At 69.0% G+C, this 55970-nt stretch carries 52 protein-coding genes and 1 pseudogene (1 of these 53 running past the window's edge); 41 read left to right on the top strand and 12 right to left on the bottom strand.

What is annotated here, in order from left to right; translation table 11 throughout:
- The 4 genes from scpA to B5Y19_RS14000 all read right to left on the bottom strand — a co-directional run.
- Positions 1-1839 carry the 5' portion of a methylmalonyl-CoA mutase gene (gene scpA / locus B5Y19_RS14015; protein WP_079591628.1) on the bottom strand. Its footprint begins 330 nt before the window's first position, so only the first 1839 of its 2169 coding nucleotides appear in the window; it begins with the start codon at positions 1837-1839; its stop codon lies beyond the left edge, outside the window.
- Between the two features lie 16 nt (positions 1840-1855).
- Complete coding sequence (thiD, locus tag B5Y19_RS14010; RefSeq protein ID WP_055730615.1) at positions 1856-2674, bottom strand: bifunctional hydroxymethylpyrimidine kinase/phosphomethylpyrimidine kinase; 819 nt, start codon at positions 2672-2674, stop codon at positions 1856-1858.
- 12 nt (positions 2675-2686) lie between these two features.
- Positions 2687-4660 carry a methylmalonyl-CoA mutase subunit beta gene (locus tag B5Y19_RS14005; RefSeq protein WP_055730614.1) on the bottom strand — a complete coding sequence of 658 codons (1974 nt, stop codon included), beginning with the start codon at positions 4658-4660 and terminating at the stop codon, positions 2687-2689.
- A 165-nt stretch (positions 4661-4825) separates the two neighbouring features.
- A complete protein-coding gene (locus B5Y19_RS14000) occupies positions 4826-5212 on the bottom strand; it encodes a DUF2267 domain-containing protein (RefSeq protein WP_055730613.1) in 387 nt (128 codons plus the stop codon).
- Positions 5213-5365: 153 nt separating this feature from the next.
- On the opposite strand from B5Y19_RS14000, the gene B5Y19_RS13995 reads away from it, so the two are divergent.
- Positions 5366-6904 carry a helicase HerA-like domain-containing protein gene (locus B5Y19_RS13995; RefSeq protein ID WP_055730612.1) on the top strand — a complete coding sequence of 513 codons (1539 nt, stop codon included), beginning with the start codon at positions 5366-5368 and terminating at the stop codon, positions 6902-6904.
- Between the two features lie 177 nt (positions 6905-7081).
- Here the strand turns inward: B5Y19_RS13995 and B5Y19_RS13990 are convergent, their stop codons facing one another.
- Entirely contained in the window at positions 7082-8425 is a 1344-nt protein-coding gene (locus tag B5Y19_RS13990; protein WP_055730611.1) for an Nramp family divalent metal transporter, read from the bottom strand.
- Positions 8426-8605: 180 nt separating this feature from the next.
- On the opposite strand from B5Y19_RS13990, the gene B5Y19_RS13985 reads away from it, so the two are divergent.
- From B5Y19_RS13985 to B5Y19_RS13950, 8 genes are all read left to right on the top strand, one after another.
- Positions 8606-9988, top strand: coding sequence for a M20/M25/M40 family metallo-hydrolase (locus tag B5Y19_RS13985; RefSeq protein WP_055730652.1), 1383 nt, complete (start codon positions 8606-8608; stop codon positions 9986-9988).
- On the top strand, positions 9985-10566 hold the full coding sequence (locus B5Y19_RS13980; RefSeq protein WP_055730610.1) for an LOG family protein: 582 nt from the start codon (positions 9985-9987) through the stop codon (positions 10564-10566). Before B5Y19_RS13985 ends, B5Y19_RS13980 begins: the two co-directional genes overlap by 4 nt.
- Positions 10567-10726: 160 nt before the next feature.
- Positions 10727-11113 (top strand): hypothetical protein, encoded by a 387-nt coding sequence (locus tag B5Y19_RS13975; RefSeq protein WP_079591627.1) that lies wholly within the window; start codon positions 10727-10729, stop codon positions 11111-11113.
- The gene (locus B5Y19_RS13970; RefSeq protein WP_055730651.1) at positions 11103-12368 is read left to right on the top strand and encodes a DNA-packaging protein; all 1266 of its coding nucleotides are present in this window, start codon (positions 11103-11105) and stop codon (positions 12366-12368) included. Before B5Y19_RS13975 ends, B5Y19_RS13970 begins: the two co-directional genes overlap by 11 nt.
- Before the next feature lie 146 nt (positions 12369-12514).
- Positions 12515-13696 (top strand): phage portal protein, encoded by a 1182-nt coding sequence (locus B5Y19_RS13965; protein WP_079591626.1) that lies wholly within the window; start codon positions 12515-12517, stop codon positions 13694-13696.
- Positions 13693-13893, top strand: coding sequence for a hypothetical protein (locus tag B5Y19_RS13960; protein ID WP_055730596.1), 201 nt, complete (start codon positions 13693-13695; stop codon positions 13891-13893). The genes B5Y19_RS13965 and B5Y19_RS13960 overlap by 4 nt, the downstream gene beginning before the upstream one ends.
- 172 nt (positions 13894-14065) lie before the next feature.
- Positions 14066-14569, top strand: coding sequence for an HK97 family phage prohead protease (locus B5Y19_RS13955; protein ID WP_055730595.1), 504 nt, complete (start codon positions 14066-14068; stop codon positions 14567-14569).
- Between the two features lie 23 nt (positions 14570-14592).
- On the top strand, positions 14593-15840 hold the full coding sequence (locus tag B5Y19_RS13950; protein WP_055730594.1) for a phage major capsid protein: 1248 nt from the start codon (positions 14593-14595) through the stop codon (positions 15838-15840).
- Positions 15841-15844: 4 nt separating this feature from the next.
- Here B5Y19_RS13950 and B5Y19_RS13945 read toward each other — a convergent pair whose 3' ends face one another.
- Together B5Y19_RS13945 and B5Y19_RS13940 are read right to left on the bottom strand one after the other, a co-directional pair.
- Positions 15845-16690, bottom strand: a complete 846-nt coding sequence (locus B5Y19_RS13945; protein ID WP_079591625.1) for a S1 family peptidase — start codon at positions 16688-16690, stop codon at positions 15845-15847.
- A gap of 60 nt (positions 16691-16750) precedes the next feature.
- Entirely contained in the window at positions 16751-17524 is a 774-nt protein-coding gene (locus tag B5Y19_RS13940; protein ID WP_055730650.1) for a S1 family peptidase, read from the bottom strand.
- 85 nt (positions 17525-17609) lie between these two features.
- Between B5Y19_RS13940 and B5Y19_RS13935 the strand changes: the two genes are divergently transcribed.
- The 22 genes and pseudogenes from B5Y19_RS13935 to B5Y19_RS13830 all read left to right on the top strand — a co-directional run bounded on the left by B5Y19_RS13935 (position 17610) and on the right by B5Y19_RS13830 (position 39650).
- The gene (locus tag B5Y19_RS13935; protein WP_055730593.1) at positions 17610-18179 is read left to right on the top strand and encodes a head-tail connector protein; all 570 of its coding nucleotides are present in this window, start codon (positions 17610-17612) and stop codon (positions 18177-18179) included.
- A gap of 3 nt (positions 18180-18182) precedes the next feature.
- Positions 18183-18521, top strand: a complete 339-nt coding sequence (locus B5Y19_RS13930; protein WP_055730592.1) for a phage head closure protein — start codon at positions 18183-18185, stop codon at positions 18519-18521.
- A complete protein-coding gene (locus B5Y19_RS13925; protein ID WP_055730591.1) occupies positions 18518-18928 on the top strand; it encodes a DUF3168 domain-containing protein in 411 nt (136 codons plus the stop codon). Before B5Y19_RS13930 ends, B5Y19_RS13925 begins: the two co-directional genes overlap by 4 nt.
- Before the next feature lie 18 nt (positions 18929-18946).
- A complete protein-coding gene (locus B5Y19_RS13920; RefSeq protein ID WP_055730590.1) occupies positions 18947-19357 on the top strand; it encodes a phage major tail protein, TP901-1 family in 411 nt (136 codons plus the stop codon).
- A 10-nt stretch (positions 19358-19367) separates the two neighbouring features.
- Positions 19368-19712 carry a gene transfer agent family protein gene (locus B5Y19_RS13915; RefSeq protein WP_055730589.1) on the top strand — a complete coding sequence of 115 codons (345 nt, stop codon included), beginning with the start codon at positions 19368-19370 and terminating at the stop codon, positions 19710-19712.
- A complete protein-coding gene (locus B5Y19_RS13910; RefSeq protein WP_280174383.1) occupies positions 19709-19906 on the top strand; it encodes a rcc01693 family protein in 198 nt (65 codons plus the stop codon). Before B5Y19_RS13915 ends, B5Y19_RS13910 begins: the two co-directional genes overlap by 4 nt.
- A 37-nt stretch (positions 19907-19943) precedes the next feature.
- Positions 19944-20537 (top strand): phage tail tape measure protein, encoded by a 594-nt coding sequence (locus B5Y19_RS13905; RefSeq protein WP_055730588.1) that lies wholly within the window; start codon positions 19944-19946, stop codon positions 20535-20537.
- A gap of 12 nt (positions 20538-20549) precedes the next feature.
- Complete coding sequence (locus B5Y19_RS13900) at positions 20550-21206, top strand: DUF2460 domain-containing protein (protein ID WP_079591623.1); 657 nt, start codon at positions 20550-20552, stop codon at positions 21204-21206.
- Positions 21199-22080 (top strand): phage/gene transfer agent baseplate hub protein, encoded by an 882-nt coding sequence (locus tag B5Y19_RS13895; protein ID WP_079591622.1) that lies wholly within the window; start codon positions 21199-21201, stop codon positions 22078-22080. The genes B5Y19_RS13900 and B5Y19_RS13895 overlap by 8 nt, the downstream gene beginning before the upstream one ends.
- The gene (locus tag B5Y19_RS13890; RefSeq protein WP_055730586.1) at positions 22077-22508 is read left to right on the top strand and encodes a C40 family peptidase; all 432 of its coding nucleotides are present in this window, start codon (positions 22077-22079) and stop codon (positions 22506-22508) included. Before B5Y19_RS13895 ends, B5Y19_RS13890 begins: the two co-directional genes overlap by 4 nt.
- A complete protein-coding gene (locus tag B5Y19_RS13885; protein ID WP_055730585.1) occupies positions 22508-26425 on the top strand; it encodes a baseplate multidomain protein megatron in 3918 nt (1305 codons plus the stop codon). The genes B5Y19_RS13890 and B5Y19_RS13885 overlap by 1 nt, the downstream gene beginning before the upstream one ends.
- Before the next feature lie 62 nt (positions 26426-26487).
- The gene (locus tag B5Y19_RS13880; protein ID WP_055730584.1) at positions 26488-26811 is read left to right on the top strand and encodes a PepSY domain-containing protein; all 324 of its coding nucleotides are present in this window, start codon (positions 26488-26490) and stop codon (positions 26809-26811) included.
- 40 nt (positions 26812-26851) lie between these two features.
- On the top strand, positions 26852-27520 hold the full coding sequence (locus tag B5Y19_RS13875) for a response regulator transcription factor (protein WP_055730583.1): 669 nt from the start codon (positions 26852-26854) through the stop codon (positions 27518-27520).
- Between the two features lie 9 nt (positions 27521-27529).
- Positions 27530-28903, top strand: coding sequence for a sensor histidine kinase (locus tag B5Y19_RS13870; protein WP_055730582.1), 1374 nt, complete (start codon positions 27530-27532; stop codon positions 28901-28903).
- 68 nt (positions 28904-28971) lie between these two features.
- The gene (ccmI, locus tag B5Y19_RS13865) at positions 28972-30075 is read left to right on the top strand and encodes a c-type cytochrome biogenesis protein CcmI (protein ID WP_055730581.1); all 1104 of its coding nucleotides are present in this window, start codon (positions 28972-28974) and stop codon (positions 30073-30075) included.
- 41 nt (positions 30076-30116) lie between these two features.
- Positions 30117-30587: a cytochrome c maturation protein CcmE gene (gene ccmE / locus B5Y19_RS13860; RefSeq protein ID WP_055730649.1), complete on the top strand. Its 471-nt coding sequence runs from the start codon at positions 30117-30119 to the stop codon at positions 30585-30587.
- Between the two features lie 7 nt (positions 30588-30594).
- Complete coding sequence (locus B5Y19_RS13855) at positions 30595-32574, top strand: heme lyase CcmF/NrfE family subunit (protein ID WP_055730580.1); 1980 nt, start codon at positions 30595-30597, stop codon at positions 32572-32574.
- 4 nt (positions 32575-32578) lie between these two features.
- Complete coding sequence (locus B5Y19_RS13850; protein ID WP_055730579.1) at positions 32579-33049, top strand: cytochrome c-type biogenesis protein; 471 nt, start codon at positions 32579-32581, stop codon at positions 33047-33049.
- Between the two features lie 121 nt (positions 33050-33170).
- Positions 33171-34334 (top strand): annotated as a pseudogene (locus B5Y19_RS13845) (trypsin-like peptidase domain-containing protein); the annotation flags it as partial.
- A gap of 180 nt (positions 34335-34514) precedes the next feature.
- Positions 34515-35198, top strand: a complete 684-nt coding sequence (locus B5Y19_RS13840; RefSeq protein WP_055730578.1) for a response regulator transcription factor — start codon at positions 34515-34517, stop codon at positions 35196-35198.
- A 13-nt stretch (positions 35199-35211) separates the two neighbouring features.
- Entirely contained in the window at positions 35212-36684 is a 1473-nt protein-coding gene (locus tag B5Y19_RS13835; RefSeq protein WP_055730577.1) for a HAMP domain-containing sensor histidine kinase, read from the top strand.
- Between the two features lie 11 nt (positions 36685-36695).
- Positions 36696-39650, top strand: a complete 2955-nt coding sequence (locus tag B5Y19_RS13830) for a bifunctional [glutamine synthetase] adenylyltransferase/[glutamine synthetase]-adenylyl-L-tyrosine phosphorylase (RefSeq protein WP_079591620.1) — start codon at positions 36696-36698, stop codon at positions 39648-39650.
- A 186-nt stretch (positions 39651-39836) separates the two neighbouring features.
- Here the strand turns inward: B5Y19_RS13830 and B5Y19_RS13825 are convergent, their stop codons facing one another.
- From B5Y19_RS13825 to B5Y19_RS13815, 3 genes are all read right to left on the bottom strand, one after another.
- Positions 39837-42134 carry a PAS domain-containing sensor histidine kinase gene (locus B5Y19_RS13825; protein WP_055730575.1) on the bottom strand — a complete coding sequence of 766 codons (2298 nt, stop codon included), beginning with the start codon at positions 42132-42134 and terminating at the stop codon, positions 39837-39839.
- A 225-nt stretch (positions 42135-42359) separates the two neighbouring features.
- A complete protein-coding gene (pepN, locus tag B5Y19_RS13820) occupies positions 42360-45005 on the bottom strand; it encodes an aminopeptidase N (RefSeq protein ID WP_055730574.1) in 2646 nt (881 codons plus the stop codon).
- Between the two features lie 135 nt (positions 45006-45140).
- Positions 45141-46580 (bottom strand): cation diffusion facilitator family transporter, encoded by a 1440-nt coding sequence (locus B5Y19_RS13815; RefSeq protein WP_079591619.1) that lies wholly within the window; start codon positions 46578-46580, stop codon positions 45141-45143.
- Positions 46581-46694: 114 nt separating this feature from the next.
- Between B5Y19_RS13815 and B5Y19_RS13810 the strand changes: the two genes are divergently transcribed.
- The 8 genes from B5Y19_RS13810 (at position 46695) to B5Y19_RS13775 (ending at position 52151) form a co-directional block, all read left to right on the top strand.
- Entirely contained in the window at positions 46695-47144 is a 450-nt protein-coding gene (locus tag B5Y19_RS13810; RefSeq protein WP_055730572.1) for a VOC family protein, read from the top strand.
- A gap of 64 nt (positions 47145-47208) precedes the next feature.
- Positions 47209-47454 carry a type II toxin-antitoxin system VapB family antitoxin gene (locus B5Y19_RS13805; RefSeq protein ID WP_176168625.1) on the top strand — a complete coding sequence of 82 codons (246 nt, stop codon included), beginning with the start codon at positions 47209-47211 and terminating at the stop codon, positions 47452-47454.
- Entirely contained in the window at positions 47454-47864 is a 411-nt protein-coding gene (locus B5Y19_RS13800) for a type II toxin-antitoxin system VapC family toxin (protein ID WP_055730570.1), read from the top strand. The genes B5Y19_RS13805 and B5Y19_RS13800 overlap by 1 nt, the downstream gene beginning before the upstream one ends.
- Positions 47854-48768, top strand: a complete 915-nt coding sequence (locus B5Y19_RS13795; RefSeq protein WP_055730569.1) for a PfkB family carbohydrate kinase — start codon at positions 47854-47856, stop codon at positions 48766-48768. Before B5Y19_RS13800 ends, B5Y19_RS13795 begins: the two co-directional genes overlap by 11 nt.
- A gap of 135 nt (positions 48769-48903) precedes the next feature.
- Positions 48904-49212: a hypothetical protein gene (locus B5Y19_RS13790; RefSeq protein ID WP_079591616.1), complete on the top strand. Its 309-nt coding sequence runs from the start codon at positions 48904-48906 to the stop codon at positions 49210-49212.
- 120 nt (positions 49213-49332) lie between these two features.
- A complete protein-coding gene (locus tag B5Y19_RS13785) occupies positions 49333-50193 on the top strand; it encodes a DUF1003 domain-containing protein (protein ID WP_079591615.1) in 861 nt (286 codons plus the stop codon).
- Between the two features lie 114 nt (positions 50194-50307).
- Positions 50308-51345, top strand: coding sequence for an ABC transporter substrate-binding protein (locus B5Y19_RS13780; RefSeq protein ID WP_197282503.1), 1038 nt, complete (start codon positions 50308-50310; stop codon positions 51343-51345).
- Between the two features lie 110 nt (positions 51346-51455).
- On the top strand, positions 51456-52151 hold the full coding sequence (locus tag B5Y19_RS13775) for an urease accessory protein UreE (protein WP_055730567.1): 696 nt from the start codon (positions 51456-51458) through the stop codon (positions 52149-52151).
- Between the two features lie 157 nt (positions 52152-52308).
- Here the strand turns inward: B5Y19_RS13775 and uxuA are convergent, their stop codons facing one another.
- Entirely contained in the window at positions 52309-53505 is a 1197-nt protein-coding gene (gene uxuA / locus B5Y19_RS13770; protein ID WP_055730566.1) for a mannonate dehydratase, read from the bottom strand.
- Positions 53506-53552: 47 nt separating this feature from the next.
- Positions 53553-54248: a GntR family transcriptional regulator gene (locus B5Y19_RS13765; RefSeq protein WP_055730565.1), complete on the bottom strand. Its 696-nt coding sequence runs from the start codon at positions 54246-54248 to the stop codon at positions 53553-53555.
- A 150-nt stretch (positions 54249-54398) separates the two neighbouring features.
- On the opposite strand from B5Y19_RS13765, the gene B5Y19_RS13760 reads away from it, so the two are divergent.
- Complete coding sequence (locus B5Y19_RS13760) at positions 54399-55589, top strand: extracellular solute-binding protein (protein ID WP_079591614.1); 1191 nt, start codon at positions 54399-54401, stop codon at positions 55587-55589.
- A gap of 95 nt (positions 55590-55684) precedes the next feature.
- Positions 55685-55970 (top strand): ATP-binding cassette domain-containing protein (locus tag B5Y19_RS13755; RefSeq protein ID WP_176168631.1); only part of this gene is annotated, 286 nt, incomplete at its 3' end.

Here is a 55970-nt window from a genome sequence, read left to right as displayed (position 1 = left end):
GTCGAAGCCGAGATCGGCGAAGGCGGAAGCGATGACCTTCTGGCCGCGGTCGTGCCCGTCCTGCCCCATCTTGGCAACCAGGATGCGCGGGCGGCGTCCATCCGCTTCCTCGAAGGCCTCGCACATCAGTTGCACCCGCGTGACGGCTGGGTTCATCTCGCCGACCTCCCGCTTGTAGACGCCCGAGATCGCCTTGATCTCCGCACGGTGGCGTCCGAAGACCTTTTCCATCGCCAGCGAGATCTCGCCGACCGTCGCCTTGGCGCGCGCCGCCTTGACCGCGAGGTCGAGCAGGTTGCCGTTGCCGGCCGCGCCATTGGTCAGCGCCGTCAGCGCGGCCTCGACCTCGGCCTCGCTGCGCTCGGCCTTGAGGCGCTTCAGCTTGTCGAGCTGCTGGGCGCGGACCGCGGCGTTGTCGACCTTGAGCACCTCGATCGAAGCCTCGTTCTCCGGCTTGAAGCAGTTGACGCCGATGATCGCCTGCTGGCCGGCGTCGATGCGCGCCTGCGTCTTGGCGGCGGCCTCCTCGATCCGAAGCTTCGGGATGCCGGCCTCGATCGCCTTGGCCATGCCGCCGAGCGCCTCGACTTCCCTGATATGGCCCCAGGCTTTCTCGGCGAGTTCCGCGGTCAGCCGCTCGACATAGTAGGAGCCGCCCCAGGGATCGATGATCCGGGTCGTGCCGCTCTCCTGCTGCAGCAGGATCTGGGTGTTGCGGGCGATGCGGGCCGAGAAATCGGTCGGCAGCGCCAGCGCCTCGTCGAGCGCGTTGGTGTGCAGCGACTGGGTGTGCCCCTGCGTCGCCGCCATCGCCTCGATCATCGTGCGCGGCACGTTGGTGAACACGTCCTGCGCCGTCAGCGACCAGCCGGAGGTCTGGCAATGGGTGCGCAAGGGCAGGGACTTCTCGTTGGTCGCGCCGAAATCCTTGACCAGCTTCGCCCAGATCAGCCGGGCGGCGCGCATCTTGGCGACTTCCATGAAGAAGTTCATGCCGATGGCCCAGAAGAAGGACAGGCGCGGCGCGAAGACGTCGACCGAGAGCCCCGCCCGCTGGCCGGCGCGGATGTACTCGACGCCGTCGGCCAGCGTGTAGCCGAGCTCGAGGTCCTGCGTCGCCCCGGCCTCCTGCATGTGGTAGCCGGAGATCGAGATCGAGTTGAACTTCGGCATGTTGGCCGAGGTGAAGGCGAAGATGTCGCCGATGATCCGCATCGAGGGTGAGGGCGGGTAGATATAGGTGTTGCGGACCATGAACTCCTTGAGGATGTCGTTCTGGATGGTCCCGGAGAGCTTGGCCTGCGGCACGCCCTGTTCTTCCGCCGCGACGATGTAGAGCGCTAGGATCGGGAGCACGGCGCCGTTCATCGTCATCGACACGCTCATCTGATCGAGCGGGATGCCGGAGAACAGCGTGCGCATGTCGTAGATCGAGTCGATCGCGACGCCCGCCATGCCGACATCGCCGGCCACGCGCGGATGGTCGCTGTCATAGCCGCGATGGGTGGCGAGATCGAAGGCGACCGAGAGGCCCTTCTGGCCGGCTGCGAGGTTGCGCCGATAGAAGGCGTTCGAATCCTCGGCCGTGGAGAAGCCGGCATATTGCCGGATCGTCCAGGGCTGGTTGACGTACATGGTGGGATAGGGGCCGCGCAGATAAGGCGCGATGCCCGGCAGCGTCTCGACGAAGGGCAGGCCGTCACGGTCGGCCGCCGTGTAGAGCGGCTTGACCGGGATGTCCTCCGGCGTCTGCCAGGGCTCGGCCGCCGACAGCTCTGCCGGCGCAGCCGTTCGGGTGCCGGAGAAGGCGAGCTTCGTGAAATCCGGGATCGCGGTCATGGCTGTCTCCCGTCGGTCATGGGTACAAACCCTTGCCCCACCAATGGTGGAAATGATGCACCGGTCCGTGGCCGTGGCCAACAGCGACCTCGTCGGCGGCTGCGATCGCCGCCGAGATATAGGTCTTGGCGTGGCCGATGGCCTCCGGCAGCGGCAGCCCCTTGGCGAGGTTCGCGGCAATGGCCGAGGATAACGTGCAGCCGGTGCCGTGGGTGTTGCGGGTTTCCAGCCGCGGCGCGTTGAAGCGCTGGCGCGCGCCTCCGGCGAGCAGCAGGAGGTCGCTGCTGATGTCGCCGCTGCCATGGCCGCCCTTGATCAGGACATTGGCAGCGCCCAGCGCAGCGAGCTTCTCGGCCTGCTCGTCCACCGCCTGCTCTGTCTCGGCGATGCTCGAGCCCAGCAGCGCTGCCGCCTCGGGCAGGTTCGGGGTGATCAGCGTGGCGAGCGGGAAGAGATGCTTGCGGATCGCTTCGACTGCCGAGGCCTCCAGTAGCCGCGCGCCGGAGGCTGCGATCATCACCGGGTCGAGCACGACATTCTTCGCGCCGTGCCGTTTCAGCCCGTTCGCGACCGTCTCGATCAGCTCCGCCGTCGCCAGCATGCCGATCTTGACCGCGCCGACGTCGAGGTCCTCGAACACGGCATCCATCTGCTTCGCCACGAAGTCGCGCGGCACGGCGTGGATCGCGCTGACGCCCTGGGTGTTCTGCGCCGTCAGCGCCACGATGACGCTGGCGCCGTAGACCTGATGCGCCGCGAAGGTCTTGAGATCGGCCTGGATCCCGGCGCCTCCGCTCGAATCCGAGCCGGCGATGGTGAGGGCGATGGCGGTCAATTCGTTCTCCGGTCAGGCGGTCGCGGCGGCCTGCGCGCGCTCGAGCGTCTCGACGACGTCGCAGCCCATATAAATGAACGACGACACGCCGGCCTTGTTCAGTGCCGCCTCGCTTTCCGTCGGGCGGCCGGCGAGCCAGACCGTGGCGCCAGCCTTGGCGAGCGCTTCGGCCGCGGCGCTGCCCTCGCTGCCATAGGCGGCATCGGTCCCGCAAAGGCAGGCGAGTTTCGCGCCGGAGGCGCGGAAGGCGCCGACCAGCGCGTCGAGATCGGTGGCGCCTTCCCGAGCGAAGCCGTCGCCGCTCGGCGCGGCGAGGCCGCCGGCCTCGAACAGGTTGCGGGCGAAGCCGGCGCGCGCCGTGAAGTCGGCGATCGGGCCGAGCGTGGCGAGGAAGACGACGGGCCGCTGCGGCAGCGCATCGGCCTTGTCGCGCAGCGCCTCGAACGGCTCCGCCTGCCGGGCGGATGGCAGGGGCTCGCTCCGCAAGGTTTCGCCGGCGGGAACCAGCGCCTCTGCGCGGTCGGCGCCTTCCACGAGCGAGCGGATCAGCTCGCCCTGGTTGCGTTCGGCCGTGCCGAGCGAGCGCAGGCGCGCTTGCGCGACCGGCGCCACATCAAGCACGGCGACCGCATCCTCGCGCAGGTTGGGGAACTCGCTCGTCCCGGTGATCGGCTCGCGGCGGGTCGCGATCGCTTTCGCGCGGCGCGCGCGCTGGTCGGCGAGCGCCTTCCGGACATGACCGTTGGTGAGTGCGGCCACGATGCCGCGCAGGCCGTCCTCGCTCTGCCGTTCGATCGCCTGGAAGGTCGACCAGGCCTCGTCGCACAGCGCCTGCGTCAGGGCCTCGAAACCGCCCGAGCCGGCGGCGGGGTCGGCGACGCGCCAGAGATTGGCTTCCTCCAGCAGGATGAGCTGGGTGTTGCGGGCGATCCGGCGCGCAAACGCATCGGGCAGTCCAAGCGCCGCGGTGAAAGGCTGGACCGCAAGCGAGTCGGCGCCGCCGACACCGGCCGAAAAGGCGGCGACGGTTCCGCGCAGCAGATTGACCCAGGGGTCGCGCCGCGTCAGCGAACGCCAGGCGGTTTCGGCATGGATCTGTGCCGGCCTGGGCGTCAGCCCGCAGGCCTGCTGCACGCGGTTCCAGAGCAGGCGCGCCGCGCGAAGCTTGGCAACGGTGACGAATTCGTCGGTATCCGCGACCAGCGTGAAGGCGAGGGCGTCGCGCGCCTCGGACAGCGCCATCCCCTGCGCCTCGAGCGCGCGCAGATAGGCGACGGCGGTGGCGAGAGCCGCGCCGAGCTCCTGGGCCTCGCTGGCGCCGGCCTCGTGATAGGGGCGACTGTCGATCGCGATGAACGGGCCGGTGAAGCCACGATCCTTGAGGGCCCGGATGGTGTCCGCGAGCCGGCGCCCGATCTCGGGCCAGGGCGCGGCGAGCGAGCCGTGGCTGGAGAGGACGCCGATGGGGTCGAGCCCGAACTCCACCGCGATTTCGGCGGGGGCATGGCCGCGCTTCTCGATCAGCGCGGCGAGCAGCAGGGCGTTGATCCGTCCCTGGGGCGCGGGATCGAGCCGCAGCCGGACGAGATCGAGCATCACGCCGTCGAGGGCGGCGTCGAGCGCAGCGACATCGTCGGCGACGAGGCCGTAGCCGCGTGCCGCCCGCGCTCCGGCGAAGCTGATGGTCAGCGCGTCCGCACCGCCCTCGAGGTCGGCGAGGGCAAGCTCGCGCGCCTGCTGCGGCAGCGGATGGTCGAGGCGGGCCGCGACGTGCCAGCGGCCGGGCTCGGCGCGCAAGGCGCGCCCGGCGGGAACGGCGGCGGGATAGAGCGGCTCGATACGGATGCCGTCGGCGCTGCGCGCGACCAGCCGTTTCTCGAAATCGGCCCCCTTCAGGACCTTGTCGACCGCCATGCGCCACGCGTCGTGCGACGGCGCCGGGAAGGCGTCGAGATAGGGAAGGTCGGATGGGGCAGCCGAGTTCATGCGCGCCGATGCTCCTCTCCGCACAATGTGCAGCCGTGGAGCGCTGATTGCCATGGGCGGGCGCGCACCGCCATCCCTACTTCGTCGCAGGGAAGGTGCAGAAATGCATGGGCGGCATCGCGGCGGGCCTGTCCGGCCACGCCGCGATGCCGCCGATGGACCGGGTCAGACGAACTGGCCGAGGCCCGGAATCGCGCCGACGATGGCGCCCATCGCGTCCTCGCCCGCCTTTTCGCGGCCGACGGCGAACATTTCCTTGGATACGCTCTGGATCTGGCCCATCGACAGGCCGGCGCCCATGAGCTGGCCGCCGAGCGCCATCACGCCGCCGCCTCCGCCCATCAGTCCGCCGATGGCGCCGAGCATGCCGCCCTTGGCGCCGCCTTCGGAATCGGCGAGTTCCTGCGCGCCCGGCAGCGCGCCCAACAACTGGCCGATCTCGGCCGGCGGGCCTTCCTTCTGCAGAAACGCGAGGATGATGCCGACCGCCTTGCGGGCGAGTTCCTCGTTGATTCCGGCCGCCGCAGCGACACGCGTGAGCAATTCTTCCATGGAGCCAAGCCCTCCCAAACGGCTTCGCCGCGAAGCCTCCAAAAAATAGTTTACATATTTACGATCTGATTCCAACGGCCGCGGGCTTCCGCCTTCTGCGACGTTTGGTTACATCCTAACGGCGACACGATGAAAACCGGATGGACGGATACGATGGCGAATGACGGCGCGATTCTGATCGGCAAGAGCGGCAAGCCCGAGAACCTGCTGCTCAAGCTCGCCAACCGCCACGGCCTCGTGACGGGCGCGACCGGCACCGGCAAGACGGTGACCCTGCAGGTGATGGCCGAAGGCTTCGCCCGCAACGGCGTCCCGGTCTTCGCCGCCGATATCAAGGGGGATCTCTCCGGCATCGTCGCGCCGGGCGATTCCAAGCCGGCCTTCGTCAACCGCGCCAAGGAGCTCGGGCTGACATACGAGCCGGATCAGTTCACCACCGTGTTCTGGGACGTGTTCGGCGAGCAGGGGCACCCGGTCCGCGCCACGATATCCGAGATGGGGCCGCTGCTGCTGGCCCGTCTGCTCGATCTCAACGATACGCAGGAGGGCGTGCTCAACATCGCCTTCCGCATCGCCGACGAGCAGAAGCTGCTGCTGCTCGACCTGAAGGATCTGCGCGCGATCCTGACCTTCATCGCCGAGAACGCGCAGGAGCTGACCACCAAATACGGCAATGTCACTTCGGCGACGGTCGGCACGATCCAGCGCGCGCTGCTCGTGCTGGAGAACCAGAAGGGCGATCTCTTCTTTGGCGAACCGGCGCTCGACATCAACGACCTGATGAAGACGGATCGCGACGGCCGCGGCATCGTCAACATCCTCGCTGCCGACAAGCTGATGAACAATCCGCGGCTCTACGCGACCTTCCTGCTCTGGCTGCTCTCCGAGCTGTTCGAGCAGCTGCCGGAGGTTGGCGACCTCGACAAGCCCAAGCTGGTCTTCTTCTTCGACGAGGCGCATTTGCTCTTCAACGGCGCGCCCAAGGCGCTGCTGACCGCGGTCGAGCAGGTGGTCCGGTTGATCCGCTCGAAGGGTGTCGGCGTCTATTTCGTCACGCAGAACCCGCTCGACATCCCCGATACGGTGCTGGCCCAGCTCGGCAACCGCGTCCAGCACGCGCTGCGCGCCTTCACACCGCGCGACCAGAAGGCCGTGCGTGCCGCCGCCGAGACCTTCCGCCAGAACCCGAAGATCAAGACCGAGGAGGCGATCAGCCAGCTCGCCGTCGGCGAGGCGCTGGTCTCAATGCTGGAGGGCAAGGGCTCGCCGGAAATGGTCGAGCGCGCGCTGATCGCTCCGCCGATGGCGCAGGTCGGCCCCTGCACGCCGCAGCAGCGCCTGCAGGCGATCAACGCCTCGCCCGAGAAGGGCAAGTACGACACCATGATCGACCGCGAGTCGGCCTATGAAGAGCTGATGAAGCGCAAGAACCTCAATCCGGACGGTTCACCGGTCGAGGCGTCGACGCAGGGGGGAGGCGGCATCCTCGACACGATCGGCGGCTGGCTCGGCGGCGGCGCTCCCCAGCAGCGCCCGAAGACCGGGCCTGGTTCGCGTGGCGGGCCGTTGCCGCAGAGCATGGCCGAGAAGGTCATCACCTCGGCGGCGCGCTCGGCCGCGACGTCGATCGGCCGCCAGGTCGGCAACGCGATCCTGCGCGGCATTCTGGGCTCGATGTCGGGCAAGCGCTGAGGCGCCGGCCACGTCTCCACCGTCATTGCGAGGAGCGAAGCGACAAAGCAATCCAGGGGGACTGGGTTGAAGGGGTGCGCCCGGTCTCCCTGGATTGCTTCGCTTCGCTCGCAATGACGAGAGGAGGGGGGCTGGTCCTGAGATGCTCGGGTCAAGCCCGGGCATGACGGTGCCGGGTCACGCCCCCGTCGCGAGGTCGAAGAGCAGCTTGAGGTTCAGCACGATGATGATCGCGGCGATGGTGCCGGCGATCAGGCTGAGCCAGCGCGGCGCGACGAGCGCGCCCATCTTCTCCTTCGAAGCCGTGAACATCACCAGCGGCACGACCGCGAAGGGCAATTGCAGGCTGAGCACGACCTGGCTCAGGATCAGCAGCTTCGCCGTCTGTCCCTCGCCATAGATCAGGGTGACCGCGATCGCCGGCACGATGGCGACGAGACGCGTCACCAGCCGCCGCATCCAGGCGGGCAGGCGGATGCGCAGGAAGCCTTCCATCACGATCTGCCCCGCCATGGTCGCGGTGACCGTCGAATTCAGGCCGCAGCAGAGCAGGGCTATGGCGAAGAGCGAGGGCGCGATCGAGGCGCCGAGCAGCGGCGTCAGCAGTTCCTGCGCTCGGCCGAGCTCGGCGACATCGGCGTGCCCGGCCTTGTGGAAGGTCGCGGCGGCGAGGATCAGGATCGAGGCGTTGATCAGCAGCGCGAAGCAGAGAGCGACGGTGGAGTCGATGGTCGCGAATTTCAGCGCCTCGCGCTTCTCCGGCAGGGTGTGGCCATAGGCGCGGGTCTGCACGATGCCCGAGTGCAGATAGAGGTTATGCGGCATCACCGTCGCGCCGATGATGCCGAGCGCGATGTAGAGCATGTTCGGGTTGGTCACGATCTCGGTCGTCGGCGCGAAACCGCGGATCACCTCGCCCCAGTTCGGATCGGCGAGCGCGATCTGGATGCCGAAGCACAGCGCGATGACGCCGAGCAGCGTGATGATGAAGGCCTCGATCCAGCGGAAGCCGCGTGTCTGCAGCCACAGGATGATGAAGACGTCGAAGGCGGTGATCAGCACGCCGATCTCGAGCGGGATGCCGAAGAGCAGATTGAGGCCGATCGCCGTGCCGATGACCTCGGCGAGGTCGGTCGCGCAGATCGCGAGCTCGGCCAAGAGCCAGAGCGGCCAGGCCATATAGGGCGGGTAGGCGTCGCGGCATGCCTGGGCGAGGTCGCGGCCGGTGGCGACGGCGAGCCGCGCGCAGAGCGACTGCAGGATGATCGCCATGATGTTCGAGACGAGCGCGACCACGAGCAACGCGTAGCCGTACTGGGCGCCGCCGGCGAGCGAGGTCGCCCAATTGCCGGGGTCCATATAGCCGACCGCGACGAGGTAGCCCGGGCCGAAGAAGGCGAGGAACTTGCGCCAGGACGAGGATGTCGGCGTGATCGCGATGGTGCGGAAGACGTCCGTCAGAGACGGTTCGCCCCGCGATCGAAGCCAGATCGTGGAGGATTCCGGTGCGCCCTGCGACATGATTCTGCCTTGCTGCGACTGGTTCGCAGTTGAGCACTACCTGCCGCTCCTCCGGTTGTCAATGCAGTTGCGAAGCGTTATCAATTATGCGCGGGCTGGACGGCAATGCGCGATTATGGGCTGACGCCCGCCGTTGCCCTTGCCATGATGGCGTCATCTGACTCGCATCCGATGGCCGCCATGACCAAGCTTCCCGCCATTCTCTCCCGCCTCGACACCGATCTCGACGCTTCGCTCTCGCGGCTGTCGTCCTGGCTGGAGATTCCCTCGATCGGGACCGACCCGGCGTTCAATGCCCAGACGCGCGCCGCTGCCGAATGGCTGCGGGCCGATCTGGAGTCGCTCGGCTTCAAGGCCGAACTGCGCGAGACCGGCGGACATCCCGTCGTCCTGGCGCATCGGCCCAAGCCCGGCGCGCCGCATGCGCTGTTCTATGGGCATTACGACGTCCAGCCGGTCGACCCGCTGAACCTTTGGGATACCGACCCGTTCAAGCCGGTCGTCCGTGAGCTGGCGCCCGGCCGCAAGGTCATCTCGGCCCGCGGCGCCTGCGACGACAAGGGCCAGGTCATGACCTTCATCGAGGCCGTGCGCGCCACGCTGGCCGAGACCGGCGACCTGCCGATCGGCCTCACGATCCTCGTCGAGGGCGAGGAGGAGTCGGGCTCGGTCAATCTGCCTGGCTACATCAAGGCCAATGCGGCGGAGCTGAAGGCCGACTACGCGCTGGTCTGCGACACCGGCATGTGGGATCGCGAGACGCCGCTCATCACCTCGACGCTGCGCGGCATGGTCTATCAGGAGGTGACGCTGACGGCGGCCGACCGCGACCTGCATTCGGGCCTGTTCGGCGGCGCTGCGGCGAACCCGATCCATATCCTCGCGAAGATCCTCGCCGAGATCCATGACGAGACCGGCCGCATCACCATCCCCGGCTTCTATGAGGGGGTGCATGAGCCCACCAACGCCCAGAAGGCGGAATGGGCCGATCTCAACCTCACCGAAGCGGAATTCCTCGGCCAGATCGGCCTCAAGCACTCCATCGGCGAGAAGGGGCGCATGCTGATCGAGCAGATCCAGTCGCGACCGACCTGCGACGTCAACGGCATCTGGGGCGGCTATACGGGGGAGGGCAGCAAGACCGTCATTCCCGGCCAGACCTCGGCCAAGGTCTCGTTCAGGCTTGTCGGCGACCAGGATCCGGCGAAGATCGCGGCCGCCTTCCAGCAGTTCATCCGCGACCGCCTGCCGGAGGACGTGACGGCCGAGTTCATCAGCCATTCCGGCTCTCCCGCGCTGGCGGTGCCCGTGGATTCGCCGGTGCTCCAGAAGGCGCGCAAGGCGCTCGCGGACGAGTGGGGCGGGCGCGTGGTCTCGATCGGCAGCGGCGGCTCGATCCCGGTCGGCGGCGACTTCAAGCGCACCTTGGGCATCGACACGCTCTTCGTCGGCTTCGGCCTCGACGATGACCGCGTCCACTCGCCCAACGAGAAATACGACCTGTCCTCCTTCCACAAGGGCCAGCGCTCCTGGGCCCGTATCCTGCAGGCTCTCGGTTCATGAGATCGGTTTGCGTCTTCTGCGGCTCCAATCCCGGCAATGATCCCGTCTACGCCGCCGGCGCCCGCGCCATGGGCGCGGAGATCGCCCGGCGCGGCCTGACGCTGGTCTATGGCGGTGGCGCGGTCGGCCTGATGGGCATCGTCGCCAATGCCGCGATGGAGGCTGGTGGCGAGGTCCATGGCGTCATTCCCCAGGCGCTCAAGGACAAGGAGGTCGGCCATGTCGGTCTGACCCGGCTCGAGGTCGTCGACACCATGCACACGCGCAAGGCGCGCATGGCGGCGCTCTCGGAGGGCTTCATCGCCATGCCCGGCGGCATCGGCACCTTCGAGGAGCTGTTCGAGATCTGGACCTGGGGCCAGCTCGGCATCCATGCCAAGCCGCTCGGCCTGCTCAACGTCGCCGGTTTCTACGATCCGCTCGCGACCTTCCTCGACCAGACCGTCGAGGCCGGCTTCCTGAAGCAGGGCCACCGCGCCATGGCGATGACCGATACCGAGCCGGCGACGCTGCTCGACCGGATGGAAGCCTATGTTCCGGCCGCGACCTACAAATGGATCGAGAAGGACCAGACCTGAGCCGTCCTGCGAGATGCATCTACAGGTTGTAGGAATATTATCTTGACATCGTGACGCTGATCGTGTAGAGATCGGGAACGCTCACGAAATGTGCCCGAACGAAGCCGCCGCGCTCTCCAGCCGGCGGCTTTTTCGTGCCTGCGATCCGGGGAGACAAGGCATGGCCGAGGAGGATGGCACGGCGGCGCCACTGCCGCCGGTGGAGAAGCGAAAGCGCGCTCCGGTCTCCCGGCGGGCCGTGGTGGGCCAGCTCTGGCGCGCCGCCAAACGCCAGCTCGACGCTCATGAGGAGCATCTCGCCGATCTGCCGCAAGGCGCGGCCGCGAGCGAGACCGATGCCAAGGCGCTGGCGACGCTCGCCCGCACGGTGCGCGAGCTCGCCGCGATCGAGGAGCCGCAGGCCGCGAAGAAGGACAAGCCGACGGATGAGTTCTCTGCCGCTGACGGTCTGCGACATGTCGCACAGCTCCGTCAGGAGCTTGCTCGACGTCTTGAGGCGCTTGCCGATCGCGAGCTGGGCCAGGCTGATCCCGGAGATGCTGCCTGAGCTCGGAGCCGAAGATGGGGAGGTCCTGCAGGAATTCTGGCGGCTCTGGTCGCGCGGGGATCAGCAGCCGCTCGAACCGCCGAAGCCGATCTGGCTCGTCCTCGGCGGGCGCGGCGCGGGCAAGACACGCACCGGCGCCGAATGGGTCAAGGGCATGGCGCTTGGCCATCCGCCCTTCGCCGACAGGCCGACGGGACGGATCGCCTTGGTCGGCGAGACGCAAGGCCAGGTCCGCGACGTGATGATCGAGGGCATCTCCGGGCTGCTCGCGATCCATACCCGCTGGGAGCGCCCGTCCTGGATGCCGTCGCTGCGTCGCCTGGAATGGCCGACCGGCGCGATCGCTCAGGTCTTCTCAGCCGAGGATCCGGAGGCGCTACGCGGCCCGCAATTCGGCGCGGCCTGGTCGGATGAACTGGCGAAATGGCCGAACCTTCAGGAGTGCTGGGACATGCTGCAATTCGGCCTGCGCCTCGGCGATCATCCGCGGCAGGTCGTCACCACGACGCCGCGGCCGGTGCCGCTGGTGAAACGCCTTCTCGTCGAGCCGCATGTCGCGGTGAGCCGGGCGAGGACGCGCGACAACTGTTACAATCTGGCGGCGGAATTCGTCCGCACCGTCACGGAAACCTATGGCGGGACGCGCCTCGGGCGGCAGGAGCTCGACGGCGAGATCGTCGAGGAAAGCCCCGACGCGCTCTGGACGCGCACGCAGATCGAGGACGCGCGGGAAGGCGCGCCGCCGGCGTTGGCGCGTATCGCCGTCGCGGTCGATCCGCCGGCTTCCTCGTCCCGGCGGGCCGATCGCTGCGGACTGGTGGTCGCGGGCATCGATGCCGGGGGCATCGGCCATGTCCTCGAGGATGCGACGCTTGCCGGCGCCAGGCCGCATGAATGGGCGGAACGGGCAGTGGCGCTCTATCGGCGCCACGAGGCGGATGCGCTGGTGGTCGAGATCAACCAGGGCGGCGAGATGGTCGAGAGCATCATCCGCGAGGTCGATGCCGGCGTCCCCGTCGTCTCCGTCAGGGCGACGCGCGGCAAATATCTCCGCGCCGAGCCGGTAGCGGCCCTCTATGCCCAGGGGCGGGTGCGTCATGCCGGCGCCTTTCCGGCGCTGGAGGACGAGATGTGTTCCTTCGGCCCGTCCGGCCTCGACAATGGTCGCTCGCCCGACCGACTCGACGCGCTCGTCTGGGCCCTGACCCACCTGATGCTGGCACCGAAGGCCCGGCCGCGGGTGAGGGGGATGTAACCCGCCTCGTCATTGCGAGGAGCGCCAGCGACGAAGCAATCCAGGAGGACCGGGCTAGCCGTTTCACCCGGCCCTCCTGGATTGCTTTGCCGCGCTCGCAATCGCGCCCGCCGAGCCCTGTTTCACGCTCCAACAGCGAGAGATCCATGTTCGATTTCCTTCGCAACCTGCGCGGTCGTGCCGCGCCGGACCAGAAGCGCTCGCGCGTCGGGCCGCTCATCGCCCTGCACGAGGCTGGGCGCGCGGTCTGGACGCCGCGGGACTATGTCGCCCTGGCGCGGGAGGGTTATGAGCGCAACCCGGTTGTGCATCGCTGCGTGCGCCTGATCGCCGAGGCTGCCGCCCAGACGCCGCTGGTCGCCAAGGTCGGAAACCGCGAGGTGCCGGAGCATCCGGCGCTCGCTTTGGTCGACCGGCCCAATCCGCGCCAGGGCGGCATCGCCTTCCGCGAGATGCTGTTCGGCCACCTGCTGGTCGCCGGCAACGCCTATGTCGAGGCGGTGAGCACTGGCCGCGAGCCGCGCGAGCTCTATGCGCTCAGGCCCGACCGGATGCGCGTGGTCCCGGGCCGCGACGGCTGGTCCGAGGCCTATGACTACACCGTCGGCGGCGACACGGTGCGCTTCCGGCAAGGCGAGGGCGGGCAGCCGCCGATCCTGCATCTGACGCTGTTCCACCCGGTCGACGACCATTACGGCCTGTCCCCGATCGAGGCGGCCGCCGTCTCGCTCGACATCCATAATGCAGCGAGCAACTGGCACAAGGCGCTGCTCGACAATGCCGCGCGACCCTCCGGCGCGCTGGTCTATGACGGGCCGGAAGGCGCGGCGCTGACCGAGGCCCAGTTCGAGCGGCTGAAGCAGGAGCTGGAGGATTCGTTCCAGGGTGCCCGCAATGCCGGCCGCCCCCTGCTGCTCGAAGGCGGCCTCGACTGGAAACCCCTGTCCTTGACGCCGGCCGAGCTCGATTTCGTCGCGGCCAAGGGTGTCGCGGCGCGTGAGATCGCGCTCGCCTTCGGCGTGCCGCCGCTGCTGCTCGGCCTGGCCGGCGACAATACCCACGCGAATTTCGCCGAGGCGAACCGCGCGCTCTGGCGCCAGACCGTGATCCCGCTGGTGAAGCGCACGGCGCAGTCGCTGGCGCAATGGCTCGGCCCCGCCTTCGACAGCGAGCTCATGCTCGAGCCCGATCTCGATGCCGTCGAGGCCCTGGCCGACGAGCGGGAATCGCTTTGGCGCCGCCTCGGGGCGGCGAGTTTCCTGGACGACGACGAGAAGCGCGAGGCGGTCGGCTACGGCCGGCGTGCCCCGGGAAGGGAGCCACCATGAACCTGCTCGACCAGATCGTCGCGGCCTTCATCGGCCGGGCCGATGTCGGCCATCTCGGCCTGCTGCTCTGGGCCGCCAGCGCCTCCGGCCTGGCCTGGCTCGTCCTGCGGGAACTCGCGGCGGCGAACCGCCGCTTCGACGAGTTCGTCCGCGAGCTCAACCGCTTCAACGCACGCCATGAGGGGGATCAATCATGAAGGGCAGCCGCGAGGCGAAACCTCCGCCGAGACGGCCGGCCGCCGGGCGGGTGCAACCCGCGCGGGGCCGGCCAGAGGGCGTGACGGCGGACATCTTCAGCCGGTTCGTCGGCAATCTGGCACGGCTGGAGCGCGGGCAGTCGCAGTCCGGCAGGAACGGCGAGGGCGGTCGATGAATGCGCTCTCCCGCCTGCCGCTCGAGTCCAAGCTCTTGCCGCTGCAGCCGTCCCGCATCGCGCCGGATGGCAGCTTCGCGGGCTATGCCAGCCTGTTCCGCATTCCCGATCTCGGCAAGGACGTGGTCGAGCCGGGCGCCTTCCGCGACAGCCTGCTTCGCCGGGGGGCAGCCGGCGTCAGGCTGCTCTGGCAGCATGATCCGGCCGAGCCGCTCGGCCGCTGGCTCAGCCTGGTCGAGGACAGCCGCGGCCTGTTCGTGCGCGGGCGCCTCTCGCTCGCCGTCGCCCGCGCTCGCGAGATCCATGCCCTGATGCTCGACGGCGCGATCGACGGCCTTTCGATCGGCTTTCGCCCCGAAAAGGCCCGCACCGAGCCGCGCAGCGGGCTGCGCCGGCTCGAGCGCGTCGATCTCTGGGAGATCTCGATCGTCACCTTCCCGATGCTGCCGCAGGCGCGGATCGCCGCGGTCAAGGCCTGCCAGCCCGTCGCCTTCGCCTGAACCCACCACCACGAGGAGAAGCCATGACCCAATCCCTTTCCGCGCCCGAGACCAAGGCGGCCGGCGCCGATCTCGCGCTCGCCTTCGAGGATCTGCGCTACACGCTGGAGAACTATCGCGCCGCCAATGACGAGCGCCTCGCGGAGATCGAAGCCCGCGATGGCGCCGATCCGCTGACCGAGGAGAAGCTCGCCCGGATGGATGCCGCGCTCGACGACACGATGCGCCGCATCGACCGGCTGGCACTGGAGCGCGGCCGTCCGGCGCTCGGGCAGGAGGGCGCGCCGCGGGATCCGTTCGTCGCGGAGCACAAGGCCGCCTTCGCGGCCTATGTCCGCACCGGCGAGGCCGGCGGGCTGAAGCGGCTGGAAGCCAAGGCGCTTTCGGCCGGCTCCGGTCCGGATGGCGGCTATCTCGCGCCCTCCACCGTCGAGGGCGAGATCCTGCGCCGCCTGGCCGCCGTCTCACCGATCCGCTCCCTGGCGACGGTGCGCACCATCTCCTCCGGCACCTACCGGAAGGCGTTCTCCACCACCGGCCCGGCCGCCGGCTGGGTGGCGGAGACCGCGGCGCGCCCGCAGACAGCTTCGCCGACGCTGGCCGAGCTCTCCTTCCCGGCCATGGAACTCTACGCCATGCCGGCCGCGACGCAGACCCTGCTCGACGACGCCATCGTCAATATCGACCAGTGGATCGCGGAGGAGGTCGAGAGCGCCTTCGCCGAGCAGGAGGGCGCCGCCTTCGTCAATGGCGACGGCGTCGACAAGCCCAAGGGCTTCCTGGCCTATCCGGCGGTGGCCGATGCGAGCTGGAGCTGGGGCAATATCGGCGTGCTGAACACCGGCGTCGCCGGCGCCTTCCCGGCCTCGAACCCCGCCGATGTGCTGGTCGACCTGGTCTATGCGCTGAAGGCCGGCTACCGTCAGAACGCCTCCTTCGTGATGAACCGCAAGACGCAGGGCGCGATCCGCAAGTTCAAGGACGCCAACGGGAACTACCTCTGGCAGCCGCCGGCCTCGGCCGGCGCGCCGGCAACGCTGCTCGGTTTCCCGCTGGTCGAGGCGGAGGACATGCCCAACATCGCCGCGAATGCAGTCTCGATCGCCTTCGGCGACTTCCGGCGCGGTTATCTCGTGGTCGACCGGGCCGGCGTCCGGATCCTGCGCGACCCGTACTCCGCCAAGCCCTATGTGCTGTTCTACACGACCAAGCGGGTCGGTGGCGGCGTCCAGGACTTCGCGGCGATCAAGGGGCTCAAGTTCGCGGCCTGATCGCTCAGCGCGAGAACCACCAGCTGAACGCGGCGCGCGGCTGAACCGGCTCCTCCTGCGGCACCTCGCCTCCGAGGCCGAGAAGCCGCGCGCTGCCCTCGGCGATCCAGCGGCGGTATTCTCCGATCGGCGTGATCGCGGTGAAGCCGCCGCAGATGCGCCGGGCCTGCGTGCGCAAGGGGCCGCTCGACCAGCTCACGATGCCGACGAGGTCGCGCGAGCGTGTGTTCCCGCGCAGCACCGGGCCGCCGGAATCGCCGCGGCAGGCGCCGGCGCCGGGGGTCTCGCCCCGTGCCGCGACGTCGACCGCGACCTTCACCGTGTTCTGGGTCGTGTAGTTGCCGGCATTGACCAGCTGCGTCTCGCGCAGGCGGCGGGCCGTGCGCTTGTTGTTTTCGGCCGAGAGGCCGAAGCCGGCCATGGTGACGGTCTCGCCCTGCCAGAGATTGCCGCCGACCGACAGCGGCTCGATGTCGCCCGGCAGCGGCTCGGCCAGGCGCAGCAGGGCCAGGTCCGTGCCCGGCTGGGTGCGCGGCGTCGTGCCGGGCACGAAGCTTGGATGCGGCAGGACGGCGACGACCATCTGACGCCTCGCCCTGAAACGGGAGTCGAGGCTGACGACGCTGATCGAGCCGCCGCCCATGAGGCAATGCGCCGCCGTCAAGACGATCTCGGGCGCGATCACCGCGCCCGAGCAGAGCTCCCCACGGCTGGTTTCCACCCGCACCGTCCAGGCGCGGGCGCCCTGTCGGTCACGCGAATCGACGCCGCCGACGACGGCCGCGGCCGGCTGTGCCGCCAGAAGCAGGGCTGCGGAGAACAGGAAGGCGAATGACGAGCGCGGGATCATGAGACGAACCGGTGACGGGCAGATCAATCTAGGATGTGGCGCTGCACAGTCCAGCCCAATTCAACGGCCGGTCCAACGCGCGCTCTCGCCCCAGCGCGAAAGCGTCGCATCGATCCATGACCGTTGGGGCGCGACCAGGACGCCCTGGCTGAGCAGGCCGCAGTTGCGCCCCTTCGGGCCGGTCGACCAGCTCGTCACCGCGACGATGCCGCTCTCCGAGACCATCGGGCCGCCCGAATCGCCCTGGCAGGCGCTGGCCCCGGGGCGCTTGCCCGCGCCGGCCGGATCTGCCGCCCAGAGCAGGATCCGCCCCGGGCCATAGGGTTCTACGGCCGTCAGCGCGGCGGAACGGTAGGTCCCCGTGCTGCGGGCCTCGCCTTCCCGGGCCACGCCGTAGCCGGCGAGCGTGATCGAGCTGCCCACGCGCGGCAGGGGCCCGTCCACGAGCTCGGCCGCCGTGAAGCGGCTCGGCAACGGGGTGGGCAGGCGGACGAGCGCCAGGTCGACGGAGCGGCGGCGGCTCTGGATCGCTCCGGCGTCGAATTCCGGATGCAGCTCGACCGCGGCTGGTGGCACCAGCACGGGCTCGCCGCCCTCGCGCCAGTGGACGCGCATCTCGGCGCCGCCGCCGGCGCAATGCGCTGCTGTCAGGACGACGCGGGGCGCGAGCACGATCCCGGTGCAGACGCCGCCGCGCGCGTTCAGGACCATCAGGGTCGAGCCCGCGGCCGGGCCGTCCTCGTGTCCGCCGACGACGGCTTGCGCGGGCAAGGCAGCGAATCCGCAGACGGTGAAGCCGAGCCCTACGGCGATGATCCAGGTGGCGATGCGCATCGAGCGTTCCTCTCCGAGGGAACGCTGATAGCGCGCCGCGCCGCGCAATTGAACCTCGCAAACGATCCTTCGAACCGGAGCGCCCATGATCCCCCTTGCCTTGGCCCCGCCGGCGACCGAGCCGGTCACGCTCGCCGAAGCCCGGCAGTTCCTGCGCCTCGACCAGACCGATGAGGACGATCTGCTTGCCACGCTGATCACGGCGGCGCGGCTGATGATCGAGGCCGCGGCGGGCCGCTGCCTGATCGAGCAGCCCTGGCGGATCGTCCTCGACCGCTGGCCATCCCGTGACGAGATCCGCCTGCCGCTGTCGCCGATAGCGCGGATCGAGGCGGCCCGGGTCTACGACCTGCTCGGCGCGCCGCAGCCGGTCGCCGAGGCGGCGCTGTCGCTGGAGCGGAACACCGATCCGCCCCTCATTCGCGTCATCGGGGAGGTTCCGGAGATCGGGCGCAGCCACGGCGCGATCGAGATCGATGTTGTCGCAGGCTATGGGGCGAATGCCGCCGCCGTCCCCGCGCCCTTGCGCCAGGCGGTGCTGCGGCTTGCCGCCCGCTGGTTCGAGGAGCGCGGCGATGTCGCCAGCCGCGATGCGCGCGGGCTTCCCGGCGCGATCGCCGCGCTGGTCGCCCCGTTTCGCCGCGGGAGGCTCTGAGCCATGGCCGGCGACATCGCTCCGTCCATCGGCAGCCTGAGGCGCAGGCTCGTCCTCGAAGCGCCGACGGCGACGCCGGACGGTATCGGGGGCACCACGCAGGTCTTCGCCGCGGTGGCCGCCTTCTGGGCGCAGGTCGAATGGCTCTCCGGCGCCGAGAGCTGGCGCCGCGGGCGCCCGGGGCAGGCCGCATCCCACCGCGTGAGCCTGCGCTGGCGCGGCGATCTCGATACCGGCAAGCGGCTGCGCGACGGAGAGCGCGTCTTCGACATCCGCGCCGTGGCCGACCCCGACGGCTCGCGCCGGCGCCTCGTCTGCCTGGTCGAGGAGATCAAGCCATGAGCGACGCGATCCTGGCCTTGCGTGCGGCGATACAGGCCCGCCTGGAGGGCGATCCGGCGCTGACGGCGCTGATGGGCCCCGGCCGGGTCCATGACGAGGCGCCGCGGGCGGCGGGCGGGCTCTATGTCGTCCATGGCGAGGTCGAGGCGCGCGACTGGTCGACCGGCAGCGATCGCGGTTGCGAGCAAGAGCTCGCGCTCGTCGTCTGGGCCGCCGAAAGCGCCTCCTCGCGCCAGGCGCTGGAGGCGGCCGGCCTGATCGTCGCCGCTCTCGACGAAGCCCACCTGACGCCGGCCGGGCACCGGCTCGTCAATCTGCGCTGGCTGTCGAGCCGGCTCGCCCGCGAGCCCCGTACCGGGCTCGGTCATGTGACGGTCCGGTTCCGGGCGGTCACCGAAACACCCTGATAGCGAAGGAGAAGCCGCATGGTGGCACAGAAGGGCAAGGATCTGCTGCTCAAGGCGGCGGATGGGGCCGGCGCGTTCGCCGCCGTGGCGGGGCTGCGGGCGCGGCAGATCGCGTTCAACGCCGAGATCGTCGATGTGACGCATGCGGAATCAGCGGGGCGCTGGCGCGAATTGCTGGCAGGCGCCGGCATGCGCCGCGCCAGCATCAGCGGTTCGGGAATCTTCAAGGACGAGGCGTCCGACGCGCTCGTGCGCCAGATCTTCTTCGACGGGGCGATCCGGGACTGGCAGGTCGTGGTGCCCGATTTCGGCATGATCGCCGGGCCGTTCCAGCTGACGGGCCTCGAATATCGCGGAGACCATGCCGGGGAGGTGACTTTCGACCTCTCGCTGGAATCCGCCGGGCAGCTCGCTTTCACCGCGCTCTAGGGAGATGGCCATGGCGAACCGTCACCGCGGCGAGGCCGCGCTCCTGGTCGAGGGCGAGGCGCTGCCGATGCGCCTCACGCTCGGCGCGCTCGCCGAGCTCGAGCAGGCCTTCGCCGTCGACAGCCTGCCGGCTCTGGGCGAGCGCTTCGTCACCGGCCGTCTTTCGGCCGGCGACATCATCCGCATCCTCGCGGCCGGCCTGCGCGGGGCCGGCAGGGCGATCCGCGACGAGGACGTGGCGGGCCTCTCTTTCGACGGAGGGCTGAACGGCGCGATCAAGGCGGCGATCGCTCTGCTCGAGGCGACCTTCGGCGATGACGGGGAGGCCCGCCCTCCGCAGCCGCCGGAGGCCTGAGGGCTCCGGCGGCCTTTCCCTGGGACGAGGTCATGGCCTTCGGGCTCGGCCGGCTGGGCTGGCCGCCCGAGCAATTCTGGGCGGCGACCCCGCGCGAGATCGCCGCGGCCTTGCGGGCGCATCGCGGCGCCGGGGGCACGACGACCGATCGCGCCGCGCTGGCGGCCTTGATGGCCGCCTATCCGGATGCCTGACGCAGAGTCTTCAAGCAATTTCTCAAGAGGATGCCCCATGGCCAGCGACGATATCGTCGATTCCGCCCGCCTGTCCGATCTGCGAGCGATGGATTCGCTGACTCAATCTTTGAGCCGATCCTCGGAAAGCTTTGGCAAGTCGATCGTAAACGCGTTCACGCGCGGAGCGGTCGAGGGCAAGCGCTTCGAGGACGTGCTGCGCAGCCTCGGCCGCTCGCTGACCGACGGCCTGCTCAAGAACGCGCTGAAACCGCTGCAGACCGGGTTGTCGGATCTGCTCGGTGCCGGTGCGAAGAGCATTGCCGGTCTCTTCGGCGGCGGCGGCTTCGGCTCCTTCGGCGGCAGCGTTCCGGTCGCGCCCTTCGCCGAGGGCGGCATCGTCGCCTCGCCCTCCTATTTCCCCACGGGGCGCGGGCTCGGCCTGATGGGAGAGCGTGGCGCCGAGGCTATCATGCCGCTGTCGCGCGGCCCGGACGGGCGTCTCGGTGTTCGCGCCGCCGGCGGCTCGTCGCGGCCGCTCAGCGTCGTCGTCCAGGTCTCGACGCCCGATGCCGAGAGCTTCCGTCGTTCGGAAGCGCAGGTCTCGGCGGCGATCGCCCGCGCCGTCGCGCGCGGCAGCCGGGCGCTCTGAGCGGGACGGGCCATGAGCGATTTCCACGAGGTCCGTTTTCCCACCGATATCGCTCGCGGCGCGCGCGGCGGGCCGGAGCGTCTCACGCAGATCGTCGCGCTCGCCTCGGGCCGTGAGGTCCGCAACAGCCGCTGGGCCCATTCGCGGCGGTGCTACGACGCCGGGCTCGGCGTGCGCAGCCTCGACGCCCTTGCGGCCGTGGTGGGCTTCTTCGAGGAGCGCTGCGGCCGGCTCTACGGCTTTCGCTGGCACGATCGGCTGGACTGGAAGAGCTGCCTTCCGTCGCAGGAGCCGGCTGCCACCGATCAGGTGATCGGGACCGGGGACGGCACCACGGCAGTCTTCCAGCTTTGCAAGACTTATGGCGCCGGCCCGTCCGCCTATCGCCGCACGATCACCAAGCCCTGCGACGGCACCGTCCGGATCGCGCTCGATGGCGTCGAGCAGGCCGCCACGAGCTTCGCCTGCGATATGACGACGGGGCGTATCGACTTCACGCCGGGTGCGATTCCGCCGCCCGGCGCGATGGTCAGCGCCGGCTTCTGCTTCGACGTTCCCGTGCGCTTCGACATCGACGCCATCGAGGTCGACCTCTCCGCCTTCGAGGCCGGCGAGATCCCGCGCATTCCCGTCATCGAGATCGTTCCCCGAGGCCGGCACCATGCGTGACATACCCGCGGCGCTCGCCGTCCATCTCGAAGGCGGCGCGACCACATTGTGCCGCTGCTGGAGCCTGACGCGCCGCGACGGCCTGGTGCTCGGCTTCACCGACCATGACCGGCCGCTTTCCTTCGACAGCGTCGCCTTCCAGGCGGCGACCGGGCTGGAGGCGGCCGAGACGACGGCCGAGCTCGGCTTCGCCATCGGCGGCGGCGAGGTCGCCGGAGCCTTCGCCGCGGCCGGCCTGAACGAGGCGGATCTGGCGGGCGGCCTCTATGACGACGCGCGCCTGCGCATCTGGCTGGTCAACTGGGCCGCGCCCGAGCAGCGGCTGTTGCTGGAGGAGGGCTTCGTCGGCGAGGTGAGGCGCGGCGAGATCGGCTTCACGGCCGAGGTGCGCAGCTTCGCCAAGGCCTTCGACGAGGAGCGTGGCCGGCTCTACCTGCGCTCCTGCTCCGCCGATCTGGGCGATGCGCACTGCGGCGTCGCGCTCGTGCCCGCCGCGTCGCATGTCGAGACGAGCGACGGGCGCCTCGGCCTCTCCGCCGCGGGGCTATCCTCCTTTCCGGACGGTCATTTCACCGGTGGCCGGCTCGTCTTCACCGGCGGCGGCAATGCCGGCTTCGCCACCGAGGTGAAACGCCACGGCATCGAAGGCGGTCGCGCCGCCTTTCAGCTCTGGCAGGTTCCGGCCGCGACGATCCGGCCGGGCGACGGCTTCAGCGTCACGCCGGGCTGCGACAAGAGCTTCGCCACCTGCCGGGCCAAGTTCGGCAACGGCGTCAACTTCCGCGGCTTCCCGCATATGCCAACCGCCGACTTCATCATCGGCGGCGTCCGTCCCGGCGACGGAGCGCTCGATGGCGGGAGCCTGTTCCGATGAGGCGCGGCGCGATCGTCGAGGCGACGCGGCACTGGCTCGGCACACCCTATCACCACCAGGCCTCGCTGCGCGGCGTCGGCTGCGACTGCCTCGGCCTCGTCCGCGGCGTCTGGCGCGACCTTCTGGGCGAGGAGCCGGAGCCGCCGCCTCCCTATAGCCCTCACTGGGCCGAAAGCCTGCGGCAGGAAACGCTGGCGGCTGCCGCGCTGCGCCATCTCGTGCCGATCGCCCTCGGAGCGGAAAGGCCCGGCGACGTGCTGCTCTTCCGCTGGCGCGAGCACCTTCCGGCCAAGCACTGCGCCGTCCTGAGCGAGCCGGATCGCATCATCCATGCCCATGACGGCGCCGCCGTCGCCGAGGTCGCCTTCACGCCCTGGTGGCGGCGTCATCTCAGCCATGCCTTTTCCTTTCCCGGAGTGACCGACTGATGGCGACGCTTCTTCTCCAGGTCGCGGGCGCGGCGCTGGGCACCGCGCTCGGCGGCCCGGCCGGCGGCGCGATCGGACAGGCGCTGGGCGGATTGGCCGGTGCGACGATCGACCAGGCCTGGCTCGGTGGCGCCGGCGGCAACAAGATCGTCGACGGGCCGCGCCTGAAGGAGGTCAACGGGCTCGCCGCCACCGAGGGCGCGCCGATCCCGCGCCTCTACGGTCGTGCGCGGCTCGGTGGCCAGCTGATCTGGGCGACGCGCTTCGAGGAGGAGGTTACGGTCTCGGTCGCCCGCAGCAAGAGCGGCGGCAAGGGCGGTCGCGCCCGGAAGACCTACGAATCGACCTACAGCTACTACGCCAATCTCGCGATCGGCCTCTGCGAGGGGCCGGTCGCCTTCATCAGGCGCATTTGGGTCGACGGGCGCGAGCTCGATGCCGCCACGGTGACGATGCGCGTCCATCACGGCCGTGAGACGCAGGAACCCGACCCGCTCATCGCCGCGAAGGAAGCCGGCGAGGCCCCGGCCTATCGCGGCCTCGCCTATGTCGTCTTCGAGCGCTTTCCGCTTGCCGAATACGGCAACCGCGTGCCGCAGTTCGATTTCGAGGTCGTCCGGGCGGTCGACGGGCTGGGCGGCATGATCCGCGCGGTCTCGCTGATCCCCGGTGCGGGCGAGTTCGTCTACGACACGCGGCCCGTCAGCCACGAGCCCGAACCCGGGGTGAGCGAGAGCCTGACGCGCCACCAGCTCTATGGCGGTTCGGATGTCGACACCGCGCTCGGCCATCTCTTCGCGCTCTGCCCCCGGCTGCGCACCGTCTCGCTGGTCGTGACGTGGTTCGGCGACGACCTGCGGGCCGGCGCCTGCAGCGTCGCGCCGCGCGTCGAGATCCCGCACAAGCCGACGGTCGGCGCCAACTGGTCCGTCGCGGGGCTGACGCGCTCCGCGGCGCGGCCCGTCAGCCAGATCGACGGCCGCCCGGCCTTCGGTGGCACGCCTTCCGACGAGAGCGTCGTCGCGCTGATCCGGCGGCTGCGCGTCGACTACGGGCTCGAGGTCGTCCTCTACCCCTTCCTGATGATGGACATCCCGCCGGACAATGGCCTGCCCGATCCCTGGACCGGAAGCGTCGGCCAGCCGCGCTACCCCTGGCGGGGCCGGATCACCTGCGATCCGGCGCGGGGGCGGGTGGGGAGCCCGGAGGGCACGGCCGCCGTCGCGGCGCAGATCGCAGCCTTCACCGGCACGGTCGGCCCGGCCGACATGTCGCTCGTCGGCGGCGCCGTCGCCTGCGCCAAGCCGGACGAATGGTCCTATCGCCGCCTCGTGATGCATTGCGCGATGCTGGCGCAGGCGGCCGGCGGCGTGGAGGGCTTCGTGATCGGCTCCGAGATGGTCGAGCTCACGCATCTGCGCGGCGCCGCCGGCTATCCGATGGCCGATCAGCTCGCGGCGATCGCACAGGATGTCGTCACCATCCTGCCCGCTGCGACGCTGACCTATGCCGCCGACTGGACCGAATACGGCGCCGATGTTCGCGACGCAGCGCAGACGGTCGATTTCCCGCTCGATCCGCTCTGGGCTTCGCCCGCGATCGGGGCGATCGGCATCGATTTCTATCCGCCGCTCTCGGATTGGCGCGACTCAGGTGACCATGCCGATGCCGCCATCGCACGCGGCCCCGCCGATATCGCCTATCTGCGCGGCCGCTTGACCTCTGGCGAGGCCTATGATTGGTACTATGCCGACGAGGCGGGCCGCAGCGCGCAGGCGCGTCTGCCGATCACGGACGGCGCCTACGGCAAGCCCTGGCTGTTCCGGCCGAAGGATCTTCGCGGCTGGTGGAGCCATCCGCATGTTCGCCGCGTCGCTGGAGTGGAGACGACGGCGACGCCCTTCCTGCCGGGCGGAAAGCCGATCTGGCTGACCGAGATCGGCGTGCCGGCCGTCGACAAGGGTGCCAATGCGCCCAACGTCTTCCCCGATCCCCGTTCCGCCGAGGGCGGCCTGCCCCCGTTCTCGAGCGGCGCGCGCGACGATCTGGTCCAGGCGCGCGGGCTGGCGGCGATCATCTCCGGCTTCGACCCGTCCCGTGCCGGGTTCGACCCCGCGCGGAATCCGGTCGATCCGGTCACCGGCATCCGGATGATCGATCCGGCGCGCATCGTCGTCTGGAACTGGGACGCGAGGCCGTTCCCGGCCTTCCCGGATCTCGGCGGGATCTGGGCGGATGGCGCCGCCTTCGAGACCGGGCACTGGCTGAACGGCCGCCTCGAGGGCACGCCCATCGATTGCCTCGTCGCCGGATTGCTCGCCGATTTCGGCCTGCCGCCTGCGGACGGCATGGCCGTCGACGGCTTCGTGGACGGCTATGTGCTAGACCGTCCGTTGTCGGCCCGCCAGGCGCTCGAACCGCTCGCCCAGACCTTCGGCTTCGATGCGGTGATGAGCGCGGGGCGGCTGCGTTTCGAGGCCCGGGGCGGCAAGGTCGCGCGGCTGCTCGGGCCTGACGATTTCGTACCGGGCCGCGACGGGGAGCCGTTCACCCTGCGCCGCAGCCAGGAAACCGAGCTGCCGCTGGAACTGCGCCTCGGCTTCGGGGATAGCGACAGCGATTATCGCCGCGCAGCCGCACGCTCCCGCCGCCTGGCGGGCGCCGCAAGGCGGGAGGTCGCCGTCGAGACCGCCATCGTGACCCGCGCGGCCGAGGGAAGGCGGCTGGCCGATCAGCGGCTGCAGGAGGCCTGGGCCGCGCGGGAGACGCTCGAATGCGAACTTTCGCCGCGCTGCCTCGATCTCGAGCCGGGTGATGTCGTCTCCGTGCCGGTGGATGGCGACCGCCGGCTGTTCCGGATCGTGCGGATCGCCGACGCCGCGACCCGGCAGGTCAGCGCGCGGGCGGTCGAGCCGGCGATCTATTCCAGCGCCGGCGCCAAGGGGGGCGATCGCCCGCCGCGGACGCCGCCGCCTCTCCCGGGGCGGCCTCTGGTCGTGCCGCTTTCCCTGCCGTTCGTCGTGGCGCAGCCGCCCGCGCTGCTCTCGCTCGCCGCTTTCGCATCGCCCTGGCCGGGGGCGCTGGCGATCTGGGGCGCGGATGGCACCGGGCAGTTCGATCGTCACGGCTTCGTCGAGGCGCCGTCGATCGTCGGCGAAACGCTGACGGCGTTTCCGCCCGGCCCGCTCTGGCGAAGCGAACGGAGCAACGTGCTCGAGGTCAGGCTGCGCGGCGGGGCGCTCTCCTCCGTGTCGCCCGAGGCAGCTCTCTCCGGCGCCAACGCCCTGGCCCTGATCGGGGCGGACGGCGAGGTCGAGATCGTGACTGCCGCGCAGGCCGAACTCGTCGGCACGCAGCGCTTCCGCCTCTCCGGCTTCGTGCGCGGCCTCGGCGGCTCGGAGGCGGCGGCTTCCCGTCACCTGCCGGCCGGAGCCCGCATCGTCGTCCTCGACGGATCGGCCGTGACCTTGACGAGCGATCTCGCCGATATCGGCCGGGAACGCCGCTACCGCATCGGCCCGGCCCGCCACGATGTCGGCGACCCCACCATGGTGGAACTCGCTCTTACGCCGCGGGGGGATGCGCTGCTGCCCTTCTCGCCGGTCCGGCCGCGGGCGCGGCGCGGCGGGGACGGGATTCTCCTCAGCTGGATCCGGCGAACCCGGATCGACGGGGATTCCTGGGATCTGGCCGAGGTGCCGCTCGGCGAGGAGAGCGAGCGATACGAGATTCGCCTTCTCGCCGGCGGCGTACCGGTCCGTACCGAAATCGTGAATGCACCGGCGTGGCTCTATCCGGCGGCGGTGGAACTCGCCGATTTCGGCGCGACGCAGGCGGAACTCAGCCTGTCGCTGGCCCAGATCAGCGCCGCCGTGGGGCCGGGGCGCGAATGGCGTGGACGGATCGCCGTGGCTTGAACTAGGCTGGGTTGTGGACGGGATGGTGCATTCATGGCGCATTCACGCGGATGGGATTAGCCATGTCGATGATGCTGATCGAACCGATCCTCGCTTTCGCGCTCCTGACGTCCTCGCCGATGCCGATCATCCGCGTCGATGATGCGACGCCGATGTCGTGCCTGTCCTCCGAGGAGACGCGCGATGCCGTGGCCGAGGGGCGCGTCATGCAGCCGGCGGAGGCTTCGCGCCACGCCCGCCACGCGGCCCCCGGGGAGGTCGTGCGCATCCGGCTTTGCCGGCAGGGCGACGAATTCGTCTATGTCGTCACGACGCTGAAGCGCGACGGACGGGTTGCGCGCGTGACGCTGGAAGGGCAATCCGGCAAGATCGCCACCATCCGCTGACCGATCGGCGGATACCTTTCCCAACTGGAGCGAAACGACCGTGAGACTGCTCGTCGTCGAGGACGACAAGGACCTCAACCGCCAGATCGTGACCGCGCTGGAAAATGCGGGCTATGCCGTCGACAAGGCCTTCGACGGCGAGGAGGGGCTCTATCTCGGCGAGACCGAACCCTATGACGCCGTCATCCTCGATCTCGGCCTGCCCAAGGTCGACGGCGTCGCCGTGCTGCAGGGTTGGCGCCGGGCCGGCAAGACCATGCCGGTGCTGATCCTCACCGCGCGCGACCGCTGGAGCGACAAGGTCGGCGGCTTCGACGCCGGCGCCGACGACTATGTCGTCAAGCCGTTCCATATCGAGGAACTGCTGGCGCGGGTCCGTGCCTTGCTGCGACGCGCGGCCGGTCATGCCACTTCGGAGCTGGTCTGCGGCCCCGTCCGGCTCGACACCCGCGCGAGCCGCGTCGTGGTCGACGGCAACCCCGTCAAGCTGACCTCGCACGAATACCGTCTGCTCTCCTATCTGATGCACCATCAGGGCAGGGTGGTCTCCCGCACCGAGCTGGTCGAGCACCTCTACGATCAGGATTTCGACCGCGACTCGAACACGATCGAGGTCTTCGTCGGCCGGCTGCGCAAGAAGCTCGGCGTCGAGATCATCGAGACCGTCCGGGGCCTCGGCTATATCGCCGCCGCTCCGGAAAAAGTCTGATCACGGGAGATGGCCCTCAAATCCCACCGATACTCGCTGGGAACGCGGCTGTTTCTGTCGGCAGCCTTCTGCTGCGTCCTGATCCTGGTGCTGGCCGGCGTCGGCCTCACCACCTTCTATCGCCGCTCGGCCGAGCGCGGCTTCGACGAGCGCCTTTCGGTCTACATCAAGCAGCTCGTCGCCGACCTGGCGGCGCCGCCGGAAACCGAGCGGCAGACGATCGGCGATCTCGGCGAGCCGCGCTTCGACCTGCCGCTGACCGGCTGGTACTGGCAGATCACGCGGCTCGACGGCGAGCGGCCGAATGTCCGCGCCTCGCGCTCGCTGGTCGGCGGGCAGCTTCCCAAGCTGCTCGACCAGTCGATCGCGCCGAATGCGCGCGGCCTGCGCGAGAGCTATGTTTCCGGCCCCGATGACCGCCTGCTGCGCGTCCTCGAGCGCGAGATCGACGTCGGCGAGGATGGCCGCTTCACCGTCGCAGTCGCCGCTCCCGCCGACGAGATCGAAGGCGATATCCAGGATTTCCGCTTCGCGCTGGCGATGACCTTCCTGCTGCTCGGGCTGGCGCTCGTCGCTTCGACCCTGGTGCAGGTTCGCTTCGGCCTGCGTCCGCTGGTCAGGCTGCGGACGGCGGTCGGCGCGGTGAGGACGGGCGAAAGCCCGCGCATCCATGGCCAGTATCCGCCGGACCTCGCCCCGCTCGCGAGCGAGCTCAATCAGCTGATCGACGCCAACCACGAGATCCTGGACCGCGCCCGCACGCAGGTCGGCAACCTCGCCCATGCCCTCAAGACGCCACTCAGCGTGATGATGAACGAGGCGGGAGCCGGCGAGGGACAGCTTCCGCAGACGGTGCGGACCCAGGCCGCGATCATGCGCGACCAGGTCCAGTATTATCTCGACCGGGCGCGGGCGGCGGCGCTCTCGGGCGCATTGGGCGGCGTGACCGAAGTTGCGCCCTCCCTCGATGCGCTGCTGCGCACCTTCATGAAGATCTCGCAGGACAAGGGAATCACCGGCTCGCATGGCGTGCCGGCGCGGGCACGCTTCCGCGGCGAGAAGCAGGATCTGGAGGAGATGCTCGGCAACCTGCTGGACAATGCCTTCAAATGGGCGAGCAGCACCGTCGAAGTGACGCTCGACGGCAACGCCGGAGACGACGAGCAGATGGCGCTGCTGATCGACGATGACGGTCCGGGCCTGCCCGAGGAGGCGATGGCCGAGGTCCTGAAGCGCGGGCGCAGGCTCGACGAGGCGACGCCCGGCTCTGGCCTGGGGCTCTCGATCGTCGTCGACCTGGCCAAGCTCTATGGCGGGGAGCTGGTCTTGCAGCGCGCCCCGCTGGGGGGCTTGCGCGCGAGGCTGGTTTTGCCTTCGATCTAGATCAATTCGAATCCCGCGTGACCCTTTGTCGCCATGAATCGGGCCGCACTATTGGCTAAGAACGCCGCATGATGATCTGGGCAATTTTTGCGGCCATGACCGGAGCGGCGATCTTCGCCTTGCTCTGGCCGCTGAGCCATGGGCGGCTCCAGGGGTTCGCCGATGTGGCGGACGCGAAAAGCCTCTATCGCGCCCAGCTCAAGGAGATCGATCGCGATCTCGGCCGCAACCTCATCGCAACCGGGGAGGCCGAGGCGGCGCGCGCCGAGGCGGCCCGCCGCCTGCTGCGCGCGGCGGGCGACGAAACCGGCCCGGCCGGAGAGACGGAGCCCTCGCTGCGACGCCGCCGGGCAAGCTCGGCCCTGATGTTGTCCATCGTTCCGCTTCTGGCCCTGCTGGTCTACGGCCTCTACGGCTCGCCCGGTTTCTCCGACCAGCCCTTGGCGGCGCGTTTGCAGAAGGGCGGCCAGCAGCAGGATTTCGCCATCGTCCTAGCCCGGATGGAGGCGCATCTCGCGGCCAATCCGACCGACGCCAAGGGCTGGTCGCTGATCGCCCCGATCTATCTCCGGCAGGGTCGCTACGAGGATGCGGCCAAGGCCTTCGCCGCGACCGCGCGCTACGGCAAGCCGGACACGGAGCTTCTCGCGGGGCTCGGCGAGGCGCGCATCCTCGAAGCCGGGGGCGTCGTCACTGCCGCCGCGCGCGAGGCGCTGTCCGAGGCGCTCAAGCTCGATCCCAGGAATGCGCGGGCACGTTTCTATCTCGCGCAGGCCAAGGAGCAGGATGGCGACGGTGACGGCGCGATCGCCGCCCTGGAGCAGCTTCTGGCCGACGCCCCGCCGCAGGCCGAATGGGCCGGTGCCGTGCGCGCCCGCATCGCGCAGATGCAGGCCGATGCCGGCCGCAAGGCGGTTGCTGCCCTGCCGGAGGCCGAGCGCCAGCAGGCGATCAAGGGCATGGTGGAAGGCCTCGCCGAGCGGCTGAGCGCCGGCGGCGGCACCTTGCCGGAATGGAGCCGCCTGATCCGTGCCCGCGCCGTCCTCGGCGATAAGGAAGCCGCGCGGGCGGCGGTGAAGACCGCGCGCGAGAGATTGTCGCAGGACGCCGCGGCGCTTGCCGCGATCGATGCCCTGGCCGATGAATTGGCCCTGAAGGAGGCCACCCCATGAGCATCGCCCAGCCGGTTCGGCCCGTGCCGGCCAAGCGCCGCCTGACGCGCAAGCAGCGCCGGCTGGTGCTGATCGCGGCGGCCGGAGCCGTCCTGTTCTTCGCGGCGGGGCTCGTCCTCTTCGCGATGCGCGACACCATCGTCTTCTTCTACGGGCCGACCGAGATCACCGAGAAGGGCGTCGCGCCGGGCACGCGCATGCGCCTCGGCGGCCTCGTCGAGGCCGGCTCGGTCCAGCGCGGCCCGGGGCAACGCGTCAGCTTCGCCGTGACCGACAGCACGAGCTCTGTCAGGGTGACCTATGACGGCCTGCTGCCCGATCTCTTCCGGGAAGGGCAGGGCGTCGTCACCGAAGGCGTGTTCGAGGGAGCGGGGCGCTTCAAGGCCGATTCCGTCCTCGCCAAGCACGACGAGACCTATATGCCGCGCGAGGTCGCCGACGCGCTGAAGAAGCAGGGGCATTGGCAGCCGGACGGCAGCGCCGCGCCCGCCTCTCCCGCAGCCAAGCCGTGAGCCGGGCATGATCGTCGAGATCGGTCACTATGCGCTGGCGCTCGCGCTCGGCGTTTCCGTCATCCAGGTGTTGGTGCCGTTCTGGGGCGTCGTGCGCCAGGACAGGGCTCTGGCCTCGGTCGGCAGCAGCGCGGCGCTGATCAGCTTCGCGCTGGTCGCGCTGTCCTTCGCGGCGCTGGTCGCCTCCTATGTTCGCTCGGATTTCTCCGTCTCCAACGTCGTCGCCAACTCGCATTCGGCGCAGCCGCTGATCTATAAATTCACCTCGGTCTGGGGAAACCACGAAGGCTCGATGCTGCTGTGGGTGCTGATCCTGACCCTGTTCGGGGCACTTGTCGCGCTGTCGCGCAACACGCTGCCGCCGCGCCTGCGGGCAGGCGCGCTGTCTGCGCAGGGCCTGGTCGCGGTCGCCTTCCTCGCCTTCACCCTGTTCACCTCCAACCCGTTCCAGCGGCTCTCGCCGGCCCCGGCCGAGGGGCAGGATCTCAACCCGATCCTTCAGGATCTCGGCCTCGCGATCCATCCGCCGCTGCTCTATGTCGGCTATGTCGGCTTCTCGATCACCTATGCCTTCGCGGTCGCCGCGCTGATCGACGGGCGCATCGACGCCATGTGGGCGCGTGCCGTGCGGCCCTGGACGCTGCTGGCCTGGACCTTCCTGACGCTCGGCATCGCGATGGGCTCCTACTGGGCCTATTACGAGCTCGGCTGGGGCGGTTGGTGGTTCTGGGATCCGGTCGAGAACGCTTCTTTCATGCCCTGGATCGCCGGCACGGCGCTGATTCACTCCACGGTGGTGATGGAGAAGCGCGATGCGCTCAAGGTCTGGACGATCCTGCTGGCGATCTTGACCTTCTCGCTGTCGCTGCTCGGCACCTTCATCGTCCGCTCCGGCGTGCTGACCTCGGTGCATTCCTTCGCCAGCGATCCCGCCCGCGGCGTCTTCATCCTGCTGATCCTGGTGTTCTTCGTCGGCGGCTCGCTCGCACTCTTCGCCTGGCGCGCGCCGCTGCTGCGGCAGGGCGGGCTGTTCGCGCCGGTCTCCCGCGAGGGCGCGCTCGTCGTCAACAACATCTTCCTGGCCACGGCCTGCGCCACCGTTTTCGTCGGCACGCTCTATCCGCTGGTTCTGGAGATGGTGACCGGCGACAAGATCTCGGTCGGCGCCCCCTTCTACAACGCCACCTTCGTCCCGGTGATGGTGCCGCTGCTGCTGATCCTGCCGATCGGCCAGTCGCTCGCCTGGAAGCGCGGCGACCTGCTCGGCGCGGCCCAGCGCAATGCCGCCGCTTTCGGCGTCTCCGTGCTCGTCGCGCTGGCGCTGATCGCCTTCACCCATGGCGGGCCGGTCCTGGCGCCACTCGGGATCGGGCTCGGCGTCTTCCTGGTCCTCGGTGCTGCGGTCGATCTCGGCGAGCGCATCGTCGCCCGGGCCAGCGGCTGGCGCGCCATGCTGTCGCGGGCGAAGGGGCTGCCGCGCTCGGCCTGGGGGACGGCGCTCGCCCATGCTGGCGTCGGCATCAGCATCATCGGGATCGCCGCCGCGGCCTGGAGCAGCGAGGCCATCGCGGTCCTCAAGCCGGGCGAACGGCTCACCAGCGGGCGCTATACGGTCGTCCTGGAAGGCGTCTCGCCGCGGACAGGGCCTAATTTCCGGGCCGAGGTCGCCCGCTTCCAGCTCTTCTCCGGCGAGAAGGAGCTCGCACCGCTCGAAGCGTCGAAGCGCATCTATACCGCCCGCAGCATGCCGACCACCGAAGCGGGAATCCGCACGGACTGGCTGAGCCAGGCCTATGTCAGCCTGGGTGAGGCGCAGGATGGCGGCGTCGCGGTACGCCTCTACGACAAGCCGCTGATCCTGCTGATCTGGATCGGCTCGATCGTCATGGCCCTCGGCGGCGGCCTCTCGCTGACCGACCGGCGTTTCCGGCTGGCGGCACCGAAGCGCGCGACGCCCGCCGCCGCCGCCCCGCAGCCGGCGGAGTAGAGCGATGCGTCGGATCGCCCTCGCCATCGGTTTCCTGCTGCTGACCGCCGTGGCTGCGCCGGCGGTGCAGCCGGACGAGATCCTACCGGACCCCGTGCTCGAGCAGCGTGCGCGCGCCCTGTCCGGCGGGCTGCGCTGCCTCGTCTGCCAGAACCAGTCGATCGACGATTCCGATGCGCCGCTGGCGCGCGACCTCCGGATTCTGGTGCGCGAGCGGCTCGTCGCCGGCGACAGCGACAAGGCGGTGGTCGATTTCGTCGTCGCCCGTTACGGGGATTTCGTGCTGCTGCGGCCGCCCTTCAATGCGCAGACGCTGCTGCTCTGGGCCGCGCCGTTCCTGATCCTGGCTGCCGGTGCCATCTTCGTCTGGCGCCGGGGCCGACGCAGCCCCGCGGCAGATGCCGGAGCTGTTTCGCCGCTGACCGAGGACGAACGCAGTCGCGTCGAAAAGCTGCTGCGGGACGAGCAGGGCTGAAGCCGCGCCAGGCGCGAACCTTACGAAATCGTCATGTCGGGGCGAAAGCCGCGTAACGCGGCCGGCTCCATGTTGCACCTCACGAGCAGGGTAGTCCCTGTCGCTCAACGAGGTTCAAACCATGACGACACAGAACGAGACCCGTAAGTCCATCCTGAAGCGCGGCGCTCTTCTCGCCGGCACCGCCATCCTCGGCATCGGCCTCGCGGCCGGCATCGCCGACAGCGCGCTGATGCAGAACCACAACGCCGTCGCCCAGCCGATCCAGCTCTCCGGCACGCAGGTCGGGCTGCCTTCCTTCGCCGATCTCGTCGACAAGGTGAAGCCGGCCGTGGTCTCCGTCCGCGTCAAGACGCAGGTCGCGAGCGAGAATGGCGAGCAGAGCCTTGACGACCTGCCGCCGCAGCTGCGCCGCTTCTTCCGCGAATTCGGCGAGGGCGCCCGCCCGAACCGTCCGCAGCCGCGCCAGGGCATGGCCCAGGGCTCCGGCTTCTTCGTCAGCCAGGACGGCTATGTCGTGACCAACAACCACGTCGTCGAGAACGCCGTGGAGGTCCAGCTCGTCACCGACTCCGGCAAGACGCTGGACGCCAAGGTCGTCGGCACCGATCCGCGCACCGACCTCGCCCTGCTGAAGGTGAAGGACGGCGGCGACTATCCCTTCGTGCCGCTCTCCGGCGCCAAGGCGCGCATCGGCGACTGGGTGCTGGCGATCGGCAATCCCTTCGGTCTGGGCGGCACGGTCACGGCCGGCATCGTCTCGGCCCAGGGCCGAGACATCGGCTCCGGTCCCTATGACGACTTCATCCAGATCGATGCGCCGATCAATCGCGGCAATTCGGGTGGCCCGACCTTCAACCAGAACGGCGAAGTCGTCGGCGTCAACACCGCGATCTTCTCGCCCTCCGGCGGCAATGTCGGCATCGCCTTCGCGATCCCGGCCTCCACGGTCAAGCAGGTGGTCGAGTCGCTGAAGAAGGATGGCTCGGTGGCGCGCGGTTTCATCGGCGTGCAGATCCAGCCGGTCAATGCCGAGATGGCCGATGCCATCGGCCTGAAGGAAGCCAAGGGCGCGCTCGTCGCCGAGGCGCAGGGTGATGGCCCGGCTGCCAAGGCCGGCATCCGCCGCGGCGACACCATCACCGCCGTCAATGGCGAGGCAGTCAAGGACGCTCGTGACCTGTCCCGCAAGATCGCGACCTTCGCGCCCGGTGCCAAGGCCACGATCACGTTGTTCCGCGAAGGCAAGTCCCGTGACGTGACCTTCGAGGTCGGCCGCCAGCCGGCGGCGTAGAGCCGGGCCCGGCCGGGTTGAAGAAATCCGGCCGGATTCTCCGTGCTCGAGCGAAGCAGGCAGGTTCCTCGGTTTCTGTCGCCCCAGCCGAGGGACCAGCCGTCGCGGCGGCAGGCCGGATGCGTATCCTCCGGCCTGCCGTTTTCGTGTTTCTTGGGATAGGGTTCGCCCATGCGACTCCTGATTGTCGAAGACGATGCCGAGGCAGCGGCCTATCTGACCAAGGCGTTCCGCGAGGTCGGCCATGTCGCCGACCATGCTGCGGACGGGCTGCAGGGCTATGCCATGGCCGAGGGCGGCGGCTATGACGTGCTGGTCATCGACCGCATGCTGCCGCGACTCGACGGCCTCTCCCTGATCCGCTCGCTGCGCGAGCAGAAGGACGAGACGCCGGCCCTGATCCTCTCCGCGCTGGCCCAGGTCGACGACCGGGTGAAGGGCCTGCGCGCCGGCGGCGACGACTACCTGCCCAAGCCCTATGCCTTTTCCGAGCTGCTGGCCCGCGTCGAGGTGCTGGCGCGCCGCCGCGGTGCGCCCGCGGCCGAGCCCACCACCTATCGTGTCGGCGAATTGGTGCTCGACCGGCTGGCCCATCGCGTCACGCGCGAGGGGCAGGAAATCGCCCTGCAGCCGCGCGAGTTCCGGCTGCTCGAATATCTGATGAAGCATGCCGGACAGGTCGTGACCCGCACCATGCTGCTGGAGAACGTCTGGGATTATCATTTCGACCCCCAGACCAACGTCATCGACGTGCATGTCAGCCGCCTGCGCGCCAAGGTCGACAAGGGCTTCGAGCAGCCGATGATCCACACCATTCGCGGCGCCGGATACATGGTCCGTGACAACGCCCGCTGATGTTCCGGCGCGCATGCGCCAGCGCTTCCTGCCGACGCTGTTCCGCACGACGGCCTTCAAGCTGACGGCGGCCTATCTCGTCATCTTCGCGCTCTTCGCCGCCTTCGTGCTCGGCTACGTCGCCTGGAACGCCCAGCGCCTGCTGACCGACCAGATCCGCTCGACCATCGATGCGGAGATCCAGGGCCTTGCCGAGCAACAGCGCCAGGGCGGCATCCGGCGGCTCGTCAACATCATCGAGCGCCGCTCCCGCGGGCCGGGCGCCTCGCTCTATCTCGTCACCACTCCGGTGGGCGAGCGCATCGCCGGCAATGTCGAGGCGATCCCACCCGGCACGCTCGACCGCACCGGCGAGAGCGAGATCGAATATGCCCGTTCCAGCGAGACCGTGGATACGCCGAGCCGCGCGCTCGTGCGCGTCTTCATGCTGCCGGCAGGGTTCCGCCTGCTCGTCGGTCGCGACCTGGAGGAGCGCCAGCGGCTCGGCATCGTCATCCGCCGCGCCGCCGGCTGGTCGCTCGCCCTGGTCTTCATCCTCGGCTGCTTCGCCAGCTGGTTCGTGGCCCGGCGCGTGCTGAAGCGCGTCGACGGGATGAGCGAGACGGCGCATGCGATCATGGCGGGCGATCTCAAGGGCCGCCTCTCCATCGCGGGGACGGATGACGAACTCGATCGCCTGGCGCTCAACCTGAACGCCATGCTGGACCGCATCGGCGAGTTGATGACCGGCATGCAGCAAGTCACCGACAACATCGCCCATGACCTCAAGACGCCGCTGACGCGCCTGCGCAACCGGGCGGAGGAGGCGCTGCGCAGCTCCAGATCCCCCGACGAGCTGCGAGCCGCGCTCGATGGCGCGATCGAGGAGGCGGACAACCTCATCCGCGTCTTCAACGCCCTGCTGATGCTGGCGCGGTTGGAGGCCGGCCGGGTCAGCGACAACATGGCCGAGCTCGATCTCTCCGAGATCGTCTCGGGGATGGCCGAGCTCTACGAGCCGCTGGCCGAGGAGGCGGGGCTCTCGCTCGTCGGCGAGGTCGAGCCCGGCCTGCGCGTCTTCGGCAATCGCGAGCTGATCGGCCAGGCTCTCGCCAATCTGGTCGACAATGCCCTGAAATATGGCGGACCCGCGCAGGGCGGGGACGGCGTCGTCGCCGTCGCGGCGCGGCGGAACGGGACTTCGATCGAGCTCTCCGTCGCGGATCACGGACCGGGCATTCCGGAACCCGATCGCGGGCGCGTGCTCGACCGTTTCGTCCGGCTCGACACCAGCCGCAGCAAGCCCGGCTTCGGGCTCGGCCTCTCCCTGGCCGCCGGCGTGGTGCGCCTGCATGGCGGCCAGTTGCGTCTCGACGACAATGCGCCGGGCTTACGCGTCGTCATCGTTTTGCCGGCGGCTGAGGCCAAGCCTGTGGAAACGCCTGCGGCTTCCGAGCCTGCGGCCTCGACAGCCGCCGCAAACCCTGCTGGCGTGCCGTCCCTCTGAGGGAGGGCGAGATGGCTGAGCGGCTCTGTGACAGGCTTGGCGCGGCACCGGTGTTGCCGGCGCGCGCCAAGGCCGAGGCGCTGCTGGCGCGCGAGCTGATCGAACGGTTGCATGACGAGGCGGCGGCGGAGGCGCTGAAGCGGCATCTGGCGGAGCACCCGCATAGCGCGGCGCTGGTCGCCGGCGTGCTGGCACACTCGCCCTTCCTGTCGCAGGTGATGCGCTTCGATCCGCAAGGTCTGCTCGCCTGCCTGATCGAGGCGCCGGAGGCGCGCCGCGACGCGCTGCTCGCCGGCATCGAGGCCTTCGCCGCGGCCGGCTGCGAGACGCCCGACCTGATGCGCGAGCTGCGCCGCTTCCGCCGCGCCATGGCGCTCCTGATCGCGCTCGCCGATATCGGCGGTGTCTGGGACGTCGAGACCGTGACGGCGGCGCTGACCGCGACCGCCGACGCGGCCGTGCGGCTCGCGACCGATCATGTGCTGCGTCAGGCCGCCGATCTCGGCCGCATCAATCTGGCCGACCCCGCCGATCCCGGCCCCGGCTCGGGTCTCGTCGTGCTGGCGCTCGGCAAGCACGGCGCCGGCGAGCTCAACTATTCCTCCGACATCGACATCGTCGTCTTCTTCGACCCCGAGGCGGCGGAGGCTGCCGGTGTCGGCGAGCCGTCGAGCTTCTTCGTCAAGCTGACCCAGCAGATCGCGCGCATCATCCAGGAGCGCACGCCGGACGGTTACGTCTTCCGCGTCGATCTGCGGCTGCGGCCCGACCCGGCCTCGACCCATGTCGCGATCGCGCTGCCCTCGGCCTATTCCTATTACGAGACCGTCGGGCAGAATTGGGAACGCGCCGCCATGATCAAGGCGCGTCCCATCGCGGGGGACACCGCGCTCGGCCTGCGCTTCCTTGGCGATCTCGCGCCCTTCATCTGGCGCAAATATTTCGACTTCGCGACCATCGCCGACATCCACGCGATGAAGCGCCAGATCCAGACGGTGAAGGGCCACGAGACCGTCGCCGTCGCGGGCCACAACGTGAAGCTCGGGCGCGGCGGCATCCGCGAGATCGAGTTCTTCGTCCAGACGCAGCAGCTCGTTTTCGGCGGCAGGCGCCCGGCACTGCGCGGGCCGCGGACGCTCGACATGCTCAGGGAGCTGACGAATGAGGGCTGGATCACGCCGCAGGCGCGCGATGAGCTCTCCGAATCCTATCGCTGGCTGCGGATGATCGAGCACCGTCTGCAGATGCGCGACGACGAGCAGACGCAGACCCTGCCCAAGCCGGCGGGCGATCTCGAAGCCTTTGCCCGCTTCAGCGGCTATCCCTCCACGGCTGCATTCGGCAAGGCGTTGACCGCCCATGCCAGGCGCGTCGAGGGGCATTACGCCCTGCTGTTCGAGGAAGGGCCGAGCCTGGCTTCCGAGGCCGGCACGCTGAGCTTCACCGGTTCGGAGCCCGATCCCGAGACGGTCGAGACGCTGGGCAAGCTCGGCTTCCGCGACGGCGTGATCGCGGCGGAGACGGTGCGCGGCTGGCATTTCGGCCGCCGCGCCGCCGTCACCAGCGCCCGCGCCCGCGAAGTGCTGACCGAGCTGACGCCGGCGCTGCTCGTCGCGCTCGGCCGCACCGCCGATCCCGATGGTGCGCTCGCCCATCTCGACAACGCCTTCGTGCGGATGCCGGCCGCGGTCGAGCTGCTGACGCTGCTGCGCTCCCACGATTCCCTGCTGACGCTCTTCGCCGAGATCCTGGGCAGCGCGCCACGCCTCGCCAAGGTCGCGGCGCTGCATCCGCATGTGCTCGACGGCGTCATCGATCCGGCCTTCGGCCAGGCCGTGCTCGACGTCGACACGCTGGAGCGCCGCATCCGCAGCTATGTCGGCTCGCCGCCCCCGAGCGTCGAGGATGGGCTCGACCGGATGCGCGACGCCGCCCGGCAGGAGAATTTCCTCGTCGGCGCGCGCCTGCTCTCCGGCGTCTATGCCGCCGAGGGGGCAGGGCAGGCCTATTGCGCCGTCGCCGAATCCTGCCTGCGGGTTGCCTTCGCCGATACGCGCGCCTCCTTCGCCGCCGATCACGGCGTGATCGAAGGCGCGGAGACTGTGGTGCTCGGGCTCGGCAGGCTCGGCGCCGGTGAGCTGACCCCGTCCTCCGATCTCGATCTGATCCTGCTCTATGACCGCCCGGAGGACGCGGCTTCGAGCAATGGCGCCCGGAGCCTCGACCCGGTCACCTGGCATATCCGCTTCACCCAGCGCCTCGTCGCAGCGCTGACGGTGCCGACACGGCGCGGCACGCTCTACCAGGTCGACATGCGGCTGCGACCGACCGGCAACAAGAGTCCCGCCGCCACCCAGTTCGCCGGCTTCGAGGCCTATCACGCCGGCGAGGCGGAGATCTGGGAGGAGATGGCGCTGACGCGCGCCCGCGTCGTCGCCGGCGATGCCGGTCTGGCCAAGCGGGCCGAGGCCTCGATCCGGGCGATCCTCTCCCGCAAGCGTGAGCCCGCGAAGGTTGCTGCGGCCGTCGCCGAGATGCGGGCCTTGATCGCCAGGGAAAAGGGCGAGAAGGACCCGTGGGACCTGAAGCTCGCGGCCGGAGGCCTGACCGATCTCGACTTCCTCGCCCAGTTCCTGCTGCTCGCCTATGCAAGCGATCACCCCAGCCTGATCGTCAACGACACGGCCGCGGTCTTCGTCGCCGCGCGTGCGGCGGGGCTGCTCGCGGAAGGGGATGCGTCGGTGCTCCTGGAGGCGCATCGCCTGATCGGCGATGTCCAGCTCTGGCAGCGCTTCACGGTCGAGGAGGCCTTCGATCCGAAGGCCGTGCCGCCCCGGGTCCTGCGCCGGATCGCGACGGCGGTCGGCCGACCGGACGCCAAGGTGCTGAAGGCCGAGCTCGACGAGGTCCGCTCGGGCGTGCGGGCGATCTTCACCCGCATCCTGTCGAAGGCGAAGGCCGGCTGAGTCCGGGCAGCTCGCAACCTGGGATATTCCGCCATTCCGGGGCTTCGCTGCTGCGAAGAACCCGGAAGCCGGAACCGATGCTCGCTTCGCGGGACGTTGCCGCGAAAGGCCTCGGCTCCGGGTTCCGGGCCAGGCCTGAGGCCTGCCCCGGAATGGCGTGAATCATGCGGCCGCGGCGGCCGGAAACTAGGCCGCCTGCGCCGTGACGCGGTCGGCGCCGCCGTCGAGCGGCAGGTGGACCATGACGATCGTGCCGGCGCCCATCGCCGAGCGCAGGCGGAGCGATCCGCCGTGCAGCTCGGTCAGCGAGCGGGCGATGGCGAGGCCGAGGCCCGAGCCCTTGTAGCTGCGCACCAGATCGCCCTCGACCTGCTCGAAGGGCCGGCCGACGCGGTCGATCTTCTCCTTGGGGATGCCGATGCCGGTATCCTCGATGAAGATGTTGAGCGCGCCGGGAACATGGCGGGTGCGGACCGCGATCCGCCCGCCTTCCGGCGTGAATTTGGCAGCGTTGTCGAGCAGGTTGCCGAGGATCTGGTAGAGCGCGCGCGGATCGGCTTCGAGATGGGTGTCGAGCGGGCCCTCGATGTTGAGCACCAGCTGCTTGCGCTCGATCTCCGGCTGCACCTTGCGCAGGGCCTGGTCGAGCACCGGGCCGATGGCGATCTCGCTGCGCTCGAGCCGGATCTTGCCGGATTCGAGGCGCGACATGTCGAGGATGTCGTCGATGATGCTGAGCAGGTAGCCGCCGCTGGAGCGGATGTCGCGGACATAGTCGGTGTACTTCTCGCCGAGCGGGCCGAAGAGGCCGTTCTCCATGATCTCGGAGAAGCCGATGATGGCGTTGAGCGGCGTGCGCAGCTCATGGCTCATATTGGCGAGGAATTCGGACTTGGCGCGGTTGGCGCTCTCGGCCGCCGCCTTCTGCTCGAGATAGCGCTCGGCGAGGTCGGCGAGTTGCTGGGCCTGGGCTTCGAGCTTCTGGCGGGACGCCTTGAGGTCGGTGACGTGCATCAGGAGCTGGTGCTCGGATTGCGTCAGCCGCTCTTCCTGCTGCTTGAGCTTGGTGATGTCGGTGCCGACCGAGACCGAGCCGCCATCCTTGGTGCGGCGGCCGTTGATCTGGAGCCAGCGGCCATCCGAGAGCCGCGCCTCATAGGACGAGGAGCCGCCGTTGCCACGCTGCACCCGCGTCGGCTCGCGGTCGATCTGCGGCTGGGCCGAGAGGGCCATGATCTCGTCATGGCTCGCGCCGGATTGCAGGGCCTCGGCCGGGAGCTGGTGGAGCTGCTGGTACTTGGCGTTGCAGAGCACGAGGCGGTTGTCGGCATCCCAGAGCACGAAGGCTTCCGAAATCGCCTCGACGGCGTCGCGCAGGCGGGCGTCGGCGGTGGCGGTGCGTTCCGCCATGCGGCGCTGCTCGGAGATGTCGACAACGATGCCGACGAGGTGGCGCGAGCGGGTGCGGCGGTCGATGACCAGCTCGGCGCGGGCCTTGAGCCAGAGCCACTCGCCCGTGATGGCGCGGACGCGGAATTCCTGGTCGAGATGGCTCGCCTCGCCGCGGCTGATCGCGTCGGCCAGGGCGTAGAGATCGACGTCCTCGTGATGGATGAAGCTCGAGACCTCGCCGAAGGACATGTACTCGCCGGCCCGGTCGTAGCCGAGCAGCGCATACATCGAATCCGACCAGTAGATCCGGCCGCGGGCGAGGTCCCAGTCCCAGAGGCCGCAATGCCCGCGGTTGAGGGCGGTGTCGATGCGCTCGCGCACGCAGTCGCAATCCTCGTCGGCGGCGCTGGCGCGCTTCGACTGCAGCATGAAGGCCAGCGTGATGACGCCGAGGACGAGCCCGGCCGCGCCGAACAGGATGGCGAGGCCCGAGCGGCGAATCTGCCAGACCGAGAGGGCGCGCGAGACCGGCTGCAGCACCGCGACCTGGCCGAGGGGGGCGGCGAGGTTGCGCACGCTGGCGAAGACGTCGGCCCCGTTGGGAAGGTTGATGCGCATCACGCCGGCGCGGTCGCCGAAGACGGTGAGGGGCTGCGTCTGGCCCAGGAAATCGACGAGGGTGCGCTGGGTCTGGCCGATCACCGGCTCGCTGGCGATGACGCGGCCATCGGCGCCGCTGACATGGACGATGCGGCCATGGGCGGCGAGGTGGCGGGCGGTCAGCGCGGCGAGGACGGCGGCGGGTTCCTTGCCCGCCAGTGTCGCGTTGTCGAGTTCGCGGGCGACCAGCGCGGCGACCAGATCCATGTCGCCGGCGGCATCCGCCAATGCGTCGTCGCGCATCGCGGCGGTCTGCAGGATCGCGCCCATGCCGAGGATGACCAGGAAGGCCCCGACGAGGGTGGGGATGAGGGTTCGGAACGCGGGCTCGAAGCTTTCGAAGCGCTGATACCACGGATGGGTCAGCGACCTTGCTACACCCAGAATCGTATCGGCGCGCACAGGTGCGCAGCCCGCGTTGGCACGCGACATGCCCGGTCCCCCTTCGGAACTTTACCGTCAGTAAGATCGGGAGACGTGCCGCATCCCCGCGAATCACTGTCAGTTGAATCCGAGCGACCCGGTTTGTCTAGCTCTGAGTTGAGTCAGCAGTGTCGAATTCGCCTCAGGGTTGTATTATCCGTGCAATGAATCCTGTGCGAGTAATGAAACGTTAATCTTTTGGACAGCTCGCCGTTAACCATCCGGGCGATTCCCTCAGGCGAGCGCCCTTTCGGCGATGTCCGCGACATCCCGCGACAGGTTCGGCGTCCGCGCGACGGTGCCCAGGGCCTCCTGCGCGAGCCGCCTGCGGCCCGGTTCCAGCATGCGCCAGCTCTTGAACGAGCCGAGCAGGCGCGAGGCGACCTGCGGGTTGCTCCGGTCCAGCGCGATGACGATATCGGAGACGAAGCCGTAGCCCTCGCCGTCGGCGCGGTTGAACTGGGTGAGATTGGCGGCGAAGCCGCCGATCAGCGCGCGCACCCGGTTCGGATTGCCGAGCGAGAAAGCCGGGTGCTGCATCAGCCGCTTCACCCGCTCCAGCGTCTCGGATTCGGGGATCAGCGCCTGCGCCATCAGCCACTTGTCGAGCACCAGCGGCTCGCCGGCATAGGCTTCGGCGAAGCGGTCGATCAGCGCCTCGCGTCGCGCGCCGGGGACGAGCGTCATGGCGGCGAGCGCGGCGAGGCGGTCGGTCAGGTTGTCGGCGGCGGCGAATTGCTCCTCGCAGAGGCGGGCTCCTTCGGCGGGTTCGGCCAGCGCGGCAAGCCCCAGCAATTCGTTGCGCAGGGCCCGGCGGCCGGCGGAGGCTGCATCGGGGCGATAGGGGCCGGTCGTCGCCAGGGCGGCGCGCAGGCCGGGCAGGTTGCCGAGCAGGGCCTCGCCGATTGCGGCCGAGAGGCTGCGATGGGCGGCGAACACAGCGTCGGGATCGACGTCGCGGCCGATCTCGCGGGCGATGTCGGCCGGCGACGGCAAGCGCAGCACCTGCGCGGCGAAAGCCGGGTCGGCGAGCGCATCGGTCTTCAGGAAGCCGTCGAACGCCGCGCCGAGGGCGCCGGCGGTCGCGGCCAGCGCCTGCTGGTTCGAACCGGGCTTGCCGGCCGCGACGAGGGCGCGGACGGCTATGGTCTGCAGGGATTGCCAGCGATTGAAGGCGTCGCTGTCGGTCGAGAACAGGCGCAGCAGCGCCGCGTCCGGCAGGTCGAGATCGAGCCGGGCCGGCGCCGAGAAGCCGCGCATCAGCGAGGGGGTCGGCGCCTCGGTCACCTCCTCGAAGGTGATCGAGAGGGCCGCGTCGTCGAGCACGACGAGGCCGTCGCCGGCATAGGCGTTCGAGCTGGTCTGCAGCGGCAGGTCGCCCAGCGCGCCGACGAGGCCGAGCCGGATCGGCAGGACGACCGGCAGCTTCTCGGCCTGGCCGGGCGTCGGCGGCGTGCTCTGCTTGAGGTCGAGCGTGTAGCGCTTGGCCGCCGCGTCGTAGCGGCCGGAGGCGGTGATGGTCGGGGTGCCGGCCTGCTCGTACCAGCGGGCGAAATGGGCGAGGTCCTGGCCCGAGCTCTCGGCGAAGCAGGCGAGGAACTCCTCGATCGTCGCGGCGGTGCCGTCGCAGCGCTCGAAATAGAGGTCCATGCCGCGCCGGAAGGCGTCGTCGCCGATCATGACCTTGAGCATGCGGATCACCTCCGCGCCCTTCTCGTAGACGGTCGGCGTGTAGAAGTTGTTGATTTCCTTATAGGCGCGCGGCCGGACCGGATGGGCGAGGGGGCCTGCATCCTCCGAGAACTGGGTCGAGCGCAGGGTGCGCACATCGGCGATGCGCTTCACCGGCCGGGAGCGCTCGTCCGACGAGAACTCCTGGTCGCGGAAGACGGTGAGTCCTTCCTTCAGGCAGAGCTGGAACCAGTCGCGGCAGGTGATGCGGTTGCCGGTCCAGTTGTGGAAGTACTCATGCGCGATGATCGCTTCGATCGCGGCATAGTCGCCGTCGGTCGCGGTCTGCGGATCGGCGAGGACGTATTTGTCGTTGAAGATGTTGAGGCCCTTGTTCTCCATCGCCCCCATATTGAAGTCGGACACGGCGACGACGTTGAACACGTCGAGATCATAGTTGCGGCCGAAGACCTTTTCGTCCCAGCGCATGCAGCGCACCAGCGAATCGAGCGCCCAGCCGGCGCGCCCGGCCTTGCCGGGCTCGACATAGACGGCGAGCTCGACCTTCTGGCCGTCGGCGGTGACGTAGTCCTGCCGGACATGGTCGAGGGCACCGCCCACCAGCGCGAAGAGATAGGCCGGCTTGGGGTGCGGATCGTGCCAGACCGCGAAATGCCGGTCGCTGCCCGGCATCTCGCCGGTCGCCACCAGATTGCCGTTGGAGAGCAGCACCGGCGCCTCGGCCTTCGCCGCCTCCAGCCTGACCGTGTAGACGCTCATCACGTCCGGCCGGTCGAGGAAATAGGTGATGCGGCGGAAGCCGTCCGCCTCGCATTGCGTGCAGTAGACCTTGGACGAGCGGTAGAGCCCCATCAGCTTGGTGTTGGCGGAGGGGTCGACCTCGGTCTCGATGGTCAGCGTGAAGTCGTGCGGCGGCGGGGCTGGGATCGTCAACGCCTGCGGCGTCACGGTGAAGGCCGAGGCGTCGAGCGGCTTGCCGTCGAGGCTGAGCGCCTTCAGCGCGAGCTCGTCGCCATCGAGCGTGAGCGGCGCGCCCGGCTGCCCTTCCGGGTTGGGGCGGAGCGCGATCAGTGCCCGCACGCGCGTCTTCTGCGGATGCAGGCTGATGTCGAGATCGACCGTGTCGATCAGCCAGTCGGAGGGGCGGTAATCCTCGAGGCGGATCAGCGGAGCATCGTCGGTGCGCATGCTTCGTATCTAAAGCCTCTCGATCGTCATTGCGAGCGCAGTGAAGCAATCCAGAGGACTGGGCTGAACCGTTCGAGCCAGCGGCCCCTGGATTGCTTCGTTGCTTCGCTCCTAGCAATGACGATCGACGCGTTCTCAGGACGCGACGGCCGGCTCCGCATGGCTCACCAGCCGGCAGACCTGGGGGCGCGCGAGCCGCACCGCCCGTTCGATCGCATCGACGGCGTCGTGCACGGCGGCGACGTTCAGCGCCGGATCGACCCGGCAGTGGTAGTTGACGACGAGCCCCTTGGCCGTCTGCCGGACGCGCACGCTGTGGATGTCGTGGATCGGGCCGGAAAGCTTCGCCGCCTCGCCGGCGAGCGCCTTGCCGATGTCCTCGACTGTCTCCCAGGCCGCGTTGTGGCCGGCTGGCTGGCCGGTCTCCATCGGCTCGATATGGGTCTCGACCTCGGTCTCGCCGCCGAACTCCGCGCGGATCGCGTTTTCGAGCCGGGTCGCGACCTCGTGCGCCTCGCCGAGCGGCAGCGCGGCGTCGACCTCCATGTCGAGGCTGACGGACAATTTCTCGCCGATGCTGTGCACGGTGACGTGGTGCACGGGAATCTTGAGCTTCAGCGCGATCAGCAGCACGCGCTCCAGCACGGTCTCGTCGTCGACCTGCACCGGATCGGCCGTGATCGTGATCGCGGCATCCGGCTCGGCCGCCTGCAGGGCCTGGCCGAGTTCGGCCTTGATCGCGGTGACGCGTTCGAGCGGCAGGGTCCGCGAGACGCTGATGCCGATCTCGCCATGGACACGCCCGCCGGTCGGCCGGACGCGGAGCCAGTTGATGCCGACCACGCCCGGCACGCGCCGCGCGATCTCTCGCAGCTTTTCGCCGACACCTTCGGGGGCGGTGTCCATCAGCGTGTCGAGCACGCGCCGGGCGAGCCGGTAGGCCGAGAACGCGGTGTAGGCGGCGATGGCGAAGGCGGCGGCGGTGTCGGCCCGCTCGAAGCCGTACCAGACGCCGATCAGGCCGACGAGCACCAGCGTCGAGCCGATGAAGTCGGCGGAGAAATGGGTGGCCTCGCCGGCCAGGGCCTCGCTGCCCGTCTCCTTGGCGACCTTGGTCAGCGAGCGCCAGCGGATGGCGTCCACGATCATCGAGAGAACCAGAACGCCGATGACGAGCGGCGTCACCGCGACATGCTCGATCACGCTGTTCCAGAGCCGGTTGCCCGCCTCCCACAGGATCGCGCCCGCGAGCGTGAACAGGATCGCGGTCTCGACCAGCGCGGCAAGCGCCTCGACCTTGCCATGGCCGTAATGATGCTCATCGTCGGCCGGCTTGTCGGAGGCGCGCACCGCGAACCATGTGAACAGCGTCGAGCCGACGTCGACCAGCCCCTGCAGCGCGTCGGTCAGCAGGGCGAGCGAGCCGGAAATGATGGCGCCGACCATCTTCGCGGCCGTCAGCAGGATCGTCGCCATCACCGAGAGGATGGCGGCGCGCTGCTTGATCTGCGCGATCTGGGCCGGTGTGGCGCGCTCAGCCGGGACCATGGCAGGCCCGTCTTGCGTTGTGGTCATGGCTCGTCCTGATGGTGGTGTCTTGGCGAGTTCACTCGGAACGCCGATGCTCTTGCCTGATTTGGGCAATGGATCAACCCTGCTCCCCCTCAGCGAGGTCAGCGAGGAAAGACGATGCGTTATCTCCACACCATGGTGCGCGTGACCGATTTGGATCAGGCGCTGGATTTCTACGTCAACAAGTTCGGCTTGGTCGAAACCCGCCGCATCGAGAACGAGAAAGGCCGCTTCACCCTGGTCTTCCTCGCCGCGACCGACGATCTCGACGCTGCCCGTGCCGGCGCCTCGCGCGGCCGGCCGACGCTGGAGCTGACCTATAACTGGGATCCGGAAACCTATACCGGCGGCCGCAATTTCGGCCATCTCGCCTATGAGGTCGACGACATCTACGCGACCTGCGACAAGCTGATGAAGGCCGGCATCACGATCAACCGCCCGCCGCGCGACGGCAACATGGCCTTCATCCGCTCGCCCGACAACATCTCGATCGAGCTGCTCCAGAAGGGCGAGCCGAAGGCCCCGGCCGAGCCGTGGCTGAGCATGCCGAACACCGGCAGCTGGTAAGCGCCTCCGCGTTTGGCGCGCGATAGCCTCCATGATATCATTTAATGATATCATGGAGGCAGCGATGGGTATTCTCGTTCGCGATCCGAAGATCGACCGCATGGTCCGCGAGCTCGCGGAGCGCGACGGTATCAGTCTGCAGGCCGCCATCGGCATGGCTGTGGAGCGCGAGCTGAAGCGCCGCGAGGAGCGGCGCCGGCAGGTCGATGAGGCGACGCGCAGGGCGCAGGAAAGGCTGGGGGCTTACCCGACCGTCGACGATGGCCTGACCCACAAGGAGTTCTTCGACCGCGAGTACGGCGACGCCTGATGTTTCTGGATGCCTCCATCATCGTGGCGAACCTGCTGGAAGAGCCTGAGGCTCCCTCGATCAGGGCATTGCTCGTCGACGAGAGTGAGGTCGTGACGTCGCCTCTCGCCCTGTTCGAGGCGTCGATGCGCCTGGCAGCGGTGAAGGGCTTCCGCATCGACGAAGGATACAGAATCGTACGGGACTTCCTGGACGATGCCAGGATTCGCGTTGTCGCGATCGATGATACCGTCGGCCGGATCGCCCACGCTTGTGCAGCAGTCTACCACCGTTCGACCCGCCATCCTGCGCGCTTGAACATGGGCGATTGCTTCGCCTATGCCTCCGCCCGGGCCGCCGGCATGAAGCTCGCCTATAAGGGCGACGATTTCGGCCATACGGATATCGAAGGCCAGCGCTTTGGCTCCTGAACCCGCTCGCACCGGCGTCTTCTGCCTCGGCATCGCCACGCTCGACTATGTCTACAGTGTCGAGACGATGCCGACGCGTGGCGAGAAATATCGTTCGCGCGGGCTTGCCGTGGTCGGCGGCGGCTGCGCCGGCAATGCCTCTGTCGCCATTGCGCGGCTCGGCGGCGCCTGCTGGCTGGCGACGCGGCTCGCCGACGACCTGACCGGGGATCAGATCGTCGCGGATCTGCAGGCGGAGGGCATCGACACCGGTTTTGCGCGCCGTGTTGCCGGGCTGCGCTCGCCGGTCTCCGCCATCCTCGTCGACGCGCAGGGCGAGCGCATGGTGATCTCCTATTCCGATCCGGCCATGCCGGAGGATGTCGCCTGGCTGCCGCGCAGGCTTCCGAAGGGAGCGGGCGCGGTGCTCGCCGATACGCGCTGGGGGGAGGGGGCGCTGGCAGCGCTGAAGCTCGCTCGTGCCGCCGGCGTTCCCGGCGTGCTCGACGGGGATCGCAAGCCGCCGCATCCGGACCTCGTCGGAACCGCGAGCCATGTCGCCTTCAGCCAGCAGGCCCTGCGCGAGATCTCCGGCGAGGAGGACCCGCGCGCCGGACTCGCCCGCCTCGCGGCCGGCGTCCCGACCTGGCTGGCGGTGACGCTCGGCAAGGACGGGGTGCTCTTCGTCGAAGACGGCGAGGTGCGGCATATGCCGGCTTTCGCGGTGGAGACGGTGGATACGCTCGGAGCCGGCGATGTCTGGCACGGCGCCTTCACGCTCGCCCTCGCCGAGGGGCAGGACGAGCCCTCCGCGATCCGCTTCGCCTCGGCTGCGGCGGCGATCAAATGCACGCGTTTCGGCGGCCGCAGCGGCGCCCCCCGGCGCGACGAGGTCGAGCGCTTCCTGGCGCAGGCGCCGCACTGACGCGGCCTGTCCGAAGGGGTGCCGGCTAGTGACTTCTCCCGCCGGCTTGCGGGCGGCGTCGCGTGTCCGTCACGCATCTGGGGCATCTGGTCCGGCGCGCGTTGGCGCATCGGATCAATCTCAGGAGAGAGCACCATGCTGGCGATCCAGGGCCTGAAATGCATCTACGATACCGCCGGGCGGAACTGGTCGGTCGAACTCGTCGTCAAGGCCGAGGGCGCGGAGACCCTGCGTCGCTTCGATGTCCACGGGCCGGACGATGCCGAAATGCTGATCCAGGCGTTCGAGGATTCCTCCGTCAGCGCCTTCGACCCTGAAACCGGCGAGATCGTTTTCGGTTACGAATATCTGGACCTCGATGCCGAGGACGAGGATGAGGATGATGACGCGGAAGAGGATTCCGCCGAGGATGACGCGGAAAGCGAGGAGAAGGCCAAGGCCTGACGCTGGCGGTCTGGCCGGACGGCAGCCCGGAGGAGCCTGCTCCTTCGGGCGAACAGGGCCGGCGCGGGCGCTTCCGCGCCGCGACCGGGCGCGGCGCGCTGCCGCGACGGGGAAGAAGGCATGACGAAGCAGGTCGACGAAACCCCCGCCGGTCCGCCGGCTGCCGTGATCGAGGCGCCGGGCACCACCGGCTCCGCCGGCAAGAAGCGCGGCATCTGCGCCATCAGCGGCCAGGAGATGGCGCGCCGGAACCTGGTCGAGATCGGCACGCTGCGGCCCGCCCTTGTCGATCATATCCGGGCCGACTTTCCAGAACTGCCCGACCATGCGCTGATCAGCCTGAAGGAGCTGGCGCGCTATCGCACGCGCTATGTCGAGGAGATCCTGCGCGAGGAGCACGGCGAATATTCCGATCTCGACCGGGAGGTGGCCGAGAGCATCGCCCGGCAGGAGACTATCGCCGAGAACGTCGAGGACGATTTCGAGGAGCGCCGCACGCTGGGCGAAAGGTTCTCGGACAACCTCGCGAGCTTCGGCGGATCCTGGGCCTTCCTGATCAGCTTTGGCGTCGTGCTGGTCGTGTGGATGGCGATCAACGCCGCGATCGGGCAGGCGGGCGCCTTCGACCCCTATCCCTTCATCCTGCTCAACCTCGTGCTGTCCTGCCTGGCTGCGGTGCAGGCGCCGATCATCATGATGAGCCAGAAGCGGCAGGAGACGAAGGACCGCCTGCGCTCGCTCAACGACTATCAGGTCAATCTCAAGGCCGAGCTCGAGATCCGGCACCTGCACGAGAAGATGGATCACCTCGTCACGCGGCAATGGCAGCGCCTCGCCGAGATCCAGCAGGTCCAGCTCGAGATGCTGCAGGAGGCGCAGCTGCCGAAGGCGAAACCGAAGCGGCGCAAGAAGCCGGCGGCCAAGAAGAAGCCGGCGCCGGTCGAAGCCTCTTCTCCCGACCGGCCGGAAACGACGGACTAGCAGGACAGAAGACCCTCGACAGCCCTGCAGGAGGGGGCTGCTCGACCGCCGCTTGACTCCTCTCCCTGCCGTCGGTCTTTTCGTCGGCAAAGGAATCCATTGGGGAGGATGATGATGGTTGCTTCGCGTCTGGCGCCCGCTGGCGCGCTTCTGGCCGGGTTGATGCTGTCCGCTGCGGCGCAGCCGGCCTTGGCTCAGGGGCAGGTCACGGTTTACTGCTCGATCCTGGAAGAGCAGTGCCGCGAGGGCGCGGCGATGTTCGAGAAGGCGACCGGCATCAAGGTCTCGATGGTGCGCAAGAGCACGGGGGAGGTCTATGCCCAGGTCAAGGCCGAGGCCTCCAACCCCCGCGGCGATGTCTGGTGGGGCGGCCCGGGCGAGCCGCATCTGCAGGCCGCGGAGGAGGGGCTCCTGGACGAGTACAAGTCGCCGAAGCTGCCCGAGCTGCACGATTGGGCGCAGCGCCATGCCGAGCAGTCGAAGTTCCGCACCAACGGCATCTATCTCGGCGCGCTCGGCGTCGGCTACAACACCGAGGTGCTGAAGAAGAAGGGCATCGCCGCGCCGAAATGCTGGGCGGACCTGCTTGATCCGAAGCTGCGCGACGAGGTCCAGATCGCCGATCCGAGCTCTTCCGGCACGGCCTATGTCTTCCTGGCGACGACGGTTCAGCGCCTCGGCGAGGAGAAGGGCTTCGAGTTCCTCAAGAGCCTGCACAAGAACATCAGCCAGTACACCAAGTCCGGCATCGCGCCGGTGAAGGCGGCTGCGCTCGGCGAGACGGCGGTCGGCATCGCCTTCATCCACGACATGCTGACGCAGAAGCTGCAGGGCGCGCCGATCGAAACCGTCGCCCCCTGCGAGGGCACCGGCTACGAGACCGGCTCGGTCTCGATCATCAAGGGCGGCAAGAACCCGGAGGCCGCGCGCAAATTCGTCGATTTCACGCTCTCGCCCGATGCCCAGAACATCAACGCGAAGCTGAAGATCAACTCGATCCCGTCGAACAAGAATTCGCTGCTGTCGCCGGACGCGCCGAAATTCGCCGAGATGAAGCTGATCGACTACGACACCCCGCGCTGGGGCTCGCCGGCCGAGCGCTCGCGCCTGCTCAAGAAGTTCGACACCGAGGTCAAGGCGCTGCCGCGCTGAGACCATCTGTGACATCTGCGCTTGGTAGCACGGCCGCCGGTTTGTGCTACTAAGCTGCGATCCGGGCTCGGGCGCATATTGTGCCGGGCCCCAGCATGGGATCGCCGCATATGCTTCGCGCCACTTCCGTCCTTCGCAAGCCCGCCGTCCGCGCCGACCGCGTCGTCGATACGTTGAGCCTCGGCCATCGCGACCGCAGCCTCGACGGGGTGACGGTGACGGCGGAGGGCGGCCTGGAATTCGCGATCTCGCTCGACAAGCCGACCTCGTTCAACGACGGCGACGCGCTGAAGCTGGAGGACGGCCGCCTCGTGCAGGTCAAGGCCGCGCCGGAGAAGCTCCTGGAGGTCCGCGCCGAGAACCCGCTGCGGCTGGTGCGCCTCGCCTGGCATCTCGGCGGCCACCATGTCCCGGCCGAGATGACGGCCGACGCGCTCTATGTCCCCGCCGATCCGTCCCTGGCCGAGCTGGTCCGCGGGCAGGGTTGCGCCATGGCGGAGGTGGAGCGCCCGTTCCAGCCGGAGCCCGAGGTTCATCACCATGCCCATGGCGACGATTGCGGCTGCGGGCACGACCATCATCACCATGACCATCATCATGGTCACGATCATGGCCACGGACATCACCATGAGCACCATGGCCATGATCACGCGCATGGCCACAAGCACGATCATGATCACAAGCATGCCCATGGCGAGGGTTGCGGCTGCGGCCATGACCACGACCATCACGGCCATGGCCATCACGATCATGGCCACGGCCACGGTGCCGCGCATGGCCACAAGGGCCATTCCCACGATCATTGAGGCAGATGCTGGGCGTCATGCTCGGGCTTGGCCCGAGCATCTCAGGACGAGAACGCGCCCCCTTCTGCAAGAGATTCCCGGGTCTGCGCTTCGCTTCGCCCGAGAATGACGGCTGTGACCTCTTGCAAAGGCGGGCCTTCGGCCCGCCTTTCGCGTTTCAGGCCGCGTAGCCCTTGACCTGCGCCAGCGCGGTCATCACGCCGCGGAGTTCCGCCAGCCCGCGCAGGCGCCCGACGGCCGGATAGCCCGGGAAGCTGCCCTTGCCGACATCGTCGAGCAGTTCGTGGCCGTGGTCGGGCCGCATCGGGATCTGCCAATGCGGATGGCTTTCAGCCTTCCGGCGCTGCTCCTCGGCCATCAGCGCATCGACCAGCGCGACCATGTCGGTATCCCCGCCGAGATGTTCGGCTTCCATGAAGGAGCCGTCCGGGTCCTTGGCGACGTTGCGCAGATGCGCGAACCAGATCTTGTCGGCGAAGCGGCGGGCGATGCCGGGCACGTCGTTTTTCGGGTTCGCCCCGAGCGAGCCCGAGCACAGGGTCAGGCCGTTCGCGGGGGATTCGACCGAGCCGAGGATGAAGGCGATGTCGTCCTCGGTCGAGCAGATCCGCGGCAGGCCGAAGAGCGAGCGCGGCGGGTCGTCCGGATGGATGCACATGCGGATGCCGACCTCCTCGGCAGTCGGGATGATCGCCTCGAGGAAGCGCTTGAGATTGGCGCGCAGCTTGTCATGCGTCATGCCGGCATAGCGCTCGAGGATGCGGGCGAGGCCGGGCAGGTCGTAGCGGTCGAAGGCACCGGGCAGGCCCGCCATGACGCTGGAGAGCAGCCGGTCGCGATCGGCCTGCGTCGAGTTGTCGAACCAGGCCTTGGCCTTGTCCATAACTTCGGCCGTATGGCCTTCCTCGGCGCCCTTGCGCTTCAGCATGAAATGGTCGAGCGCGACATATTCGTGCAGGTTGAAGCGCAGCGCCGTGCCGCCGCCCGGCAGCTTGTGGGCAAGCTCGGTGCGGGTCCAGTCCAATACGGGCATGAAGTTATAGCAGATCACCTGCAGGCCGCAGGCGGCGAGGTTGCGCATCGACTGGCGGTAGTTCTCGAAGATGGGTTCGAGGTCACCTTCGCCGATCTTGACGCTCTCATGGATCGGCAGGCTCTCGACCACCTTCCATTCGAGGCCGAGGCTCTTGTCGCTGCGGACGATCTCCTGGCGCTTCTCGATCTCCTCGACGCTCCACACCACGCCATAGGGAATCTGGTGCAGCGAGTTGACGATGCCGGTCGCGCCGGCCTGCCTGGCCTGCGCCAGAGTCACGACGTCGTCCGGCCCGAACCAGCGCCAGCATTGTTCCATGGTCGCGTTTCCTTCGCGGTATTATTCTGGGAAGATCGATCGGCTCGTCAGTCGAGCCGGATTGGCGGGGCCGAGCCGGCAAAGGCGTCGACATGCTTCCGTGCGATGTTCTCGATCGCGGCGAAGACGGTGCGCAGATGGGCGCGCATCGCCTTCTCGGCCTCGGCCTCGCTGCCGTTGCTGATGCTCTCGGCGATGCCGCGATGCTCCCGCATGATCATGTCCGGCCAGGCCGCGCTTTCGAGCGACAGGCAGCGCACACGGTCGAGCTGCGCCTTGACGCTCTCGATCAGGCTCCAGACCGCCGGATGGCCGGCGAGCCGCGATATCTCGGCGTGGAACGCATCGTCATGGCGGAAGAAGGCGGCCTGGTCGCCGGTGGCGAGATCGCGCTCCTGCTGGCGGATATGGCGCTCCAGCGTCGCCTTGCCGGCATCGTCGATATGCCGGGCGGCGAGCACGACCGTGCGGCATTCCAGCGTCTCGCGCACGAACTGGCTGTCATAGACGGAGGCGATGTCGATCGGCGCGACGAAGGTGCCGACCTGCGGCACGACCGAGAGGAAGCCTTCCTCGGCCAGCCGCTTGAACGCCTCGCGCACCGGCGTGCGGCTGACCCCGAAGCGCACGGCCATGCGCGCTTCCGACATGGCTTCGCCGGGACGCAGCGTGGTGCTCAGGATGTCTCCTCGCAGCGCGCGGTAGATCTGGTCGGTGGTCTGCCTTGCTGCAGGAGTGCCCATTGCCAAGCTCTGGTCGACTAGTATACTAGGATACCGATTAATCCGGCCCTGCGTCAACTTTATACGTGGGGTGGATTGATGAGCCAGTCCCGGAGGCGGCGACCCGGGGCCGAGTCACAAGAAGACGAAAGCCATGTGGAGGGACAGACCATGAGTCAGGACAACATCAACCGGCGTCATTTCATTGGTGGTATCGCCGGTCTTGGCGTCGCGGCGCATGCGCCGGGCGCCTTCGCGCAGCAGCTCAAGCTCCCCGCGTCGCCGCTCACGATCAGCGTCATCGATGTCGGCGGCGCCCTGGCCCTGGTCCAGGCGCCGCTGGAGAACTATGCCAAGGCCAATCCCAAGGCCGTCTCGCGGATGGTCTTCACCAAGGCCCCGGCGCCCGAGCTGCCGGCCAAGCTGAAGGCCCAGCAGAACGCCGGCCGTTCCGATATCGACTTCGTCATCGGCGGTCTCGACGTGCTCTCGGCCGGTATCGACCAGAAGCTCTGGGTCGATCTGCTGCCGCGCCTGCAGGCCGAGCTGCCGAAGCCGGAGGACATCTACCTCAAGCCGGCGCTCGCCATGCACAATCTCGGGCAGGGCCAGGCCATGGCGATGGTCTATTATCCCTCCGGCCCGCTGCTCGAATACATGCCGGACAAGGTCAAGAACGTGCCGACCACGGCCGAGGAGCTCCTGGCCTGGACGAAGCAGAACAAGAACCGCTTCCTCTATGCCCGCCCGGCCAATTCCGGCCCTGGCCGCACCTGGATCATGGGGCTGCCCTATCTCCTTGGCGACAAGGATCCGAAGGATCCGGAGAAGGGCTGGGACAAGACCTGGGCCTATCTCAAGGAGCTCGGCGAGAACATCGAGTACTACCCGGGCGGCACCGGTGCGACGATGAAGGAACTCGGCGACGGCACGCGCGACATCATCGTTTCGACCACCGGCTGGGACATCAACCCGCGCGTGCTCGGCATCGTGCCGAAGGAAGCCAAGATTCAGGCGCTGAAGGGCTTCCACTGGGTCACGGACGCCCAGTACATGATGATCCCCAAGGGTGTCTCCGGCGAGAAGCTCGCGGTGCTGCTCGACCTGATCCGCCACATGCTGACGCCCGCGCAGCAGGCTTTCACCTATGACGAGGGCTATTTCTATCCGGGCCCGGCGGTGAAGGACGTGCCGCTCTCGATGGCCCCGGCCTCCAGCCAGAAGGCCATCGCCGAGTTCGGCCGGCCGGAATACGAGAAGCTGATCGCCGACAATCCGATGGAAACCCCGCTCGACCCCGACAAGATGGTCATCGCCTTCCGCATCTGGGACGAGCAGGTCGGCGGCGCCAAGAAGAAGTAGGGACTGGCCTAGCGGCGGCGGGCTCCGGTATTCAGGCCGGTGTCCGCCGTCGGGCATCCTTCGACACCGTTCTGCAGAATCCGGAAGCCATGACCATCAACGCAGCCTCGTTCCGCGAGCTTCGGCTCGATCGCCTGAGCCGTGACTTCGGCACCCACAACGCGCTCAAGGACGTCTCGCTGACGATCGGCAAGGGCGAGTTCATCGCGCTGCTCGGGCCTTCGGGCTGCGGCAAGTCGACGACGCTCAACCTGATCGCCGGCCTGCTGCCGGCGACCGGCGGCGGCATCTGGCTCGACGACAAGCGCATCGACCCTTTGAGGCCGGAAGAGCGCGGCTTCGGCATGGTCTTCCAGAACTACGCGCTGTTCCCGCACATGA

The organism is Allobosea thiooxidans, from assembly GCF_900168195.1.
In the GTDB taxonomy this organism is placed as follows: domain Bacteria; phylum Pseudomonadota; class Alphaproteobacteria; order Rhizobiales; family Beijerinckiaceae; genus Allobosea; species Allobosea thiooxidans.
The sequence above is the reverse complement of the archived record's forward strand: the minus strand, read 5'-3'. Positions and strand labels throughout refer to the sequence as shown.

Excerpts from the sequence above, each read along its gene's own strand:
- B5Y19_RS14005 (WP_055730614.1), bottom strand. The coding sequence starts at position 4,660 with ATGAACTCGGCTGCCCCATCCGACCTTCCCTATCTCGACGCCTTCCCG.
- B5Y19_RS14000 (WP_055730613.1), bottom strand. The coding sequence starts at position 5,212 with ATGGAAGAATTGCTCACGCGTGTCGCTGCGGCGGCCGGAATCAACGAG.
- B5Y19_RS13995 (WP_055730612.1), top strand. The coding sequence starts at position 5,366 with ATGGCGAATGACGGCGCGATTCTGATCGGCAAGAGCGGCAAGCCCGAG.
- B5Y19_RS13990 (WP_055730611.1), bottom strand. The coding sequence starts at position 8,425 with ATGTCGCAGGGCGCACCGGAATCCTCCACGATCTGGCTTCGATCGCGG.
- B5Y19_RS13985 (WP_055730652.1), top strand. The coding sequence starts at position 8,606 with ATGACCAAGCTTCCCGCCATTCTCTCCCGCCTCGACACCGATCTCGAC.
- B5Y19_RS13980 (WP_055730610.1), top strand. The coding sequence starts at position 9,985 with ATGAGATCGGTTTGCGTCTTCTGCGGCTCCAATCCCGGCAATGATCCC.
- B5Y19_RS13975 (WP_079591627.1), top strand. The coding sequence starts at position 10,727 with ATGGCCGAGGAGGATGGCACGGCGGCGCCACTGCCGCCGGTGGAGAAG.
- B5Y19_RS13970 (WP_055730651.1), top strand. The coding sequence starts at position 11,103 with ATGCTGCCTGAGCTCGGAGCCGAAGATGGGGAGGTCCTGCAGGAATTC.
- B5Y19_RS13965 (WP_079591626.1), top strand. The coding sequence starts at position 12,515 with ATGTTCGATTTCCTTCGCAACCTGCGCGGTCGTGCCGCGCCGGACCAG.
- B5Y19_RS13960 (WP_055730596.1), top strand. The coding sequence starts at position 13,693 with ATGAACCTGCTCGACCAGATCGTCGCGGCCTTCATCGGCCGGGCCGAT.
- B5Y19_RS13955 (WP_055730595.1), top strand. The coding sequence starts at position 14,066 with ATGAATGCGCTCTCCCGCCTGCCGCTCGAGTCCAAGCTCTTGCCGCTG.
- B5Y19_RS13950 (WP_055730594.1), top strand. The coding sequence starts at position 14,593 with ATGACCCAATCCCTTTCCGCGCCCGAGACCAAGGCGGCCGGCGCCGAT.
- B5Y19_RS13945 (WP_079591625.1), bottom strand. The coding sequence starts at position 16,690 with ATGATCCCGCGCTCGTCATTCGCCTTCCTGTTCTCCGCAGCCCTGCTT.
- B5Y19_RS13940 (WP_055730650.1), bottom strand. The coding sequence starts at position 17,524 with ATGCGCATCGCCACCTGGATCATCGCCGTAGGGCTCGGCTTCACCGTC.
- B5Y19_RS13935 (WP_055730593.1), top strand. The coding sequence starts at position 17,610 with ATGATCCCCCTTGCCTTGGCCCCGCCGGCGACCGAGCCGGTCACGCTC.
- B5Y19_RS13930 (WP_055730592.1), top strand. The coding sequence starts at position 18,183 with ATGGCCGGCGACATCGCTCCGTCCATCGGCAGCCTGAGGCGCAGGCTC.
- B5Y19_RS13925 (WP_055730591.1), top strand. The coding sequence starts at position 18,518 with ATGAGCGACGCGATCCTGGCCTTGCGTGCGGCGATACAGGCCCGCCTG.
- B5Y19_RS13920 (WP_055730590.1), top strand. The coding sequence starts at position 18,947 with ATGGTGGCACAGAAGGGCAAGGATCTGCTGCTCAAGGCGGCGGATGGG.
- B5Y19_RS13915 (WP_055730589.1), top strand. The coding sequence starts at position 19,368 with ATGGCGAACCGTCACCGCGGCGAGGCCGCGCTCCTGGTCGAGGGCGAG.
- B5Y19_RS13905 (WP_055730588.1), top strand. The coding sequence starts at position 19,944 with ATGGCCAGCGACGATATCGTCGATTCCGCCCGCCTGTCCGATCTGCGA.
- B5Y19_RS13900 (WP_079591623.1), top strand. The coding sequence starts at position 20,550 with ATGAGCGATTTCCACGAGGTCCGTTTTCCCACCGATATCGCTCGCGGC.
- B5Y19_RS13895 (WP_079591622.1), top strand. The coding sequence starts at position 21,199 with ATGCGTGACATACCCGCGGCGCTCGCCGTCCATCTCGAAGGCGGCGCG.
- B5Y19_RS13890 (WP_055730586.1), top strand. The coding sequence starts at position 22,077 with ATGAGGCGCGGCGCGATCGTCGAGGCGACGCGGCACTGGCTCGGCACA.
- B5Y19_RS13885 (WP_055730585.1), top strand. The coding sequence starts at position 22,508 with ATGGCGACGCTTCTTCTCCAGGTCGCGGGCGCGGCGCTGGGCACCGCG.
- B5Y19_RS13880 (WP_055730584.1), top strand. The coding sequence starts at position 26,488 with ATGTCGATGATGCTGATCGAACCGATCCTCGCTTTCGCGCTCCTGACG.
- B5Y19_RS13870 (WP_055730582.1), top strand. The coding sequence starts at position 27,530 with ATGGCCCTCAAATCCCACCGATACTCGCTGGGAACGCGGCTGTTTCTG.
- ccmI (WP_055730581.1), top strand. The coding sequence starts at position 28,972 with ATGATGATCTGGGCAATTTTTGCGGCCATGACCGGAGCGGCGATCTTC.
- B5Y19_RS13855 (WP_055730580.1), top strand. The coding sequence starts at position 30,595 with ATGATCGTCGAGATCGGTCACTATGCGCTGGCGCTCGCGCTCGGCGTT.
- B5Y19_RS13850 (WP_055730579.1), top strand. The coding sequence starts at position 32,579 with ATGCGTCGGATCGCCCTCGCCATCGGTTTCCTGCTGCTGACCGCCGTG.
- B5Y19_RS13840 (WP_055730578.1), top strand. The coding sequence starts at position 34,515 with ATGCGACTCCTGATTGTCGAAGACGATGCCGAGGCAGCGGCCTATCTG.
- B5Y19_RS13835 (WP_055730577.1), top strand. The coding sequence starts at position 35,212 with ATGCGCCAGCGCTTCCTGCCGACGCTGTTCCGCACGACGGCCTTCAAG.
- B5Y19_RS13830 (WP_079591620.1), top strand. The coding sequence starts at position 36,696 with ATGGCTGAGCGGCTCTGTGACAGGCTTGGCGCGGCACCGGTGTTGCCG.
- B5Y19_RS13825 (WP_055730575.1), bottom strand. The coding sequence starts at position 42,134 with ATGTCGCGTGCCAACGCGGGCTGCGCACCTGTGCGCGCCGATACGATT.
- pepN (WP_055730574.1), bottom strand. The coding sequence starts at position 45,005 with ATGCGCACCGACGATGCTCCGCTGATCCGCCTCGAGGATTACCGCCCC.
- B5Y19_RS13815 (WP_079591619.1), bottom strand. The coding sequence starts at position 46,580 with ATGACCACAACGCAAGACGGGCCTGCCATGGTCCCGGCTGAGCGCGCC.
- B5Y19_RS13810 (WP_055730572.1), top strand. The coding sequence starts at position 46,695 with ATGCGTTATCTCCACACCATGGTGCGCGTGACCGATTTGGATCAGGCG.
- B5Y19_RS13805 (WP_176168625.1), top strand. The coding sequence starts at position 47,209 with ATGGGTATTCTCGTTCGCGATCCGAAGATCGACCGCATGGTCCGCGAG.
- B5Y19_RS13800 (WP_055730570.1), top strand. The coding sequence starts at position 47,454 with ATGTTTCTGGATGCCTCCATCATCGTGGCGAACCTGCTGGAAGAGCCT.
- B5Y19_RS13790 (WP_079591616.1), top strand. The coding sequence starts at position 48,904 with ATGCTGGCGATCCAGGGCCTGAAATGCATCTACGATACCGCCGGGCGG.
- B5Y19_RS13785 (WP_079591615.1), top strand. The coding sequence starts at position 49,333 with ATGACGAAGCAGGTCGACGAAACCCCCGCCGGTCCGCCGGCTGCCGTG.
- B5Y19_RS13780 (WP_197282503.1), top strand. The coding sequence starts at position 50,308 with ATGGTTGCTTCGCGTCTGGCGCCCGCTGGCGCGCTTCTGGCCGGGTTG.
- B5Y19_RS13775 (WP_055730567.1), top strand. The coding sequence starts at position 51,456 with ATGCTTCGCGCCACTTCCGTCCTTCGCAAGCCCGCCGTCCGCGCCGAC.
- uxuA (WP_055730566.1), bottom strand. The coding sequence starts at position 53,505 with ATGGAACAATGCTGGCGCTGGTTCGGGCCGGACGACGTCGTGACTCTG.
- B5Y19_RS13765 (WP_055730565.1), bottom strand. The coding sequence starts at position 54,248 with ATGGGCACTCCTGCAGCAAGGCAGACCACCGACCAGATCTACCGCGCG.
- B5Y19_RS13760 (WP_079591614.1), top strand. The coding sequence starts at position 54,399 with ATGAGTCAGGACAACATCAACCGGCGTCATTTCATTGGTGGTATCGCC.